The sequence below is a fragment of the uncultured Candidatus Kuenenia sp. genome, from assembly GCF_900696675.1.
Classification (GTDB): Bacteria; Planctomycetota; Brocadiia; order Brocadiales; family Brocadiaceae; genus Kuenenia; species Kuenenia stuttgartiensis_A.
Genome location: NZ_CAADGZ010000011.1, coordinates 1 through 51,894 on the forward strand (window position 1 = coordinate 1; position 51,894 = coordinate 51,894).

A 51,894-nucleotide genomic window follows, 5' to 3' on the forward strand; every position below is an offset into this window, starting at 1 on the left:
TAAAGTAGTACAATAGCGCTACCACAATTGCTAAAAAACGGATATCTGTTATCGCTTTTTGCCAATCTTGGTAGTGGAAAATACTGATTTTCGCATTGCGAAAATCGTTTGCAGGATTTAGGTAATAATAAAAAGTACAAAAATTTTTTCATCGTTACGCTGAAAGGCTTGCATTGTAAAAGCGAAACGGTCATTTCATTTGTGAAACTCATTTTTTTGAGTCGTGATAGACTACCCTTCCCCTTTCGAGAAACTAAGAAATTGAAGATTCATTAGTTACACAATTTATTTTATTTTTTTATATTTTTTTTTGAAAAAGGCACGCATATTGTACGTGTGTTTTGGCTATTGCTGAAATTTCACGTGTCGGAGAATTTTTACCGGTTTGTCTGTAAGTTTCTGGTTGACAATTTAATTTTGCAAAAGTATCATATCCGACCGTTTTGATATGATTCGTATTTTGTTGTGCATTTAACAGATGGTTTCTGTTGTTAATTTTGGATATTTGGAAGTATGGAGGGTGGAGTGATGAAAAGCTTAAACATTGTTATCTTGGTAAGTGGTATTGTGCTAAGTTTGGTGAGCGTTAATCAAACGGTAATGGCAAAGGGGAAAGCGCCTGTTTATAATGTGATTGAAGTGAAAAACGGCGGGACAATTGCAGGTACGGTAAAGCTTGAGGGTGGTGTGCCTGCCGCAAAGATGTTGAAGATTGATAAAGATGAGCAGACATGTGGTCATGGGTTGAAGGCGTCAGAAGATCTGGTGATTAATTCGGGCAATATGGGCATCAAGAATGCGGTTGTGTCTTTGGACAGTATTGAGGTTGGAAAGGCATTGGATACGACTCCTGTTTCCTTGGACCAGAAAGGCTGCGTATTTGAACCACACGTTGTTGCGGTGTGTGCGGGTACCGAAGTGAATTTGCTGAACAGTGACCCCATTATGCATAATCTGCACTCATGGTCGATTAGAAACCCTGCTTTTAATGAAGGTGTTTCCGGTAATGGCAAAATGGTAAAGAAGTTTGATGTTCCTGAAATAGTGAAAATAACGTGTGATGTTCATAAGTGGATGAGTTCGTACCTTTTGGTGAAGGGGAATCCTTACTTTGCGGTTACGGATGCTGATGGTAAATTCAGGATAGACAATGTTCCTGCCGGTACGTATGAGATATCAGTATGGCAAGAGAAGCTGGGTAAGAGAAAGAGTGAGGCTGTCGTAACGGCCGGTGGGGAAGTGGTCGTAGATTTTGTGTATCAGAAAAAATAAGTGTGATGATGGGTTTTTATGGTTTGTGTAACTTACTTGTGAAAAGGCGTACCATTAATGAATAATTATAAGTTATTGTCGATAAAGCAAAAAAGCATTTTTGTACTTTTGTTGGTTATTGCATTCGGTGCGGCTCTTTCTTTTTTCCGGCAGGATATCTCGCTGCTCTCTGTTGCGCATGCTGAAGACATCGGTGTTGAATTGCCTGCGTTTGAGGGCGAGACGGATTCCGGAGCGCCGCAATCTGCGGAGGGTACTGCTGAAGGTGTGGTAGAAGGCGCGGCGCCAGCCGAAGAAGAGGGTGAGTTGGAGCCGGTTCAATACCGGTCATTCTTTGGACTGGATTCGCGTGTGGTTGTATGGATCGTGTCTGAGCTGCATCTGATGTTCGCAGCATTTGTACTTGGTGTGCCAATATTTGCGGTTATTGTCGAGATCGTTGGATTTAAAAGCGGCGATATAAAATATGATAAGATGGCGAAGGAGTTTACCAAGTTGTTGTCTGCTGCATTTGCAACAACAGCCTCGCTAGGGGGGCTGCTGGCCTTTTGTTTGTTCGGTTTATACCCTGAATTTATGAGCCATTTGACCAGTGTGTTTGCTCCAACAATGTATGTCTATTCGCTAATGTTTTTTGGCGAGGCGTTCACATTGTATGGTTACTATTATTCGTGGGATGTCCTAAAAGGGACTTCGACGAAGAAGTGGTGCCACATTGCGCTTGGCATCATGCTTAATCTCTTTGGCACAGGGCTTATGTTTATAACTAATTCATGGGCGACATATATGATGAGTCCTTCAGGTGTTAGTATGAAAACTGGCAGGCTGCTGAGTTTGTACGAAGCATTTTATAATGAGCTGTGGATGCCCGTCAATCTTCATCGTTTGATTGCGAATGTATGTTTTGGCGGTTTTGTGGTCGGTGCTTATGCCGCGGTTAAATTCTTAAATTCGAAGACCAAAGAAGAAAGGGCGCATTATGACTGGATGGGCTATGTTGGGAATTTTATAGGTATTGGAGCATTAATTCCATTGCCTTTTGCGGGATATTGGCTGGGACGTGAGGTTTATAGTGCTAGTCCTGTGATGGGCAATATTATGATGGGTGGGGCTTTTTCATGGACATTTATTATCCAGGCGATACTTATCGGCATGTTGTTTATAGGCGCTAACTATTATTTATGGCTTGGGATGGGAAGGATAAAGGGGTCAGAGAGGTACACGGGGTATATTAAATACCTTAATGTTGTTATTTTTATGTGTTTTGCAGTATGGCTTACCCCCCATAATCTACCTCTCAGCGGAGAAGAAAGGGCGATGATTGGCGAGCAGTATCATCCTTTCTCAAAATATTTTGGGGTCATGGCTGCCAAGAATGCAGTGGTAAATCTTATTATTTTGTCGACATTTTTTTCTTTTCTCATATATCGCAGAAGTAATAAGGGCGAGACAGTACGCTTTTCTGAGCAAGGCAAGGTGGGCATGATAGGTATTTTCTCTGCGCTGGGCTTTTGTTTGCTGATGCTGCTTTCTTATGCGGTTTCGTTAAGTTTTGTCGATCTGGAAGCACAAACGAAGATTTATGTGAAACCATTGGTCACAGCACTTTATATACAGTCGTTTGCTGTTTGTCTTGCTGCCTTTTTAACATTCAGGAATAAAGGCAAGCTTGCGCAATCCATGTTGTTTCTGGTGACGGCAGGCATTGCCGTGCTCTATTTTTGGTATTATGGTTTTCAGGTTATGCAGAAGGCTAATATTGTGCTACGCTATTTATCTGTGACCCAGGTTTCGATTGTGATGAGCTGTTTGATTATGAATACGGTTATTGATATTTTGGTATTCCGTAAAGCAAAAGTCGTGGGTGACATAGTTTGGGGTAAAATGCCAGTAAGGTCTCAATATGCATTGCTAATGCTATGTATAGTAATTGTCATTTTGATGGGGCTTATGGGGTTTATTCGCTCTGGCTTGCGTATGGATTGGCATGTATACGGGCTTATGCAGGATACATCTCAAGGGGCGTATACTCCGACGCTTGCTTATATGGGAAGGATTGTTGGCTTGATTGTGGCGTTATTCCTTGGCTTGGTGGCATTTGTGTTTTGGCTGGCAAACCTGGGAGATAAAAAAGTGAAAACTGAGGCCGAAGTATAGTGTTGTATAGACTGTTTATTGATTTATCATTTGACAGCCTTAGTGATTGACTCATTATGATGAATAATGATTGTGTTGATAAATTTTTAAGATCATGGTGGTAAGAAGAAGGCAAAAGAAGGCTTATGAATAAGACGATGTTAAAAATTGTTGCATTTGGAGTTGCTGTCATAGGGTTTTACATGTATATCACCGTCTATGTTACTGGTTTGTCTGGTACGGGCGGGGGGGGGACAGCAACCGGTGTTTCTGCTGAAGCCGGAGAGCAAATTTTCTGGGGCGACGGGCAGTGTAGTACATGCCACAAAATAGGTTCCAGCGGCAGTGCTACAAGAGGGCCTGATCAGGAAGGATTGGCAGAGAGGGCGGAGGAAAGGGCGAAAGAGCTTGGTTTGTCCAGTGGTTTAGAGTATTTAGTAGAATCGATAATTGACCCGGAAAAATACGTGGTGGAGGGGTTCGATAAGATTATGCCGAGGGTGTATGATCCCCCGATCATGTTGTCGCGTGAGAAAATACTTGCTGTTCTGGCCTATTTGCAATCCCTGGGGGGGGAGCCGGATTTAGATGCCATTATGAAGTTTAAGGATAAAATACCGGAAGCTTCTAAGACAAAGGTGAAGCCTTGGGTTCCACCTTTGGCAGTTACCGCGGAAGAGGGGGAACAGGTATTTTTTGATGAATCGCTTGATGTTACTTGTGGCAAATGTCATATGGTAAACGGCAAGGGTCAAAAAGTAGGGCCAGAACTCACAGGCATTGGCGCAATTCAGACTCCACAGTATTTTGTTGAGTCTATCTTGGAGCCAAGCGCTGTTATCGTAAAGGGCTATGAGACGGTCTTTGTAATAACAGCAGATGGTATCCCTTACAACGGACTAATAAAAAGCGATACTGAAGAAGAACTTACGTTGATACTGGAAGAAAGCGGTTCTGTGGAAGAGGTGGTTATTCCGAAAGATGAGATTGAAGATATGAAGAAGCAGGAAGTCTCTATTATGCCTGGAAATATAGGTGAGTTGTTAAGTGTGCGCCAGTTTTATGCAGTAATCGAATATTTGAGAAGTTTAAAGTAGGTCTTGGTTGAGATGGTTAGGGCGATGGTTAACGTTAGGAGTGTTTATTAATGGGGAATAAGCGAAGTCCGTATTTAATGTTTTGGGTTGTTGCGGCAGTCGTATTTTTATTTTTATTCTTGAAATATGTATCTCCGTGGGTTTTTCAGGTATTAATGGATAAAGGGCATCCTATGCCGACTCCAAGTACGCTGATGACATGGTACTTGATTATGGGGATTTTGGCAGGTTTGGTTTACGCTACGACAAGTAATCAGAAATTTGCCGATTTTTTAGGGTTTTTATTGCCGGGTAAAGGGGCCTTCCTTAAGATGTTTTTGCAGAAAATATTTCTTATGGCCTTTCCGCTTGTTGTAGGTTGGTTTGTTTATTCTTATTCTCTGCCTGGAGCAGCTTCACCCGTTGAATTAAGAATTCAGCACCCTACCCTGCCGCAAAAATATGAGAAGCTTGAAAATCCATTTAGAGGAAAAGATGCGGATACTCAAAGGCGATGTGTTGAGGAAGGGAAGGTGCTTTTTCAGGCGTATTGCCGCCCATGCCATGGCTCAAAGGCCGACGGCAACGGGCCGTTTGCGAATTCTTTTCGCCTGAGGCCAATTAATTTCCAGGACCCTGGTACAATTGCAACGGTGGTTGACAACTATCTTTTCTGGAGAATTAAGGAGGGAGGTCCTGGTCTCCCCTCAGAATCCACACCGTGGGACTCTGCAATGCCTGCATGGGAAGGTGATTTGGAAGATGAGCAAATGTGGAAGATTATCATGGGAGAATACGATACGGCAGGTGTGATGCCGCGGCAAAGAGAAAAAGCAGAATAAGAGAACCTTGTCTGGCGGCGTCCAGCTTTGTCGGTATTTAAAAATTTGAAATTAATGTTAATTTTAATGAAGAGCTAATGACTACAATGATAAAACTGTTTAAAAGTAAAGTAATTAATTTTAGCTTGATTGCTTTTGGTATTGTGGCTTTTTGCAAAGCGGATATGGTTGAGGCGCAAGCCTCTCACTTTTTCAGAACGTACAAACGTGAGACGCCTCAAAAATTACCGGAAGACCAGAATGCGGTAGCAGAAGGAAAAAAGGTTTACGAAAAAAGATGCTGGTATTGTCACGGTATAACCGGTACCGGCGATGGACCATCTTCCAGAACTATGTTTCCCAGACCGCGGAACTTTACCCGTAATGAGTTTAAGGTAAGGTCCACGCCATTTGGTTCTGTGCCGACGGATGAAGATCTTTTTCGTATCATAACGAGCGGTATAGAGGGAACGGCGATGCCGTTCTGGAGTACTATCAGCGAAGCGGAAAGATGGCAGGTAATTTATTATATAAAGACGTTTAATGAACAATTTAAGAAAGAAACAGCTCCTGCAGTGTTGAGTGTCGAAAGCGCAGTTGCTACCCAGGAGAGTATTGATAAAGGCCGAGAACTATTTAAACAAGTGAAATGTTTTAATTGTCACGGGGAAGAAGGGCGGGGTAATGGGCCGCTCACGGTTGCTTTGCAAACGCAGTGGGGCATGCCTTATCGTGCGAGGGATTTGACGCAATCGTGGAACTATAAAGGGGGGAGCACGGCTGGTGATATTTATCGGACGATTTCTACCGGATTTAACGAGACTCCGATGGGTTCTTATAAAGAAACGCTTAGTGATGAGGAACGGTGGAGTTTGGCCCACTATGTGGAAAGTCTGTCAAAGAAAATGGCTTCTGATGTTGTTGTAAAGGTAAAGCTTTTGGAAGAAGGTGAATTGCCTGACCATCCTGCAGATGAAGTTTGGGGATTAGCAGCGCCTCTGGAGATTCCATTAGCAGGGCAGATCGTTGCACATCCACGGTTGTGGGAGCCTGCGATCGATTCTATGATGATTCGGGGGCTATACAATGATAGAGAGATTGCTTTTCTCGTAGAATGGGATGATCGTACAAACCTGCAGGAGGATATTTTCAGGGATGCCGTTTCGTTGCAATTTCCCGTAAAAATACCCGAATCGCTAAAAAAACCTTATTTTGGAATGGGTGATTCCGGCGGGGTGGTCAACCTGTGGCAATGGAAGGCCTGTTGGAAAGAAGGTTTTGGTTCAATAGCAGAAATGCCTGCAAATGAACCAGGCGAGATCGTAGAGCTAAATGCTAAGGGATTTAAGAAAATTTCTATACAGTCGCCGGAAAATCAGGATGTCATGGGGGAAGGATTGCATGATAATGGTCGGTGGAAGGTAGTATTTAAACGGCCTTTAAAGACAGAGGACGGGAAGAAGGATATACAATTTGAGATAGGTAAGCTGATACCAATTGCCTTTGCAGTGTGGGATGGTTCTAATGGTGATGCGGGCAGTCAAAAATCGGTATCATCATGGTATTATATCTTACTTGAAAAACCAATGCCTAAAACGGTATTTGTCTATGTATTAGTTGCTGTTGTTATGGGAGCGAGTGTAGAGCTTTGGTTCCTTGCTCGATTAAGAAGGTTTCCGCCTAAGTCAGAAGAAGAGGATCAATAATATCAAGGAGCTTTTATGCAGTTAAAATTAATATCAGGATTTTGTGACAGATTAATTGTGTCGGCGATACTGTTGTGCTTTGCATTGTTTGTTGGTATTGGTATAGCTTTGGCGCAAGAAAGAAGTATTGAACCAATGTTTTTGGAAATAGATAAAAAATACCAAATACCTGAAGGATGGTCTATTCTTCCGTTTGAACTTGAGGATCCATATAAAAGAGTAAAAAACGGGCCTATACTTGCTAATGTTACGCATAAGGCAAACATTGAATGGATATCCAGATGGATCGCCAACCCAAAGGAGGTCATATCAAATGCAAAGATGCCTGACCTGGGTCTTGAGTTTGACGAGATTAAAGCGGTGATTGTTTATTTGGGGAGCATTGCAGATGATGGGCTTTCAAAGGTTAAATGGGATGAATATTTGTTAAAACGCGAAGACGATATGACAGACGAAGAATATGATAAAATGGACCAAATATTTCAGATGGGAAAAGGGGTTTGGGGTCGTGCGCGTTGTACCATTTGTCATCCGGTTAAAGGTCTTGGTGGAAACGTTGGCGTCGGGCCTGATTTAGGAAGTATTGTTACAAAGGTTAACAGGGATTGGTTGTATGACTGGCTTGCAAATACAAAGATGCATTTTCCTGATACACTGATGGCGCAGTTCAGATTTTCAGATGAAGAAATACGAGGACTGGTTGAGTATGTTATGCGTGACACTCAGTTTATGCCTGAAGAGGAATACGAAGACGAAGGTGAAGACGGACAGGATGGTGGCACTCCGAAAACTATCGAAGAAACAAAGTTTTTGACTAATGCTGAATACAGTACAATTAAAGGTGACAGCGCCCTTATATCAAAAGGAAAAGAGGTTGTTGAAAGATCGCGTTGTTTCGTTTGTCACGATATAAAAGGCTTGAGTGAGTTAATGCCGGTTGTTGAGAGAAATAGGGAAAAACTTGAAGGATTTGAGAAGGTTTTGTATGAAATTAGATGTTTAACCTGCCACACCATTCAGAAAAAAGGGGGTACTTATGCTCCCAATCTTACAGAAGCTGGAACAAAGATGAAAATGGATTGGGAAAATGAATTTTTAAAGGCACCTGATATTATACGGCCTCTGAGCCAGCAGATGCCAAAATTTAACTTGACGGGAGAAGATGCCACTTTTGCTACTGAATTTATGGAAAAATATCTTACAAACAAGAAGCTTCCTTCGGGAATTTTTGACAATGAAAAGCCATCTCAGGAGGTAGTTGAGGCAGGGAAGAACTTGTTTTACGATAAAGGGTGCAATGCCTGTCACGCAGAAGGAACTAAGGGTGGCGGTGTTGTAGGGCCAAATCTGGGCACCGTTGGCGATCGGTTGCAGCCTGCATATATGTTTCATCACTTGAAAAATCCGATATTGGTGAATCCGAGGGCAATAGAACCTAATTATGGTTTATCTGATCAGGAAATCAAGTCGTTGGTTGGATTCTTGATTGATCACGTCAAGGGAAAAGAGGGAAATTAACAATGAATCGTTTTTTGTTTTTAAAAGGGAGAGTTTTTATCATTCCGGTGTTTGTTTTATTTTTGACGGGTGGTGCCTGTTTTGCGAAGGAATTGATAACCTCTGCAAGGGAAACAGAGTTTTTGATTTCGGCAAAAGCTTCATTTGAGTATTATTGTTCGCCGTGTCACGGAAAAAACGGCGATGGTCGGGGTACCTTTTATACGATAGACTTGAACCCTAAACCAAGAAATTTTACGGATGCAGCGTACATGGCGACGAGGCCGGAATCGGATTTAATCAAATCAATTACTAATGGAACGGTTTCCATTGGAAAATCCAATCTTTGTCCGCCGTGGGGAAATGTCTTTACCGAAAACAGAATTAAAGAACTGGCAGGTTTTATTAAGGGGCTTTCTGTTGAAAAAACAATAAAAATTGCTGCAGCCGAGAAAGAATCTGTTGTTGAGGGAGGAAAGACCGCTGATTTGAAAACTGCATTTCGATGGTTATTTATTGCGGTAATCACTGTGGCTTTGGCTGGTGGCGCAATCAGTGAGTGGAAGAAGTTGAAAAGCGAATCTGTTTAAATCGCAGAGAATTTTTTTTAATTTGTATTTAAAGAAATAGAGTTATGTATAAAAAGATATTAATACCGATAGATAATTCAATATACTCTGATTATTGTATCGATATAGGCATTGCGATCTCGTTAAAATACGGCTCACTTCTGGCAGGTTGCCATGTTTATGACGCGTCATTGCACCAGAGGCGCTTTCGTGACATGGAGGAAGGATTGCCGGAAAAGTACCAGGATGAAAAAGAGTTGCAAAGACAGCGCGAATTACATACGTCACTAATTAACCAGGGTTTGAAGATGATTTCAGAGTCGTACCTTGATGTCTTCAAGAAGAAATGCAGAAGCGCAAATGTTGAACATGAAGACATTTTGCTGGAAGGTAAAAATTATTGTGAAATAATCAAGGAAGCAAGACGTGGTGGTTATGATTTGGTAATCATAGGGGCACTAGGTCTTGCTTCTGTCAATGAAAATCTTATTGGAAGTGTTTGCGAACGTGTTGTAAGGCGCTTAAAAACAGATGTTCTAGTGGTAAAGAAAAGAGAGTTGGGGGAGCGTCTTGTTGTTGCGGTCGATGGTAGTATGCAATCGTTAGAAGGGATTAAGTCGGCAGTTTCTTTTTCAAGGTCATTTCATTTAAAGATCGATGCGATATCGATATACGATCCTCATTATCACCGTGTGGCATTTGAAAGTATAGCAAAAGTACTTTCTGAAGAAGCCGGAAAAATTTTCAGATTTAAGGAACAGGAAACTCTTCATGAGGAAATAATAGATAAAGGACTTGCTAAGATTTATCAAAGCCATCTTGATAACGCATGTTGTATCGCAAAAAAAGAGGGCGTAGCAATATCTTCCATCTTATTGGACGGAAAACCATTTGACCAGGTGTTGCGGTACTTGAAAAAAGGACAGCCTTCGCTGCTGGTTGTAGGAAAAACAGGGATTCATAATACAAATGGCTTAGACATCGGTAGTACAGCCGAAAACTTGCTAAGACTTGCACCGTGCAATATTATGTTAACCGGAGGCAACATAGCATCAGTTGCAGATCCCACAGTACGTTCTGTTGAGGTATCGGAAAAAACTGTTGGCGATGCAAAGGATCGTACACTGAAAACTGTTTTGGCCGGTTTGGGGGGGGATGAGGAAAAAGATTCTTCCACGGAATGCCTGCCTTTAATTTGGACGAATGTGGCGCGTGAACAAACCGAACGTATTCCTTCTTTTATCAGGGGCATAGTGAGGAAAAGAATAGAGAAATATGCCAATGAGAAAGGCTATAAGGAAATTACGGAAGAAATAGTGAATGAGGTAAAATCTCGATATATGGGAAAAGATTTATCCCATTCACACTAATTTTTCTGGTATAACCTCGTACAGCCGCAGTTGATTTCCCTCCATAACGATAGATAAACATTTCACATGTTGCTCCTTTAAGTTCTGCTCAGGCAATGCGTTACTAACGTTTTTTGATACAGATGCCGATAGGCTAAAATACGCCCTAATATTTAATTGTGAAATCTGAAATACAAAATACGAAATATGAAAGCGACATTCGTTTGCATTTTTGAATTATAGATTTCAAAATAGAAATACTATGATACGGTGTCCATTTATTGACAGTATAAAAAAGGGTAGTTTTGTAATGTTGTATAATAGCGTAATTAAATGAGTAACAATTTGTTTTTATTTGTTGTCAAGCGAACATCTTTTAAAGGGAATGAAGTTTGCGCAATTCTAGCTTTGGTTTAAGGAAAGGTTTTTTTGCGCAAAGTTCTCTGTTAGTGAAAATTACGAAGAAAGGTGTGGGATTTTATGGGTATGATAAAAATGAAATATGTTGTTTTTGGCATGTTAGCATTAATTATGTTAGGTATTGGGAATAGCATGTTTACTTACAAGGCTATGGGTTCAAGCGGAAAAGCGGCTGAACATGAAGGGGTTATTGAGCCAACGCAGGAGTTGATGAAGGATATTGAAAAACGTCTGACTAATATGTTATCGGGTATTCTGGAAAATAATTTGAAATATGTGGCAAATGAGGCTGGCGCTGTAGTAGATCAAAGTTACAAAATAAGTGAGTTCTTCTTTCCGTTTGATCCTAAAAAGAACGAATGGTTTGAACGCGCGGGTATTGACCCTAAAGACGCCGGAAAAATAACAAAACTTAGAGAGGAATTTGCTTTGTTCCAAAGTGGAATAGTCTATAAAGCATTGAATGTGAGAAAGATGGCAATGGAGGGGAGTCAGGAGGAAACGTTAAAGGCTTTTGCTGACCTTATAGAAAAAACATGTTTTGCTTGTCATAAAAAAAACAGGGATTGGCTATTTGATCAGCCAGGCAGCCATGGTCCTGGTAGGTAGTTGGGATGCGTCTGTAATAAAACATTTCCTTGATTTGAGTTGTAAGAATGTATTATGCTAACAAAAACAGGTATATACCACTTACACTAGCGCCCTCAAATTGGTTGCATTGTTGTTAAGTGTTGCATTAAATATTTCAGACAAGAAATGTCCTGGATAGTAAAAGGACTCTAATAGGAAAAACGGCGTGCACACTTTTGTCTTCTTGTGAGTAAAGAATTCGTCGATTTTTCTCTAAAAACCAAAAAATTAGAAATATAATGGAATAAAACTTACAAATTTTGCACTGTCTGAGTATTTTTTTGGGTAGTGTTTCGGGAAGGAGGTTGGTAAGAAGGAAAGTAAGTATTCATAATTTTAAGGGAGTCAATTTTAAATTATGGCATTCATTTTGTGGAAAATTCTAATTGTCTGTAAAAATTTAAGGGAGGAGAGGGATGAAAAAGTTTTATCGCTTATTGGGTAGTAGTATAGCCCTCCTGGGATGTTTGTTTTTGAGCGTTGCGCTATGTATCGCGGAGGAAGCGGAAGGGGTAAAAGGCGTGGCGGAAGAAGAGCTTGCGCCGGCAAAAGAAGTTTTGAAGGTGAAATATATGCAAATTGATGTCCCCGCGCATATCACCGTTGGTGCTTTGGAAGGTGCGTTTAAAAATGCCGAAGGGGTGCAGGTTAAATTACAAAAGCAAGATAAGGCGTTTCCCAACGGAGGGGGTTCGGTGAATTCTGCAGAGATAAAGGCTGTTCACGATGGAATTACGATTTATTTCCAGGTGATATGGGACGATGCCACCGATAATAAACAGGCTATCGCAACTCAAGAGTTTAGAGATGGGGCTGCACTAATGTTTCCCTTGGGGAAGGTAGCGATAAGTCCGGAAGAGCCATTCAGTCCTCGAATGGGCGATAGGCAAAAGCCTGTAAATTTGTGGCATTGGAAGGCTGACTGGGAAGCAGATTTGCTAGCTACTGGTGGCATAGAGGAATGTCCGGCGAGATATCCGAACATGCACGATGATTTCAGTACTAATCCGCACAGTGTGAATTATCATAAAGGAGTGATACAGAGTGCTGCTGAATTGGCAGGCGGGTATGCTGCTCATAATTTGCTTTCTTTGCCTCGGGGTAGAGCCGTTGAGGATTTAAATGCTGAAGGTTTTGGTACATTAACGTCACAGGATCATCAGGACGTAGATGGGTGCAGTGAATTTGAAAACAATAAATGGACTGTGGTGTTTTACCGTTCGTTAAATACGGGAGATCCTCTGGATGTTCAGTTTGTGCCAGGGGAAAGCACTTATTTCAATATGGCAGTATGGAATGGTGACAAAGAAGATAGAAACGGACAGAAGAATATTTCTATACAATGGCATCCGCTGGCGTTGGAAAGAATTGCATGGCAATAAATAAATTTTAAAAATGTTAGATTTGTGTTGTTGATCGAAAGGAGAGTTAGAAGATGACACTTGTACATAACTGGCATTTAGGGAGACGTATGGAGTATCCCTATTTTGAATCCAGGCCGAAACATCAATTTGCTGCCGTGTTTAATATTAACAGGTGTATTGCATGTCAAACATGCACCATGGCATGTAAAAGTACCTGGACTTTTAATAAAGGGCAGGAGTTCATGTGGTGGAATAACGTCGAGACAAAACCTTATGGTGGATTTCCGCAATCATGGGATGTTAAGACGCTCAAGTTGATTGATAGTCCTGATAACATTTGGTACACGGATGATAAAGACAAAGAGACCTCGCAATATGGTACAGGAGCGCCTTATGGCACCTATGAGGGGGATACCATTTTCGAGGTGGCAAAAAAGAAGAATATTAACCAGTGGGCAGTGGGGTATATTCCGGAAGACAAGGAGTGGCGGTCGCCGAATTTTGGAGAAGATACAGCGAAGAGCAGCAATCAGCCGGGAGAATATTCAACGTTGCCGGAGCATAGCCGCTGGTTTTTTTACCTTCAGAGGATATGTAATCATTGTACTTATCCCGGATGTTTGGCGGCCTGTCCCAGAAAGGCTATTTACAAAAGAAAAGAAGATGGGATTGTGCTGATAGACCAAAAACGGTGCCGTGGCTACAGGAAGTGTGTGGAGCAGTGTCCTTATAAGAAGCCGATGTATAGGGGTTTGACCAGGGTTAGTGAAAAGTGTATTGCCTGTTATCCGAGAATTGAGGGTCGTGATTCACTGACGGACGGACGTCCGATGGAAACGAGATGTATGTCTGCTTGTGTTGGGCAAATACGTTTACAGGGATTCCTTGACGACAACCCGAAAAATCCGATTACATGGTTAATAAGACATCAAAAGATAGCACTGCCACTGTATCCACAGTTTGGCACGGAACCTAACATTTATTATATTCCTCCAAGATGGGCTCCAAGGGCATATTTAAGACAGATGTTTGGGCCAGGTGTGGATGAGGCAATTGAAAAGTTTATGGTGCCTTCAAGGGAATTGCTAGCGGTAATGTCATTGTTCAGGATGACTCAGACAATTGTGTATGAATATAAGATCGAAGAAGGCCCGAAGGTGTTTGAGACGGAGATCCACGGTAAAAAATTTACGATGTATAATGACACGGTAATTGGATTTGGCGAAGATGGCAAGGAAGTGGTACGAACTACGGTGGAAGAACCGATACACATTAGACCCGATAAGCATTATAACTCGATTTAATTTTGAGGTATTTTATGGTTGTGAATAATAGTGATCTACAGGAAACTGACCAAGTTGCAGAAGTCGGGAATTTGCTGGCGAGAAGTGCTTTGTATCAGGTATTGTCAACATGCTATCTATTTCCTGAAGAAAAAAAACTTTCCGTTTTAGAGGGCGAGGATTTTAATGAACTTGTGGATAAGATCAAAGGATGTTACACGGAAGGTGATAGTTTGACGGCGATGTTGGAATCTTTAAAAAATGTACAGGAGTTCTATAGTACAGCGGACATAGAAAAATTACAACGGATATATAATCGCATAGTTGGGCATACCATATCGAAGGATTGTCCTCTGTATGAGGGTCAATATGGTGCTGCTCATGTGTTTCAGCAGGTGCAGGATTTAGCGGACATACAAGGGTTTTACCGTGCGTTTGGTCTGGATATTTCTGAAGAAGAAAAAGAACGCTGTGATCATATCAGCGTGGAATTAGAGTTTCTGCAATTTCTTCTTTATAAACAAGCGTATGCAATAGAAAATCATGGAAATGAAGAGGCTGAAATTTGCCTGGATGCTCAGAAAAAATTTTTAAAAGAACATGCAGGTAAATGGATACCTCTTTTTGCCCTTCTTTTCGGGAGAAAATCTATAGACGGTTTTTATTTTGCCATTTCTGAAGTAATGAAGGAGTTTATAAAGTTAGAAATGGACTTGTTGGGCGTTCAGACCGAAACATTCACAGAGTCAGATCTAAATCAGGATGTTGTTGCAGGGGCTCCTGATGAATGTTTATCGTGCGCTTCTTCTGTTGACGAAATGGGAGATAATTGATGATGAAGCTCGAGTTTGACCCAGGTTTGATTGAAGAGGTTGTATTCATGGCGATTAGGGAGAAAGAAGAACAAGGGGATACAAAGCTTTCAGAGGAATATCATCTTCGGGTTGATCCTATATACGAGGATTTTTCTCTTGAAGAACGACCAATACAGTTCAGAAAAGTGGAGTGGGATTTCTTTCACAAGCTAGGATTTGTTGCGCTGGTGGAAAAGGCGCTTGATGAATTTAAAGAGTTAGAGGACTTAATGGCTGGTGCAGTAATAGTGAAAGCAAAAAGCAAGCATGATGAAGGGTCTGACCTTGTAAGTGATTTGAATCGGAAAAATGCAAAAAAAAGGATGAAGGTAAAGCTTTTGGCGGAGCGTTTTCGAGATCACATTTTTCTGGAGAAATTTTTGCGGCACGAAATAATGCACATACTTGATATGTTAAGCGATGCGTTTGGTTATAGAAGTGAGTTTCTGGGGGGAAATCCTATGGAACAGTGCATTGTAACGGAGCGATACAGCACTTTTTGGGATATTTATGTAGATAGCCGCATATTGAAGGATGGCAAAGAGACTATTGGTAGTAGGGAAAGCAGATTTGAAGAATTTTCTGCCCTCTATATGGGGTTCTCTGAAGAGGAAAAAAAGGCGATTTTTGATGTACTCTGGAATGATGAAAACCTCACACACGGAAAGATATTGGAATTGGCAGATGATGTTAATAAAGTTCTGAGATTATCTGATGACAAAATTCCTGAAAATCTAAGACAGAAGAAAAAAATTCTTTTGCCAGGTGCTCTTTGCCCCTTGTGCCAGTTTAGGACATACAAATGGGTCGAAAATCTTGAAGAAGACATAGAAACGGTTCAAGATATAAGGCAGGACTTTTCCAACTGGTCAGCGGAAGATGGAGCTTGTGACCGATGTGTTGAAATGTATAAATCGAGAAAAGCGATTTCTCATCACATTATATAACTTTTGTATTACTATTAAATATTTTTTAGAAAGGAGTAGGAAATTATGAAGCTAACTAGGAGGACTTTCCTACAGGTAGCCGGTGCAACCGGAGCGACCCTTACGCTTGCTAAGAATGCAATGGCGTTCAGGTTGTTAAAGCCTGCAGTCGTGGTAGATAATCCTTTAGATACCTATCCCGACCGAAGATGGGAAAGTGTATACAGAGATCAGTATCAGTATGACCGTACATTTACTTATTGTTGTTCTCCGAATGACACACATGCATGCAGAATACGAGCATTTGTTAGAAACAATGTAATGATGAGGGTTGAACAAAACTATGACCACCAGAATTATAGCGATTTGTATGGAAACAAGGCGACAAGGAACTGGAATCCGAGGATGTGTTTAAAGGGGTACACGTTTCATAGGAGGGTTTACGGTCCATACAGGCTTAGATACCCTTTGATTCGAAAAGGGTGGAAGCGATGGGCGGATGACGGTTTTCCGGAACTGACGCCGGAGAACAAGACGAAGTATATGTTTGACAACAGGGGCAATGATGAATTATTAAGGGCATCTTGGGATGAAGCCTTTACCTATGCGTCAAAGGGCATAATCCATATTACGAAAAAATACAGCGGCCCGGAAGGCGCGCAAAAACTTATTGACCAGGGGTATCCAAAGGAGATGGTTGACAGGATGCAGGGCGCCGGCACACGTACATTCAAAGGACGTGGTGGCATGGGTCTCCTTGGGGTAATTGGAAAATATGGAATGTATCGGTTTAATAATTGCCTTGCCATTGTAGATGCACATAACCGGGGCGTTGGTACTGACCAGGCATTAGGCGGCAGAAACTGGTCGAACTATACATGGCATGGTGACCAGGCTCCAGGCCACCCTTTTTCTCATGGCCTGCAGACTTCGGATGTTGATATGAACGACGTCCGCTTTTCAAAGTTGTTGATCCAAACAGGAAAGAACTTAATAGAAAACAAGATGCCGGAAGCACATTGGGTCACAGAGGTAATGGAAAGGGGTGGAAAGATTGTTGTTATTACCCCTGAGTATAGTCCTTCAGCTCAAAAGGCGGATTACTGGATTCCTATCCGGAACAACACCGATACTGCGCTGTTCCTCGGTATTACAAAAATACTTATTGATAACAAATGGTATGATGCCGATTATGTAAAGAAGTTTACCGACTTCCCGTTGCTGATAAGGACTGATACTTTAAAGAGGGTTTCTCCAAAAGATATTATCCCGAATTACAAATTACAGGATATTTCCGATGGACCGAGTTATCATATTCAAGGTCTGAAGGATGAACAAAGGGAGATAATCGGAGATTTTGTTGTCTGGGATGCAAAATCAAAGGGTCCAAAAGCTATAACACGGGACGATGTTGGTGAGACGTTGGTTAAAAAAGGTATAGATCCTGTTTTGGAAGGTTCGTTTAAGTTGAAAACCATCGATGGAAAAGAAATCGAGGTAATGACGCTGCTCGAAATGTATAAGATACATCTTCGGGATTATGATATTGATTCTGTGGTTAGCATGACTAATTCTCCTAAAGATCTGATCGAAAGGCTGGCGAAAGACATTGCCACGATAAAACCTGTTGCAATCCATTACGGGGAAGGTGTAAATCACTATTTTCATGCAACGTTGATGAACAGGTCTTACTATTTACCGGTAATGTTAACGGGCAATGTTGGATACTTTGGGTCTGGTTCACATACGTGGGCAGGAAATTATAAAGCTGGCAACTTTCAGGCTTCTAAATGGAGTGGCCCAGGGTTTTATGGGTGGGTAGCGGAAGATGTGTTTAAACCAAATTTAGACCCATATGCATCTGCGAAAGATTTAAATATTAAAGGGCGTGCCCTGGATGAAGAAGTTGCCTATTGGAATCACAGTGAAAGGCCTTTGATTGTGAATACTCCAAAATATGGGCGTAAGGTGTTTACCGGAAAAACGCACATGCCTTCGCCAACTAAGGTTCTCTGGTTTACCAACGTAAATCTTATCAATAATGCGAAGCATGTCTATCAAATGTTGAAGAATGTTAATCCAAACATTGAACAGATTATGTCAACCGATATTGAGATAACAGGTTCGATAGAATACGCGGACTTTGCGTTTCCGGCAAATTCATGGGTTGAATTCCAGGAATTTGAAATCACCAATTCCTGTTCAAATCCTTTTATTCAAATATGGGGGAAAACGGGTATCACTCCTGTGTATGAATCAAAAGATGATGTGAAAATACTTGCGGGTATGGCGTCGAAATTGGGTGAATTGCTAAGAGATAAGAGATTTGAAGACAATTGGAAATTTGCCATTGAAGGAAGAGCGAGTGTGTATATCAACAGATTGCTCGATGGTAGCACGACCATGAAGGGATACACATGCGAGGATATATTGAACGGAAAGTATGGAGAACCGGGTGTGGCGATGCTGTTATTCCGGACATATCCGAGACATCCATTCTGGGAACAGGTACACGAGAGCTTGCCATTTTATACCCCAACTGGAAGGCTACAGGCTTATAATGATGAGCCTGAAATTATTGAATATGGAGAAAACTTTATTGTCCATCGCGAAGGACCTGAAGCTACGCCATATTTACCAAATGCGATTGTGAGTACTAATCCTTATATTCGGCCGGATGACTATGGCATCCCGGAAAATGCTGAATACTGGGAGGATAGGACTGTCAGGAATATCAAGAAATCATGGGAAGAGACAAAGAAGACTAAGAATTTCCTGTGGGAAAAAGGGTATCACTTCTACTGCGTGACTCCAAAATCAAGGCATACCGTGCATTCGCAGTGGGCAGTTACGGATTGGAACTTTATCTGGAACAATAACTTCGGAGATCCGTACAGGATGGATAAGAGAATGCCTGGTGTCGGTGAACATCAAATACATATTCATCCTCAGGCCGCAAGAGATTTAGGGATTGAGGACGGAGACTATGTTTATGTTGATGCAAACCCTGCCGACAGACCATATGAAGGATGGAAGCCAAACGATTCTTTTTATAAGGTATCTAGGCTTATGTTGAGGGCGAAGTACAACCCTGCATACCCGTATAATTGTACGATGATGAAACATTCTGCCTGGATTTCTTCCGACAAAACGGTACAAGCGCATGAGACAAGACCGGATGGTAGGGCGTTGTCTCCGAGCGGTTATCAGTCCAGCTTCCGCTACGGTTCACAGCAGAGTATTACAAGAGATTGGTCGATGCCAATGCACCAGTTGGATAGCCTTTTCCATAAGGCTAAAATCGGGATGAAGTTTATTTTTGGTTTCGAAGCGGATAATCATTGTATTAATACCGTGCCAAAGGAAACATTGGTAAAGATCACAAAGGCTGAGAATGGTGGCATGGGAGGAAAAGGTGTTTGGGATCCTGTTAAAACCGGATACACTGCCGGCAATGAGAATGATTTCATGAAGAAGTTTTTGAATGGTGAATTAATAAAGGTTGATGCATAATTTTTTAGATATAAAGCGATAGTGATAACGAGCTAACAAATGTTGACCTAAGTTGATGCATTTGTTAGCTCGTGTAATTTTATGTAAATTTTCAAATGGAGGAAGGCGAAGGCTTATGAAAAGAATTTTAATTTCTGGTATTCTTGCGATGATGTTTGCAGTATCAATGCCAAATGTATTGAAAACTCTCTATGCAGAAGAAAAAGCAGCTTTAAGTGCCGAGGAGGCAGCAGATGCCCTGAAGAAATTGGAAGAAGCGCAACAAAAATTGAAGAGGGTGGTTCAAAATATCCCAAAGATTGAGAACGGTGGTTCTATTACAGGGAAAGTAACATGTAAAAGGGAAAGGACAAATGAGAATGTCGTCGTTTTCCTTGAAAAAGTCGACAATAATGATTTCCCACCACCGACTGAACATGCGGTTGTTGATCAGCTTAACCTAACGTATGTGCCAAGGGTTGTGGCTTTGCAAAAGGGTACAGTAGTGGATTTCCCCAATAGTGATGCGGTTCGCCACAATGTCTTTTCTCCACCGACCGCGGCGTTACAGTTTAATCTGGGTACATACCCAACGGGCGTTATAAAAGAAGTGAAATTTGATGTTTTGGGAGAAACACCACTTCTTTGCAATGTGCACGCGGAAATGGCGGGTTATGTTCTTTCACTGGCAAATCCTTATTTCGCTATGACTGACAAGGAAGGGAATTATACCATCAATAATATTCCTCCCGGAAAATATACGGTGAAGACCTGGCATGAAAAACTCAAAGAATTATCACAAGAGGTCACGGTAGAGACAGGAAAAACTGCTACGATAGATTTCCAATTAGCCAGAAGAAGATAAGCAACTTTATACATCAAAAAAATCCTGGCGGACTGTGCGTATCGCCAGGATTTTTTTGTTAATGGAACGTCTTAAAAATGTTAGGGGGGTTTTTACAAATATTTTAATGCCTTATTTTAATAAATTTCTTCTATCTCTGATTTTGGGGTGCGCAGCATTAGGTTGTTGAGCGCCTCCAATGGTTTTTTCCCAGAGAACAACACGGAATAAATTTCATGGGTAATCGGCATTTCAATACGGTATTTCTTTGAAAGTTCGATAACCGATTTAGTTGTCCACACCCCTTCCGCAATTTGCTTCATATCACGTAATATTTCCTCCAACATCTTTCCTTTGCCGATTTGTTCTCCCACCCATCTGTTTCTTCCATAAGGGCTGATACAGGTAGTTATTAAATCGCCCAGTCCGGAAAGCCCTGAAAAGGTTATTTTTTTTGCACCCATAGCAGTGCCAAGACGGCTTATTTCCGCTAAACCGCGGGTGATTAGCGCCGCTTTTGTAGTGTCTCCCAGACTTAATCCGTCGCATATGCCGGCGGCAATTGCAATCACATTTTTCAGGGCAGCTCCTATTTCTACACCAATTATATCCGTATTCGTATAAACCCTAAACCGATCAGTTGTAAAAAGTTCCTGTACGGTTTGTGCTAAAGATAAATCATTTGAAGATGCAACAATAGTAGTTGGCAAGCCATGGGCAACCTCTTCTGCATGACTAGGTCCCAAAAGCAAAGATACCGGCGGGTCTCCTAGTACATCGCGGATAATTTCGCTTGGCCGCATGAGTGTTTCGTTTTCGATCCCTTTTGTGATACTAATGATGGGAGTTTTATTGACAAATACCTCCTTAAATTTAAGCAGCACTGAACGCAAATAAGGAGTGGGAGTCGCGGATAGAATAAATTGCGTATCCATTAATGTGGCGGTAATTTCAGAAGTAATAGCAATATCCGGTGGGATGATAATGCCTTTTAAATATTTTGTGTTTTCCCTTTTTTCGTTTAAATAATCAGTGTAAGACTTGTCATGTCCCCAAAGACCGATTTTATTGCCTTTATTGTATAATAAAATGGCGAGAGCAGTTCCCCAGCCACCATTTCCAATGACAGTAATATTTTTTGCACTAAAGTTTTGAGTCATTTTTATTTGCATATAAAAACAGGCTGGATTAAATCCAGCCTGTTGCATAAGATAGTTTGTAAATAAAAACTAATGTGTACATTAATCTTTATTTTGTAGACGGGCAAGCACCTGATTCGTGCAATGGATAAGCAGCGCATAAATCTTTTACTATGTTTTTAACATCCCTTTTTGCCTGGTCATTGTGTGGACGGGATAAAATTTTGTCAATGCATTCCGCAATCTTTACCGAATCCTTTTCATCCATTCCTCTGGAAGCAATTGTCGGCGTTCCGATACGAATACCGCTCGGTTCATTTGCGCCTCTTTCATCATAAGGAACAGTGTTTCTGTTCAGTACTATATTAACAGTTTCAAGCAGTATTTGCGCTTCTTTGCCGGTGATATTCTTGTTGCGTAAATCAACGAGAAATAAGTGATTATCCGTACCGCCGGAAACTATGTCGTATCCCTTTTTAACAAATTCATTGGCCATGGCTTGTGCATTTTTAACTGTTTGTTGCTGGCATTTTTTAAATTCTTCAGACATCGCTTCCTTAAAGGCTACTGCCTTTGCAGCGATACTATGCATAAAAGGGCCTCCCTGGATTCCGGGAAACACCATTGCGTCAATCTGTTTTGCATATTTGGATTTGCACAAAATAAGACCTCCTCTAGGCCCGCGTAATGTTTTGTGGGTTGTTGTGGTAACAAAATCGGCAAAAGGAACCGGAGAAGGATGAACGCCTGCCGCAATCAGGCCTGCGATATGCGCGATATCTGCCATAAAATAAGCGCCGACTTCATCTGCAACAGCCCTGAATTTTTTAAAGTCAATAATTCGCGGATAAGCGCTTGCCCCGGCAATAATGAGTTTTGGCTTAAATGCAAGAGCGATGTTGCGCAACTCATCATAATCTATGCAGCCGGTTTCTCTTTTTACACCATAGTGGGATATTTCGTACATCATCCCGGAAAAATTCTTTTTAAAGCCGTGAGTTAAGTGTCCGCCATGTGAGAGATCCATGCCCAGTACCCGGTCTCCCGGCTTTAGTACGGCAAAACATACCGCCATATTTGCCTGCGAACCTGCATTTGGCTGTACATTAGCATGTTCAGCGCCAAATATCTGCTTTGCCCTTTGCACGGCCAAATGCTCTACGGTATCTACATTCGCACATCCTGCATACCATCGTTTGTTAACATATCCCTCAGCATATTTGTTGGTCATGAGAGAGCCTTGTGCTTCTTGTACGGCAAGGCTGCATATATTTTCTGATGCGATTAAATCAATTGTTTCCTGTTGCCTTTTTGCTTCTTCCTGTATGGCATTCCAGACTTCCGGGTCGTCATGTTTTAACGTTGTCATAATTCCTCGTTTTTGTTAATAAATTTGATTTTGCCATTTTCCATTTTAAATAAGCTTCAATAAACCCCTCTATTTCACCATCTAACATTGCCTGTGTATTACCACTTTCCTTGCCAGTTCTTAAATCTTTAACGAGCGAGTACGGTTGTAATACATATGATCGTATCTGGTTTCCCCAGGCGATTTCACCTTTTTCGTCATAGGCTGCAGATAATTCCCTTTCCTTTTCTTTCTCCTTTATTTGATATATCTTTGCTTTTAACATGTTGATTGCTCGTCTTCGGTTTTGATGCTGTGAGCGTTCACTTTGGCATGCTATTACAATTCCGGTAGGCAAATGAGTAATACGAACCGCAGAAGATGTTTTATTTACATGCTGCCCACCCGCCCCTGATGAACGGTATGTATCTACCTGTAATTCATTGTCGTTTATTTCTATTTCCTCTTCCTCTTCTATTTCCGGCAGTACATCAACAGCAGCAAACGAAGTATGTCTTCTGGCATTGGAATCAAATGGAGAAATTCTTACTAAACGGTGTACACCAATTTCAGATTTTAAATGCCCATAAACATATTCGCCTTCGATGAGAACGGTAATTCTTTTTAATCCGGCTTCTTCCCCCGCGAGTGAATCAATGAGAGAGAGTGTGTGACCATTTTTTTCTGCCCAGCGTGAATACATACGAAAAAGCATTGAAACCCAATCACATGATTCTGTTCCTCCGGCCCCGGCGTAAATACTCAGGTAAGCATTGCAATGGTCATGGGCTTCGCCAAGCATTGTATGTAGCTCGAGTTTTTCAAGTTTTTGTGTAAATAATGCAATATCCCCAACTATCTCCGCTGTTGTTCTTTCATCGCTTTCTTCGTCCATAAGGTCAACCAGAAATTCTATCTCTTCGTAAGTTTTTTGTAATTCTTGCAGAGGCAAAACAATTCCTTTGAGAGTTTTTAATTTATTAATAATCTGCTGTGCCTTATCTTTGTTTTCCCAAAATCCCGGAAAAGATAGTTTGTTTTCAAGTTCGGTTAGCTCCTTTTCTTTGCTTACTACATCAAAGAGAGTCCTTTATGTTAATGAGACGTTCACGGAGGTTAGGGAGATCTTTTCTGATATTTTCGGTCATTTTTTTCCTGTTTCTTTGTTTAAAAAGTTATAAGATTCCAAAAAGGGCATTTTTGGTGTGAAATCAACAAAAGAGAGAATTAGTAATTTTAAGAGGTAATCTTGAATATAAAAATCATTATTTAAAAATTCCGGACGAAAATAGAATTTGTTTTATTTGTGAGTTTTATGAAGATATTTTTATCGTGAAATAGTATCGGTAATGTCTGATAAATATCCGATATATAAGCATGAATATTACAAAAAACTATTAAATGTGTCAATACGGAATTTGTATTTGACTTGGGACTAATATATACGTACCATTTGTGCGCTAGAGATTTTTATAAAACAACATGGGTTGCTTGTTCGTATTTGGAAGGAGATATAACAAAATAAATATTTTCCGGAAAGTATTTAAAGAATATTACAATTTTAAGCCATAGTTGAATGCTTAAATTTCTAAAATCAGTTTGTGATTATGGGGGTAAATTTATCAGGGGTTGTATGGTGTTAGCCCGGGGATGGCTGAGGTTTGAAAGCATTAGTTATTTCATATAAAGGTTTTCTAAAAGTGGGCAATGTTGTGAATAAACATAGGGTTTTTGTGCCGTCGTTTGTTTTTTATCAATGTATTAATAACAAGAGAGAGTCTGATACAAAATTGTGCGTGTAATTGCGGGAAGTGCAAAGGGTATTTTGCTTTGTTCTCCTAAGGGGAACAAAACAAGGCCAATACCGGATAATGTGAAAGAATCACTGTTTAACATATTGGCGGAGATCATCCCGGACAGTCGTGTGCTGGATTTATATGCCGGTACGGGGGCTGTTGGAATAGAGGCATTAAGCAGGGGTGCTAAATCATGTTTGTTTGTGGAGAATGGCACGTTTGCAATCCAGTCGATAAAAAAAAACATCAGCGCAACAAAACTGCTTAACAAGTCGGTAACCGTAAGATGTGATGTGCTTAAAACCATCCCCTTTCTGGAGCAGAATACCGACGGGATTGATATTGTTTTTGCCTGTCCGCCATACCCCCTCGCCGACAACAGTTCTTATAGAGAAAAATTGCTGATGCTCTTGTCAATATTATTCGAAAAAGACATTGTGTGTCCGGGAGGAATTGTTGTGTTTCAACATAGAAAGATAACGCTGGAGATACCTCCAGGTGCTTCGTTTTTAAAGTTGTACGATACTAGAAGTTATAGAGAAACACAAATATCTTTTTTCGAAAAAAAAATCACAGTGGGAAACATGTCATGAAGTTTTGGGAAGATCGGGGGAAATTAAAAATTGCAGCACCAGCAAAAATCAATTTGTTCCTTGAGATTTTAGGGAAACGTCCAGATGGATATCATGAAATCGAAACCGTTATGCAAAAGGTGTGTTTATACGATTACCTTTATTTGGAAGATAATGAAGGTTTGGAATTCAGTTGTTCAAATCCAGGACTTGAAACGGGTGAAAATAACCTGATTATTAAAGCGGTGCGATTGTTGCAAAAAGAATCGGGTATTTCCAGAGGGGTAAAGATATTTTTAGAAAAAAATATACCGGTGGGGGCAGGTCTTGGCGGCGGGAGTAGTGACGCTGCAGCCACTTTAATCGGCATAAATAAGATGTGGCGGCTTGGGTATGATAGTGAAAAATTAATGTTGTTTGCAAGCAGGCTTGGTTCCGATGTCCCTTTTTTTATAGGCGAGAATACTGCTGTTTGCAGAGGAAGGGGGGAAATTATTCAGCCATTCCCATCCCGTGTAATATATCATTATGTAATAGTGTATCCGGGCTTTGAGGTAAGTACTGCTACCATATATAAAAATTTCAAAATTGGCTTGACAAAAAATTTGAAAGATGTTAGTTTCACCTTGCGTTTCTTAGAGGCAGACGATGCTACTCTGCTGGGGAAGTATTTGCACAATCGATTAGAAGACGTCGTTTTTAAGCTCTATCCTCAACTTGAAGAAATTAGACAGAAATTTAGAAAATTTGATTTTTGTGGAGTGCTTTTATCTGGAAGTGGTTCTGCAGTATATGGATTATGCAGAAGTGGAAGTGATGCAAATAATATAGGACAAAAATTAAAAACGTTTGGTATTGGTGATGTTTTTGTGGTAGCCAGTGATTTCGAAGGCATAACTAAGTGAACAGGAAAGGGGATGGCCGTGAATATAACTGAAGTTAGGGTGAAGCTGACCGAAGCGAAAAAAAACAGATTACAAGCGTTTTGCAGCATTACGATTGATAACGATTTTGTTGTTAGAGATCTGAAGGTTATCGAGGGGCATAAAGGGGCTTTTGTGGCAATGCCAAGCAGAAAGCTTACAGACCGATGCCCGGGTTGTGGCGGGAAAAACCACCTTATGTCTCAATACTGTAACGATTGTGGTACAAGACTAGATGAAAAGCGGGCATCAAAGGGTGCGGGAAGGTTAAAATTACATGCAGATACCGCACATCCGATAAATTCAAAATGCAGAGAAGAAATACAGGAAAAAGTTCTTGCCGCCTATAAAGAAGAAGTGGAAAGGTCTAAACTGCCAGGTTACAAGCCTCCAAAATATGAAGATATGGATGATTTGGATTCCAGCGATTTTGATAGCGAAGATGTATGAGGTCTGCAAAGTAGTAAAACCTTACGGATAGAAATATAAGAGTTCACAACTCAATATTTTCACATCAATTGACTTCTTGCTGTTCAATTTAAACATACCTCTTTGAACATACCGTAAAGAAATAGAACGCGAAAGTGTGTTTTCTGAAGGTGTTCTTATGTTTGCTTTAAACTTTTGTGTTATCTTTTACAAAAACCAATGATTAAAACAGGTTCTCACATTCTAATAAATGCATTGATACGGGAAGGGGTAGAATACGTGTTTGGCATTCCAGGCGGCGCTGTTCTTCCTTTGTTTGACGCATTATATGAATCGCAGATTAAATTTATTTTAACGAGACATGAGCAGGGCGCAGGCCATGCGGCGGATGGATTTGCGAGGGCAACAGGCAAAGTAGGTGTATGTTTGGCGACCTCAGGCCCTGGCGCTACAAACTTAACAACTGCTATAGCAACGGCATACATGGATTCCGTTCCGATGGTTGCTTTGACGGGACAGGTAAAAACATTTCTTATCGGTAATGACGCCTTCCAGGAAGTTGATATTATTGGAATAACCCGCCCCATAACAAAACACAGCTATTTAGTTAAGGATGTTAAAGATTTAGCAAGAGTAGTAAAAGAAGCATTTTATTTGGCAAATTCCGGCAGACAAGGTCCCGTATTAATAGATTTGCCCGTTGATGTTACTATGGCTGAATGTGAAGAAATAATACCTCCGGAAATAGATTTGCCAGGATACAAACCCACGTATGAAGGTAATATTCGTCAGATAAAAATTGCCGCAGAGGTAATTAATAATGCAAGGCGCCCTGTATTGTATACAGGTGGCGGCATTATTGCTTCAGATAGCGCAAAGGAATTATTGGAACTTGCGGAAAAAGGGAATATCCCCGTCACCACAACCCTTATGGGTCTTGGGGGCTTTCCGGAAAATCATAATTTATCTTTGGGTATGCTGGGAATGCACGGGACTGCGTATGCGAATTTTGCAGTTACGGCATGTGATATATTGATTGCAATTGGTGCGCGGTTTGACGACCGTATCACAGGTAAAATTGATGAATTTGCACCAAACGCAAAAATTATCCACATTGACATAGACCCTTCTTCCATAAGTAAAAATATCAAGGTAGATATACCGGTTGTGGGGTACGCCCAAAATACCTTGAGAGAACTTAATAAACATATCAGTTTTGTCGAGAGAAGAGAATGGTTCGATAAAATCAAGCAATGGAAAGAACAAAATCCATTAACATATAATAATAGTGGAGATCTTATAAAGCCTCAGTATGTGATAGAACAAATATATGAAGCAACGAATGGTGAGGCAATTATAACCACGGAAGTTGGACAGAATCAGATGTGGGCGGCACAGTATTATACATATACTAAGCCGCGAACATTCCTTTCATCCGGGGGATTGGGTACAATGGGATACGGATTTCCTGCGGCAATTGGAGCGCAATTGGGATGCCCGGATAAAATTGTGGTGGATATTGCAGGGGATGGCAGTATCCAGATGAATATTCAGGAACTGAGCACCGTGGTTCGGTTGAATATTCCGGTAAAGATTGTTATCCTTAATAACGGGTACCTTGGTATGGTACGGCAATGGCAGGAGTTATTTTACGATAAACGTTACTCCTGTGTAAGTTTAAACGGGAATCCGGATTTCGTAAAGTTGGCGGAATCGTATGGAGCGAAAGGATTTTTGATAGAAAAGAAAGAGGATGTGCGTCCCACGTTGGAAAAAGCATTTTTCACAAAACAACCCGTAGTCATGGATTTCAGGGTCGACCCTAATGAAAATGTTTTTCCGATGGTCCCCTCAGGCAAACCAATCCATCAAATGATTGGAACAATGGCATAACAGTACATTGTTATAATTATAAGACATAACTTGTCTTTAGTCAGAAATATATTAAATACGAAGCACGTACAGGATACAAAAATGGAATTAATTTTAAGCGCAACAATTACACTCGGCATATTAGGAATGATCTTTGGCATAGGTTTGGCCATTGCCTCGGATACCTTTGCCGTGAAAGTGGATCCCCGTATCGAAAGAATTAACGAGGTGCTTCCCGGCGCAAATTGCGGGGCATGTGGTCAGCCCGGTTGTGGCGGCTTTGCCCAGGCGATAGTGGAAGGAAAATCGCCTGTTACAGGCTGTACTGTTGGACAATCTTATGTGGCGGAACGTGTTGCCAATATTATGGGGGTCGAATTTGAAAATAAGGAACGGGTTTTTTCCGTTGTAATGTGTCATGCAAAAGGTGTTACTAACAAATTTATCTATAATGGAGTAAAGGATTGCCGTGCGGCAAACATTATCAGCGGCGGTTTTTTTGGCTGTGATTATGGATGTTTGGGCTTAGGTACTTGTGTTGAAGCATGTAAATTTGAAGCCATGTACATGGGGAAGGACGGTTTGCCAAAAGTAATAAGGGAACGCTGCACAGGTTGTGGAAAATGTGCGGAAGTTTGCCCAAGGGAGATCATCAGTATATTGCCTGAATCAAAAATGGTGCATGTGAGATGTAAATCCTTAGATAAAGGCGCTGTTGCAAAGAAAATATGCCAGGATTCCTGCATTGCTTGTAAACGCTGCGAAAAGGAATGTCCATATGACGCAATTCATGTGCAAAACAATCTTGCAGTAATTGATTATCAAAAGTGTACATCATGCGGCAAATGTGTTGATGTCTGCCCCAACCATACGATAATAAATTATGCAAGAGCGTTAAGTTCCGCCTCAACGGTCTCATCTCAATAAATGCACCAGGATCGGTTTTTCATACCCAATGTTTCCATAGATTCAGAGATTTGGATTGAAGGAAAAGAAGCACACCACATCTTACACGTCAAAAGAGCAAAACAGGGAAACAAAATTACCCTTTTTGATGGAAAAGGCATTGAATACAAGGCGGTTGTTGTTGAAACGCAACGTGCCAGGTTAAAAGTATTTATTGAGAGTTCCCTGGTCGTTGACAGGGAGCCGAACGTCTCAATTACAATAGCCGTTTCTATTCCTAAAGGAAAATTTTCCGACATCTTAATCCAAAAATGTTCTGAATTGGGGATACACACTTTGACCCCGCTTCATTGTGAAAGGAGCGTTGTGGCGATAAAAGAAACGTCAGCGGAAAAACGGGAGAGATGGAATAAGATAGTCATTGAATCCTCCAAACAATGCAAACGGAATATTCTTACTGAAATTACGACTGGTGTGGCGATAGAAGATTTTTTGAAAACTTTATGCGATTACGACCTTTCACTCATTCCATGCTTAAGGCGTCATGCAATGTCCCTGAAAGCTGTATTACGCGAAAGGCCTTCTGCAAAAAAGATTGTTTGCCTTATAGGCCCTGAGGGTGGTTTTACTGATAATGAAATTGAACGTGCCGTTGAAAAAGGCTGCATTCCGGTAACTCTGGGAAGTTCGACTCTAAGAATTGAGACTGCCGCAATAGCCGTTTCCTCCATGCTGTTGTATGAATATTGTCTATGACTATGAATGCAAATCGATTTAATCAGAAGTCTGAGGACTGATCTCCGGATTCTGACTTCCGACGTCTGATTATGCGGCAGACAGGTTTCCTTAATACCGCTTGTAGTTGCGTTATAAATATACGGTTCTTGTGAAAGGATTTTTGTGTGAAGGCGGTAGTGAAAGCAAATCGTGCCAGTGGGCTGGAATTGGTAAAGATGCCGGAACCAAAGCTTGGCCCAAAAGATGTTTTAATTAAGGTTCAGGTTGCCTCTATATGCGGAACGGATGTTCATATAGATGACTGGACATATTGGGCGCAGCAGCGCTTTACGCCGCCCCGTATTATAGGCCATGAGTTTGCCGGTTATGTGCAGGAGGTTGGGAAGGAGGTTACGTTTGTTAAAGCTGGGGAGAGGGTTTCTGCGGAAACTCACATTTCATGCGGCTACTGCTACCAATGCAAGAATGGATACAGAGAAGTATGCAGAAAAAGTAAATTGTTAGGGATTGATTACGATGGAACGTTCGCCGAATACCTTAGCCTGCCTGAGCATGTATTGTGGAAAGATGATCCTCGTATTCCTGATGAATGGGCGACAATTCAGGAGCCGTTTGGAAATGCTGTTGACACGGTAATGTCTGAGGATATATCTTCAAAAACGGTGCTTATTTTGGGGGCAGGTCCAATTGGTCTCTTTGCCGTAGGTATAGCAAGGGCATGCGGGGCGTCTCTCATTATTGTTTCTGACCCAAATGATTATCGGCTGGATATCGGTAAAAAGATGGGTGCGGATATTGTGGCGAATCCGAAAAACACAGATATCCTGAATTGTGTGCTGGAAGCGACGGAGGGAAATGGCGTAGATGTGGTTCTGGAGTTTTCCGGCAATAAACTGGCGCTTGATCAGGGACTTAAGTCTCTTACTCCCGGTGGAAGAATATCGATTTTGGGGATATATGAAACCCCTGTTGATATTGATCTGAATAGAGAGGTTATTTTTAAAAAAATACGCATATATGGGATTACCGGCAGAAAGATATTTTCTACGTGGTATAAGACGTCCAGGTTTCTGTCTTCCGGGCTGGTGGATCCTGGACCGGTTATTACACACACGTTTTTACTGGAAGATTACGAAAAGGGCATGCAGCTAATGAGAGATGGCATGTGTGGAAAGGTTGTTTTGCAGGTCATGCCGTAATTTCATTCCGTTTGCATGGATTTGAAAGACCCCTGCAACTGTTAAAGAAAGGATTCTGGAGTAATGAGCCGCCTTAATTTTATTCATGACGAACTGGAAAAACTTGAAGAAGAGGGGCTTTTCGTCAACATAAGAACCATTGAAGGCCCTCAGGATGCATGGATCACCGCAGATGGAAAGAAGGTGTTAAATCTCTGCTCAAATAATTATCTCGGGTTTGCGAATAGCCCCCGGTTGAAATCTGCTGCGAAGGGGGCGATAGATGCATATGGCGTAGGGCCTTCTGCGGTAAGGACAATTTCAGGAACCACTGTGTTGCATTGTGAGCTGGAGAGGAAACTTGCTCTTTTTAAGGACGTGGAGAGCACCATTTCCTTTCAATCAGGATTTTGCGCAAACCTGGCAGTCATTCCCGCTATTGCTGGCAAAAATGACGTCATTTTTTCTGATGAACTGAATCATGCGAGCATTATTGATGGATGCCGCCTTTCCGGGGCAAAAATTATCAGGTATGGACATTGTAACCCTGATGATCTGAGAGGAAAAATTTCGCAGGAAAGTAATGCCGGAAAACGGTTGATAATCACGGACGGCGTGTTCAGCATGGAAGGAGATATCGCTCCCTTGCCGGAAATTGTTAACATTGCGGATGAATTCAATGCCATTACGATTGTTGATGATGCACATGGCGAGGGTGTTTTAGGGGAAGGCGGGAGAGGCATTGTTGATTATTTTAAACTGCAGGGGAAAGTAGATATCGAGGTTGGCACGCTGTCAAAGGCATTTGGAGTAGTAGGTGGTTATGTAGCGGGGAGTAAAAAATTGACGGACTATCTGTCCCAAAAAGGGCGCCCTTTTCTTTTTTCAAGCGCTGCAACCTCCCCTGATGTGGCGGCATGTATTGCAGCAGTGGATATCCTTATGGAATCAAAGGTTCGGGTTGAAAAACTATGGTCAAACACCGCATTGTTCCAGAAACAAATGGAAAATACAGGTTTTGACATAGGGAGAACGCAAACGCCAATAACTCCAATAATGGTTGGAGACGCCAAATTGGCAAAAGAGTTTAGCCGGAAATTGTATGAAGAGGGGATTTTTATACAAGCAATCGGGTATCCGACCGTTCCTGTTGGGAAGTCTCGTCTGCGTGCAATGCTTTCTGCTGTTCATAGCGAAAACGACCTTTTGTGGGCTGTAGGATGTTTTGAAAAAATAGGGAAAACATTGGGGATATTGAATTAAAAAACCTTTACACTATTAATGCGATTGAATTTTTAAAGTAAAAAATTTAATATATCCGTATTATGTTAACTTTTTTAAAAAGGTAAATTGGAGCCGAATATGAAAAAATATATTAGTTTTGCGATACTCATTTTATGTATTGCGGGTTGCGGAAAAAGTGAAAAGGAAAGGCATGAAGAAGAAATATCTGCAACCGCTATGAATCAATCAGAGGTTTCTTCCAAAAGGGAACATGATTTTATTAAAAATGAAAAAGGCTTTATCGTTCACATGAAAGACATTAAGGTGTTGTTGAAACATTTGCAGGCCTCTATTAACAAAGAAGACTGGAAAGCTATTCAACAAGATACAAAAAAATTGAAAAATTCAAGTCCTGTCGTATATACAGGGGCAAATAAGAATGATTTACCGACAGAATTTGTAAAGCTGGACGTCCAATTCCACTTAGATACGCTTGAATTGGTGAATGCATGTCAGGAAAAGAACAAGGATAAAGCAATGGCAGCATTTTTTAAAGTAGTGAATGGGTGTGACGAATGCCACGCCAAGTTCAATCCAAAAGAAACATCCACATCCTGGTTCCGATAAAGAGTCATTTTTACAATATCAGAAGAATGAATGGGTTTTTGTATCATTCAATAGCCCTGATATTAAATACCTCAGTAATGATATTTATTGAAAGGGTGAATTATGATAAAAAAAATTTTGATTGTAGATGATTCTGTTGTTGCCAGATTGGGGGTAAAAAATTGTATTTTAAAAGATGCCTCATATGAGATATATGAAGCGTCTGATGGTTTTATGGGTGTTGAAGAATTTAAAAGGGTTTCCCCTGATATAACTTTTCTGGATATGACAATGCCTGTAATGTCAGGCATTCAGGCGCTTGAAGAAATAAAAAAAATCGATGAAAACGCTATAGTCATTGTGATAACCGCGGATACTCAGCCAAAGACTATTGAAAAAGTGAAAGAATTGGGGGCATTAACATTGTTGAGAAAGCCGCCTAAAAAAGAAGATATAATTAATGCTATAGCTAAGGCAAAAGATATACAGGTAAGTAAAGAGAAAAAATGAAAGATACTTCAGGGAATTTTCTGAGCGAATTACAAATAGATGCGCTCAAAGAGATCGTTAATATTGCATTTGGAAATGCGGCGGCGTCACTTTCCGAGGTTATTGAATTGCATGCTACATTAAACGTGCCTGAGATAAAAATAGTGCATTCAAAAGAACTGCGGGACTTTATTGGCAGCACTTTTGATGGCGGCGAAGATTTGCATATCGTTGAACAACATTATACCTCTGGATTCAAAGGTATTGCGTATCTTGTCTTTTCCATGGATAGCGGTAAATCATTTATTTCATTGCTGGAAGAATATAATGAAATGCCTGCAAACATGTCCATTAATTTGCTGGAAAAGGAAACGTTAACGGAGGTGGGAAATATTATAATCGGTGCTTGTCTCAGCAAAATAGCGGAATTGTTGTCAGATGTCGTTTCTTATCTTCCGCCAAGATATATCGATGGAAAGTATTTTTATGAAGACATGCCGGGGAATTTCTTCGATGGAGAAGGATATGCGGTTATCCTTAAAACCATATTTCAATTTGAGAAAGCGGATGTTGATGGCTTTTTGTTTCTTCTTATTAATATGGATTCTATCGATAAGATAAGAGAAGCGGTTGATAAATTTATGAAGAACTATGAATAAAATTCCAGAGCAAATCTGCAATTCGATAAATTTATGACTGGTTATACTGGATGCTGAATTTAAAGTCCATTACTGGAACCAATGGATGGAGATGAATAGCGGAATACCTGCCGGGGATATTACCGGCTCGGTGCTGTTTGATTATTTTCCAAATTTAAACAACCGGAAATTTTTGCGAAATTGTAAATCGATATTCGCCTTCGGAAATTTCTGCTTTCTTTCACAAAAACTGCATCATTATATTTTCCCGTTCAGGCCTGTAAGCTCCTTTGGCTTACAGTTTGACTATATGCAGCAGAGCTGCTCAATATTTCCCATTCGCAACGGAAATGAAAAGATAGAATACATATGCATTACAGTGCGGGACGTCACTGAAATAGTTGCATACGAGCATAAACTGCTGGACGCCACAAGGAGGGACTATCTGACCGGGTCGTTTAACCGCAAATATTTAGAGGATAAACTGAGGGAGGAGTTTGAACGGCATAGGAGATACGGCGCACCTCTTTGCCTAATTATTTTTGATATCGATAATTTTAAGAATGTAAACGACTCCTGTGGTCATTTGTATGGTGATTTTGTCCTCCGCGAGGTGGTTGCGAGAGTTGCGTCCGGATTAAGAACTACCGATATCCTGGCACGCTATGGTGGGGAAGAATTTTGCGGCATTCTCCCGGAAACCAGTTTGAAGTCAGCCATTGAAGTGGCGGAACGATTCAGGGAAAGCATCGCCTCAGAAGAATACAGGTTCCATGGACATTCAAGAAAAATAACTATTAGTTTAGGAGTTGCTGCGTTGGACAAAAATATTACGAATACCGATATGTTCTTCAAAAAGGCGGATGACGCCCTTTACACGGCAAAAAGGGAAGGGAAAAATAAGGTGCGATCCGCTGACCATTAGAGAACCTTTTTAATGGACTTTTACCTAAGCTGGCATAGCCAGAACCGAACAAGCAAGCAAGAAATAAAAAATACGAAATTCGAAGTACGAAACAAATCCCAAAATACAAAATCCCAATGAAAAAAACCGGGTTTTGAACATTTGAAAATTTTACCCAGTTAGATAACATTCAATGGTACATCTATTATTGTTAGATAATTATGTATCAAACGGCGTGAATTTAGGATTTGTTTCGTATTTCGTAGTTAGGGTAAAAATAAATAGAAAGGAATACAATTATGTCAGTTAATAATGCATTAATCGCAAAAGCCTTAGAATTAAAACCGCAGGACAAAATTATATTAATTGAGGCTTTGATAACCAGCTTAGATAAACCAGATCCGGAGATATCAAAAAAATGGATACAGGAAGCTGAGGCCAGACTTAAGGCTTACAGAGCCGGCAAAACAAAAGGGATACCCGCAGAAGAGGTGTTTAGATAAGCTTTATGAGAGTAATATTCGACGACTTTGCCAAATTAGAATTGGATGATGGAAAAGAATATTATGAAATGGAAGTGATAGGTTTAGGGAAAAGATTTAAACAAGAAGTTAAAAGAGCTATTAATATAATCAAAAAAATGCCTGAAATTGGTTCTCAAGAAAGTGAAAACATTAGAAGGTATATTCTTCATAAGTTTCCTTACAAAGTATTATACTCCATTGAAAAAGACCATATTTATGTTATCGCTATTGCACACTTACACCGTGAACCAATATATTGGATTAATAGAATCAGAACCTAACAAGGCGCTGCACCTGACCGCTATTCCGCTCCGCTCCATAGCGGCAGATGATCTCAATCGTTAGTGGCAATAAATGAGACAGAGATGATATGACAAAGAAAGCAATTGTTGTTGGTGCGACATCAGGAATCGGGAGGGAATTAGCAAAGATTTTCTCTAAAAATGGCTATATAGTTGGACTTGCAGGCAGAAGGACTCACCTGCTTGATGATCTCAAGAACGAACTTCCCAATAATTCTTTCGCAAAACATATTGATGTTTCTCAAACAGATAAAGCAATAAACCAACTCAAAGAGCTAATTGCAGAAATGGAAGGGGTGGACATTATCATTATTAACGCTGGTGTAGGATTTATTAACAAGGATTTACAATGGTCCCCGGAAAAAGAAACCATTGATGTTAATGTCTCTGGTTTTGCTGCAATAGCAAATGTTGCTATACATCAATTTTTATCGAAGGGTTCCGGTCATCTGGTAGGCCTATCGTCTATAGCAGCACTTAGAGGGGACGGCGACGCTCCTGCATACAATGCATCAAAAGCCTTTGTTTCAAACTATATGGAAGGCTTACGGAAAAAGGTGGCAAAATCAGGGTCATCCATTACAGTTACAGATATTCAGCCAGGGTTTGTAGATACAGCAATGGCAAAAGGTGACGGACTTTTTTGGGTTGCATCTCCCCAAAAAGCAGCACAACAAATATATAACGCTATCAAAAGGAAGAAGAAACATGCTTATATAACTAAACGATGGAGGCTTATTGGATTGGTAATGAAAATCGTTCCGGAAACTATTTATAACAGGCTATAAAATTTATAAAAAATCTTCTAACAAATCAATGTACGCCGGAATTGAGGGGACACCGTACTAATGCTTAAAAGTATCGAAGTTAGGATACCTCAGTCAGCCGTTTCCCGATATAATATCCCCAGATAATTTAAAGGTGGTAGTAATGGAATTTGAATGTGACCCCGAAAAAACAAAGAAGAACCATAAAAAATATAGCGTCCATTTTGAAGAAGCATCAACCGTATTTTATGACCCTTTGTCAGCTACTTTTGATGACCCTGACCATTCAATTGGCGAACATAGACTAATCACGGTAGGTTTTTCGTCAAAGGAACGTTTGCTCGTGGTATCACATACCGGGAAACGTTAACATTTTACCATTAAATATTTTGCCAAAAAAGCAAAGAAATTATTGATAAGGTGCTCCATGTCTCATCCCAAACATATTTTCCCGCTTTATATAGTCGGGCAAATGCAATTCTGCAGACTGCCCATCCCTGTCGATTATGCAGGTGGATAAGAAGCCATGTGTAATTCGTAGAAATGTATTAAAGCGGAAACCTTAACCATAGTAAGGAGAAATTATATGGAAGAAAAGGGGAAAAAGATATTTTACGATGTCCATTGTCATGCGCTGAATTTGAGCCATGCAGGGCTTCTTGCCTTTTTGAATCGCTTTTTAAAAGACAGGGCGGTGTCCTTTTCCGATCTGTTGGGGAAAGGAAAATTTCTCCAGGTTATCTGCCGTTTATTGGGGATACATTTCAGTGTGAAACTACTGAAAACACTATTGATTGTCTTAAGTGGCGTTCTCTCCGGAATCGTATTACTTGCGATAAGCAAATATGAATATTTCCTTTCAGGTAAGGTAAGCGATATCGTTTTGGTTGGTGCATTTTCGGTCGTTTTAACTGCCCTGGTTTTTGCTCTGTGGGCTTTACGAAAGATAGCTTCAGGGGAAAGCGACCTCATAACAAACACGCTTAAAAAAAATGTCAATCTTCTTTCCATTATTGAGAATAATACGGGGAGTTTATTTTTTTCTATGGAGATGGATATCCTGTCTGCGGATGAAAGGTTCAGGGAATTAATAAATGAATATCGTACCTCATCAACGTACAAATATGCGTCATTTATAAAAAATATCGAAGAGAAATGGAAAGAAACCGGGAATGAAATACATATCAAAACAAAAGAGGGGAAAACACTAAAGTACAATAAAATGGTTATTACCCCTCTGGTAATAGATTTTGGTTACAAGTGTTTTGACATGCAAGGAATTTATTATAATAAACCGCCCAGGAAACCAGTTGTGGAGCAGGTTGTCGATGTTTTCAACGGGATAAGGGAGTATAGGGAAATGAGTCCTGTTAAATTACTCGATATTTATCCCTTTCTGGGAATTAATACGAGGAATTACGACCTGGGAATTGTGAAAGTGGTTCCAAAAGAGGAAAGAGACGCATTTTACCATTTTCTGAAGAGCAGAAAAATCCCTCAAGGGATAAAAGAGCATGTAAGAGATACTTTGGAAAATAACGTTACTTATATTGAAAAGACGGGCAAGCTGGTATTTTATAAAGAAATCGAAACCCTGGGAAATGATTTGCGCACAATCTCTTCCCATGTCCAAATTGATGAAGGTTTGATTGATAAAATAGATGGCATGTCAGAGGAATCGGTTCGTACCCGCTTAAACGAAAAAAATAATATTCCCAAAATGCTTGAAAAGTATTTTGGGGAATATACGAATACAAAATATGAAACCTTTGCTAAAAAAAACAGGGAGCAGTACTTTTTTGATGAGAAAGATACAAAAAAGAAAGAAAAGACGATTCCTGTGAAAGGGATTGACGACCTGCGCAGTTATTTCTTTGCGGGAGTTAAATTATATCCACCCCTGGGGTTTGATCCCTGGCCCTACCACGAGGATAAACCCATCGATACCGCCACGGAATTTGACAAGGTAAATTATCTCTATCAATTTTGCAGTGAAAGGGGCATTCCGATAACGGTACATTGTTCGCCCGGCGGTTTTAAAACTGCTCATCACGGCATGGAATATACCAATCCTGAAAAGTGGAAAAACGTACTTTCCGCATATGAGAATCTGAAAATCAATTTTGCTCATTGTGGGTTTGATAACAATAAACCCCATAAATCGTGGTTGAATACCATCATGGAGCTTATGGGCGGGTATAAAGGCGTCTATGCGGATTTTTCCTATATCGGGAATAGTAGAGATTCTTATACTTTTTTAAAGGAACGAATCGTTGATAAAGGGTTTGGGGATCGCATACTCTTTGGCAGTGATTTTCCGGTTAACCTGTTTGGTGTGGATTCGTATAAGGATTATGTAGAGAATTTCTTTCATCTCTCTCTGGATACGAATTTAAAACACAAATTCTGCTCTGCGAATCCTCATAAATTTCTATGGGCTTAGGGTAAAAATGGAACGGAAGTAGGACATCACGCCTCTGATTAAAATGAGCCTGAGCAATTTCACGGGCAAACCAGTTTATCCGTGCCACCCTTAGCGGAGTACATATTTTTTCAGATAATCTTCCAATGCTTCCTGCCATGGTCTCATTTTGTGTCCGGTTGCCTGTACAAACTTTGTACAATTCAATGAGGAGTTTTGAGGTACCGTGGCTGCGCGTTTAAAGTCTTCTGCCTTAATGGATTGGAGAGATACCTGTATATTTGACAATCTAAAGATTTCCCTTGCCCACTCATACCAAGAACAAATGCCATCATTCGCAATGTGATAAATGCCATGAAGATCAAGCGAAAGAACATACCAGAGAGCATGGACAAGATCTGCGGCATAGGTAGGGCTTCCAAATTGGTCTGTTACTACAGACACGACATGTTTTTCTAATCCGAGATGCAGTATTTTTGTTACAAAATTGCTTTTATGCTGTCCATAAAGCCGTGAAATTCGAATAATGGTATAGTTGCCGTTTATTTCCTGCACTGCCTCCTCTCCTGCACGTTTCGATCTGCCATACACCGAAAGTGGGCGAGGCAGGTCTGTTTCGTTATACGGTGTATTCTTAGCGCCATCGAAAACATAATCAGTGCTGATATGGATGACCCGGGCATGCAGATTTTTTCCCGCCAGTGCGACGTTTTTCGCTCCATCTGCATTCACGGCATATGCCTTGCCGATGTTTGTTTCGCAGGCATCAACATCGGTAAATGCGGCACAATTAATGATTACGTCTGGCATGGTTCTGGCAATCGCCTCAAAAGTATTTGAGGCATTGGTGATTTCTATTTGTGAATGACTGGCGCAAATGACGGAGAGGGGTTGTTTTTCTGTTTCAGAAAGATGCGGCAACCCATTCCTTAGTTCCCACCCCAGCGCACCATTCGAGCCGATAATGAGTATCTTCATGTATGGAGTGCATTTGAGTGTAACTGGTAAACACGCTTGTATTCCCCGTCATCATGTATGAGGGATGCGTGGCTGCCTGTTTCAACGATTTGGCCTTGTTTCATCACAATGATTCTGTCACAATGCTGGATAGTGGAAAGCCGGTGGGCGACAATGATGGTGGTTTTCCCGGCAATAAGATTATTCAATGCGTCTTGCACCAATTTTTCCGATTCGTAGTCGAGGGAGGATGTTGCTTCGTCCAGCAACAGGATGGAGGCATTTTTAAGAATAGCACGCGCAATGGCAATTCGCTGGCGCTGTCCTCCGGATAATTTCACTCCCATTTCTCCCACAATGGTGTCGTATGCTTCTGGGAGGGACATGATGAATTCATGAATATTGGCCGCTTTTGCCGCATGCTGGATTTCTTCCATTGTTGCATCCCGTCTACCATAAAGAATATTTTCATAAAGGCTCCGGTTAAATAAAAATGTCTGTTGCGTAACCAATGCCATATGCGAAAGAAGCGATTCCCGCTTTATCCGGCGGAGGTCTATACCGTCAATAGTAATATAACCCTCTGTCGGGTCGTAAAAACGGGAGATCAGATTTACGAGGGTGGATTTTCCTGCCCCGCTTTCTCCTACAATTGCGATTACCTCGCCCTTTTGTATATTCAGACATATATTTTCCAACACACGTTCTTTTTTCCCTTCATAGGAAAAACTCACATTATTGAAGAAAATGCCTTCATCCATTTTTTTCAGCGTCACGGCATCCGGCGAGTCCTTTATATTTGATTCTATGTTAAATAATTCAAACACCCTGTTCGCACCGGCGAGAGATTCCTGCAAACCCGTGTAGCTCTTTGCGATCTTCTTAACAGAGGGGATGACCATAAAGCCAATTGCGGTAATAAATCCGCCAAGTTCTCCTGGGGTAATTTGATGTGACATAACGACATAGCCACCCAATATAACCATTGCGGCAAGCCCTACCGCATAAATAAAATCATTGGTACTGCTGTTCAATGATTTTGCCTTCACCATTTTTAGCGTTCTGCTAAGGAAGCGTCCTCCGATAAAATGGATTTCGCGACGTTCTTCATCTTCCATCCTGAATGATTTTACAATCCGGATACCTGCAAAGATCTCGCGAAACGCATCTGTGAGTTCGGAGAGATGCCGTAAGCTTCCTTTTCCGTGCCTCTTTATCTTTTTTCCGATTAAAATAGCAGGGATGAAAACTACCGGAAAAATAATTAAAGAAAACAGAGATAATTTCCAACTGAAATAGAATGCAAGGACTAACCCGCAAGTCAATTGCATGGGCAGAAATAACACCTCATCAAAGAGCACCTTAAGACCTGCCTGTGTAACAGCGACGTCGTTTGTCAATCTCGAAAGAAGATCGCCGCTTTTTCTGTTCTCGAAAAAGCTTAACGGCTGAGGCAACAAGTGGTCACAGATCTTGTTCCGGATATCCACAACAACAGCCCATCTGACGAAATTCCTGTAATATTGCTGAAAATAACTGGTAAAAAAGATAACCGGAGCGAGAATGGCTATGACTATGCCAATACTGGTGAAGGAACGCGTCATTCGTTCCCGTAATTTTCCGATAAAAGAAAATTTGTTTAGGGTATTTTTTTTAAATTCTCCCAGCGGAGATCGTGTATTTTTTTTGATGTCGGTTTGGGAGTCTATATCAATGGTTGGCAGTTCTGTGGTTGTAGTTATTTCCCCCGATACCAGTTTGTCTATAACCGGCTTAATCAGCGAGATTTGAATACCATTTGCCGCGGTATAAAGCACCATGCAGCCAATGGCAATCGCCATTTGTTTCCAATAGGGTTTTGCAAAGGAAAGTAGTTTTCCGCACTCGGAAAGGAATGAAGTATTTTTCATTTTAAAACTTACGCGCTACGGGAAAAACGTTAATAAAAGAGTCTTATGGCGAGGTTGCGAATTACAATTTGTTATGTACTCATGTGATATGAAGAGCTCATAGATGAAAAATGTTATCACATCACAAGATGCTTTTCAATAAAAAGATTATACGCCGAAAAACAAAGAAGATAAATACCTGCTGGCGGAATAAAAGCAGCAAATAGATATTATTCAATTGCAGAATGCCCCCTGATCGTGTTATATTCTTGTAATTTTACAGAGATTTCAAAGACGGTTATCTGATTCTTTATGATGGTTTAACGCTGCTGGTACGACAGGATTATGAGTAAAAGGTGGTTCATTGCCCCGAATAATATCGAACTTCAAACGGAGATTGCAGGTAATCTTAGAATTTCAAACTTACTTGCACAGATACTCATTAACCGCGGCATTACAGATGTAGGCGCAGCGAAAAGCTTTCTTCAGCCTCAAATATCAACATTATCAGACCCTTCCAACCTTCCCGATATTGAAAAAGCCTCAATCAGAATTAATGAAGCCATACGCAACGGAGAGAAAATAGTCATCTATGGCGATTATGATGTTGACGGCTTAACCGCCACCGCCCTCATGTACCGTTGTTTGAAAATGTTTGATGCAAGGGTAAATTACTATATTCCTGAAAGGCTGGAAGAAGGGTATGGTTTAAATGCGGAGGCCATTACTAAGTTAAAAGCAGAGGGTACGGATCTTATTTTAACGGTTGATTGCGGCATTAGCGCATGCAGGGAGGCGGAGATTGCACGATCATATGGCATTGAACTTATTATTACCGACCATCATCAGCCTTCACAGGAAATCCCGGATGCATTTGCAATAATTAACCCAAAATTAAAGGCAACGGAAAAGACCTTCCGGGATTTTTCCGGGGTTGGCATTGCTTTCATGCTGGCATGGTCGATTGGCCAGCACTATTTTCCGCAAAAAAAGGTGTCGACAGAGTTTAAGGATTTTCTTATAAGCGCTATGGGTTTGGTTGCGCTGGGGACTATTGCCGACGTGGTTCCGCTTGTGGGCGAAAACCGTATCCTGACAAAATATGGGCTTGGGGCATTGCAGCAAACAAAAATACCCGGACTGCAGGCGCTACTGGATGTATCTTCACTCACCAATATCAACCTTGACACTTCCCATGTAGGATACCGCTTAGGTCCACGTATAAACGCACCCGGTCGTGTCAGCGATGCAGGAGTCGTTGTTGAGATGCTAACAACGGCCTGCAATGAAAAGGCAAAAGAAATTGCACTTTTTCTGGAAGAGGAAAATAACCGGAGAAGGGCGATGCAGCTTGACATACTCTCCGCTGCCAGGCAGAAAATCGTAGATGAAATAAACCTCGATGAAACGCTGGCGATTGTATTGGCAGACCAGGAATGGCACCCGGGAATAGTCGGAATTATCGCTTCAAAAATTGCAGAGGAGTTTAACCGTCCCGCGGTAATGATTGCCGTTGCCGATGAGATTGGGCATGGTTCTGCCCGTTCCATACCATCATTTCATATGCTGGATGCGTTAGAATGTTGCAAAAATATGTTAATTTCCGTAGGGGGGCATGCGCAGGCGGCGGGATTAAAGATTCATCCTGACAATATAGGAGATTTCCGCACATTGCTGAATCGGATGATGGCGCAAAAACTCCAGAAAGAAGACCTTGTTCCTTTTCTGAATATTGACGTAGCGGTTAATCTCTCCACGTTAAACAGGGGATTATTGATGGAATTGCAACTTTTGTCTCCCCATGGCGAAGGAAACCATATCCCCGTGTTTGCCATAAAAGACCTGCAGATTGCCGGTAAACCGCGCCGTATAGGATCGAATGGACAACACCTCAGCTTCTATGTAAAACAAGGCAATGTGTCTATGAAGGCTATCGGATTTGGCATGGGCGATGAAATTGACCGGCTGCTAAAGAATGGCAGCACATGTTCACTGGCGGTCGTTTTAAAGGAAAATAACTGGATGAATAACAGCAGTATAGAACTTGAAGTGAAAGATATCAAGTTCGATGGTGAATAATTGTAGTAAGAGTTTAGATTTTTGAAAAAGTATGTTCTTTACAAAAAACAAGTCAGTAATTTACGAGCATTTGTCTTGACTGAAATAAATAATTTTGCTATGAATTGCAAACGTATATCGTTTTAAAAATTTAGTACAAAAACAGATTGCCATACAACTTTGTAATCATTTTAGGTCAAAGGATTTTGGCGGAGAATGCCTCTTCCTTCTTTCTTGTGGTCTAAGGCCCGGATGTTTTATTTTCGGTAAGTGGTTTTAGTAGAGGAATGGGATCTGCCTTTTTTAAACAAAATGAACCAATTATTCTTTGCGGGAAATTATTTGATAGAAAATTTAAGAAGAGGGTAGAAATTAGTGACAGAGCTTATTAGCAGGCTTGAAATAAAAAAAGTTCATCAAATTATTCAAAGAGTTGATATCTTTTGTTCCGCGCTTTTGCTTCAGGCATGGAGACGCATTTATTATATATTCAATAAACAGGAAGTTCGTGTGTCAATTAAAGAGCGGGCAGGCAATTGCTTGCGGTGCGGTCGTTGCTGCCAGGCGTCGATCCGGTGCAAAAATCTATGCTACGATGAAAAAGGGCTTTCACTGTGTAAGGTATATGATCAAAGACCGCAGTTATGTTCCCTGTATCCGTACAATAAAAACGATTTCTTTTTCCACATCAGGGAAACGTGCGGTTACCATTACGATAACTGAAGTGTAAAAACTCTTCATCATAATTCCGTAAGATTTTTTCCTGTCTTACGATGGAATTAACGCACAGGTATTTGCCTGAATTGTGGCGATATTTGCGCACTTAAGGGGTATTTTGTGATGAAAAAAACGCCGCTGTATGAATCACACCTTGAATACCATGCAAAGATGGTATCTTTTCATAACTACCTGATGCCCATCCAATATGACAGCATCATCAATGAACACCTCCTTGTTCGAAAAAATGCCGGTATCTTCGATATATCCCATATGGGAAAATTTGAGATTTCCGGAGATGACGCCTTTTCCTTTGTGCAGCAGGTGATTACGAATGACGCAGCGCCATTGTCGGAAAAACAGGCTCTCTATTCACCTCTGTGCAATGAAAAAGGAGGCATTGTTGACGATATTATGGTTTATAAAATGAACCGAAATGAATTTCTCTTTATCGTAAACTGTGCAAATACTGAAAAGGACCTGGCATGGTTAACGGAACAGGCAAAACCCTACTGGTCTCTGAAATTAAAAAATGTCACTGATGAAATGTCAATTATCGCATTACAAGGTCCGTCTGCCCTGCAAATGCTCAAAAATACCCTGGAGACTGATTTTAAGTACCTCAAAAGGTTTTGTTTTGATGAATTTTTTCTGGATGATTTACCCATGATTATTTCAAGAACGGGATATACCGGTGAGGATGGTGTGGAAATATTGGTTGATGCAACTTACGCCCTCAGACTCTGGGATATTTTTTTGAAAAAAAACGAGGCGAAGGGACTGAGGCCTGTTGGGCTTGGAGCGAGGGATACGCTACGCCTTGAGGCATGTTTTATGCTTTACGGAAACGATATGGACGAAACGGTAACTCCCCTGGAGACCCTTATCGACTGGACGGTGAAGTTTGGCAAAGATTCTTTTATAGGAAAAGAGTCACTGCAGGAACAGAAGGCTGGGGGCGTCAAACATAAAATAATTGGATTCGAAATGTTGGATCAGGGTATTCCGCGTCACGATTATCCTGTTCTGAAAAAGGGAGAGAAGATAGGAAAAGTTACCAGCGGAACATTTAACCCAACGACGAAAAAGGGTATTGGCCTTGCCAGAATTACCATTCAGCATGCAATAGCCGGGGAAGAGATACAAATACAAATCCGGGATAATTATCACGAAGCACGAATTGTAAAAACCCCGTTTTATAAGAGGGAGTCAAAAAAATGAATATACCAGAAGAACTTCAGTATACAAAAACGCACGAATGGGTAAAAAAAATACACGGGAATGAAGTATCCATTGGCATTACTGACCATGCCCAGCATCAATTGCAGGACATAGTGTACGTCGAATTGCCGTTAATAGGAAGAGAACTGAAGATGGGCGCTCCCTGTGCAGTAGTTGAGTCAGTAAAAGCTGCATATGACATTTATGCACCCCTTTCCGGCAAGGTGACAAAAATTAATCAGGAACTCAGGGAAAGTCCACAATTAATAAATGAAGACCCTTACGGTAAGGGATGGTTTTTACATATTGAAATATCCAATCCGAACGAACTTGCAGATCTTTTAAGTCCGGTTCAATACCGGACTGCCAATGAATCCGAACAGTAAAATATCACCATAAACTCTTTCCCATAAGGAGAACCTGAGTGGTTGAAAATACCGCTCCTGCAAGACAAGAGTGCCTCCCCGCATTTTTTTCCGGTTCATTTTGAGTTGAGAGTAGCAAGCGGTACGTTATTGACAGGGAACTTCTCAATAAGTGGAGGTTTTTATAATAATTTCTACGTTCCACAGTCCACAATCTGCAATTTGCTGACTGTACCGTATTCCCCTTTATTAAGGGAGCAAGGGGGTTGTTTACCTCATATACAGGAAGTATCTTGAACGTTTTTACGATAGTGATATGCTTTTTATCCGTTAGAATGGCAAGGAATTTTTAGGGAGGGACGTCATGAATTTTTTACTTGAAATTGTTGCACGTGATTTTGACTTAACCGAAGCAAACAAGGCGGATATTCACAAGTATGCGGAAAAGTTAGATGCCGCTTATGACCGGATTATCCGCTGTCGGGTAGTGGTGGAAGCCCTTCGTCACCGTGAACACAAAGGGCTTTTTTATAATGTGAAGGTTGTTGTGACCATTCCCGGTACGGAACTTGTGATAAAACGCAAGCCAAACGAAGACTTTCACCTGGCGGTAAAAGATTCCTTTAACGCAATGCGCCGGAAGCTGGAAGATTTTGTTGTTCAGCGGAGTGGAAAGGTAAAACACCACGAAGAAATACCCATTGCCCATATCAGCAATTTATTCCCTGAAGAGGGATATGGTTTTATTACTTCTGCCGATGGGCGGGAGATTTATTTTCACAAAAATAGCGTCTTAAACCATGATTTTGCCCGTTTGGAAAAGGGAATGGAGGTACGATTTTCTGAAGAATTAGGCGAAAAAGGCCCGCAGGCGAGTTCTTTGACAGTAATGTAATGACCGATTATGTACATTGTATGTGGGAAATTCAATATTTTTAGTTAAGCAATGAACAAATCCATCTCTTTTGAACAGTACAACTTAGAAGAATTAAAGCCCTTTTGATTTTCCTTTGTATATCCTTGGCTTTTATGTTGCTCTGTGTTTTTCTCAACCGGCAGACCGAACTTTGCTCTAAAGTCAAGCTTGATGGGTTTGTTAAATGATACCAGTCTGTTGGCCATATCATCTATTTGTTGAAGAAGATGAGATTTTTCCAAATGGGAGTAAGATTGGATAAGGGGTTTATCTTATCGATGTCTTTATCTATCTTCGTTTTTAGGCCGTCAGCCTTGATAACCATGTAGGTATCTAGTTTTTTGAAGGTATACATCAGCCGCATTAATGTCAAAGCGCACTGGCGGGGATGGTGCGCATCGGAATCCCCGCCCAGTGCAGTGCCTTGTTGGCACTATAAGTGATAATCTCTGGCCGCTTCCGGCTGGTAAAGAACGTCATCGATGCGGATACGGCGCACCCCAGACGGGACAGACCATTCCACAACATCTCCTTTGGCGTATCCCAGGATCGCCGTGCCCACAGGGGCGAGAACCGAGATAGCCCCCGCAGCAATATTCGCATCTTTTGGAAAGACTAAAACATAGGTCATTTTTTCTGACGTACTCAGATCACGCAGGACAACCTTTGAGTTCATGGTCACCACATCTGCAGGCACGTCTTTGGACGACACGACTTCCGCCCTCTCCAATTCTTCTGCCAAAGACGCTAAATCCTTTCTGTCTTGACCACCGAATTCCTCGGCCACAGCGATGAGTTCTTCGAGTCGCGATTTGTCAAACTCGGTAATGTGCAGCTTTCGTGTTGTTGTCATGATCTCCTCCGTTATGAATACCAACCATTGATTGTCAAAATAAATTATCCTGATAATTCGTGGAAAACACTATTATCAGGGAAAATAAATAATAGTACGGTACATATAAAAATGTTGCTGTATAATTTTGCAACAGTACTATACCCACAAGAAAAAATATATCAATCGGAAAAGGGGAAAAGTTGCCAGATGAAGATGAAGCAAACTTTTTATGCAAAGGGAAGGGGTCAGGTGAAATGTTATGCTGTCTCTGATGCTAATTTTTCTTTTATGATATGGGGGCAATCGTACAGGTGCAAAAAACTTTTCAGGATATAAATAATCTTCGCCCAATTCATCAACAACTCTTATATGGCAATGTGTTTCAGCTATCCTGTCAGTCAGCACTTCGTATAGTTTTCTTTTTTCCAATGATGATTCATCGCCGCGATTATCTACGCATATCATAAAATGTTTTTAAATCGCCTTTTCTTCATAAATATTTTTTGATTTTAAGTTCTTTTTTCCCGATGCCATGCTCTTCTCGTACCAGCGTACTTCGACGTCTAAAATTGTACCATCTTCCAGTTCCACCTGGCAAATACCTTTCAACTTTCGCCAGTATTTTTTTCCATATACCTTATTTAATCTGTTTAAATTTTCAATTCCACGTCCAGTAGCAATTGCTTCCGCTCCTCCGTCGTTCCCGCTATTGGGCGTCGGCTCCAGTGCGATGTTAGACGGCCCACGTCTAGCCACTGGCCTCCGGTGTTACGGGGCTCAAACGCTCGGTGAGCACTTCCAACTCACGGTACAAGGGCATCGTTCATCCCAATAGTCAAGAATCGAGTGCCAAGAGATCTTTTGAGAAATCGGCAAAGCTCTGCCAGCCTAAGATGGAGATGATCTCGTATGCAAGGCTGCGTGAAGCGTACTGGTCGTATGGGGATCTGAAATCTTTGGCGAGCTGCTTGAGGGCAGCCTCGGTTGCAGAGTGAAATTGACCCTCCTCCCAGTGAATAGCTTGATTGCGGCCTTGCCAGATTACATCGGTAATCGATTGGGATCCGATAAGTCGTCCTTTAGGGCAAGCTGATAAGCTCTTGCCATATCTAATTGACAATCCTTGCTTGGCGAACTGCAGAAGAGCTCCAGACATCGCATGCCTGGCAAACTCGTGAGCAGCAAGTCGAAGCATAGCTTCACGGAGGTTCTTGTCTGTCAGGTGGCGTTCTTTATCCATGCCAAAGTAAGTATCCCAGTAAATCGCAGTGCTCAGTAGTGGATCGTCGTCCTGGTACCCAGGAATACTGGAGAGGTACTCATCCATCTTATTGATTTGTTCTACCTTTGTGTAACCTTCCTCCGTAGCTTTCGTGATTTGAGCTAAGGTGCGGGAAAGGTCCTCAACGTGTCGTTCTTCTCGGTGGATCTCCGCAATTACTGCGGTGGCGGCGGGCTCTATTTCGGAGAGGTAGTCTTGTATTTTCAGGAAGCCTCCTTGATGCCGGCAGATGGGGAGCTTAGCCGTCTAACCAGTAATTGATAAGTTTATAGATAACAATGTATACATTTACTTATTGCATTTTTACTAGTGATTTTTCTTCGAAAAACAGATAATTTTTTATAGATAATGCATTATTTTTGTGTATTATCTGTAACAAGTTGAAAAAATAACATTTTTGTCGATATTACGCAAGAGGATTCTAATGCATATTCCACAAAACATTACGATTAAGTTTGATCCTATTCTCATTCATAAGCGAATTCCAAGGAGTGAACAGCATAACTTTAGAGAAAGGCTTCGTTATTACATTGACTTCTGTAAAAAATATGATTTTTTCGAATCGAAAAAGGAGAGTCTTTCGCAGTTTATAAAAAAATTACAAGAAAAACATCAGTCTTCTCAACAACTGAAACAGGCAGCCCTTGCCATATCTCTTTACTACTCCATAGTCCGGTCTTATCCTGAAGACAATCTTTTAGAAAGTGAAAATGCGCAGGAAAAGTCGCAGCCTTCGTATCGGCAAAAACAAACCTCCCCAAACTTTTTCTCGCCACGATTCCATAAGGCAGCCCGAAACTCATGATTCCATTAATGATGGTAAGAAAAGCTATCCAGATTTTCATAAAGAATTGCAGGGAGGAAGACCAACCGGTAAGCCTGCAAAAACAAAGCACTCAATCCGTCCCCAACAATCATTTTATTGTGCCGCCTGTTTCTGTTGATTCAAAAAAGGCGATTGTTTTTGAAAATACCAAAGGATGTATGGATGCAATACATGGGTTAAGTGCCTTAATAAAGATTAAACATTATTCTCCGAAAACCTTATGGGCTTATACACATTGGACTAAGAAATTTCAGGGATTTGCCCATAATAAGGATATTCAGTCCCTGTCGTCTGTGGAGGTGAAGGATTTATGTAATATTTAGCGGTCAAACGTAAGGTGGCGGTATCAACACAAAATCAGGCATTTAACGCGCAGTTGTTTTTTTATAAGCATATTATCAAGAAGGATTTCGGAGATAACAGTAATACTCTCAGGGCCAAAAGTAGGCCTTATATACCCGTTGTTTTATCGCGGGAAGAGGTTCACTCGATTCTTGAGCGTCTTACCTATCCTAACAACCTGATTGTTAAGCTTCTGTATGGATGCGGGCTTCGGATGTTCGAATGCTTAAACTTAAGAGTTAATAATTTTAATTTTGACGCAGGTATTTTAACAATCCACGATGGTTGATTATGGTAGAGTAAAATTGTACCAGATGGCAAGGTAAAATAGTACCACTCGTAGAGAAAAGCTATCTTATAAGGAATTGAGTAAGAATAATTCCTTATAAGTAGTAAAAGGATGGTACATATGCAAGCAGTGCAAATTATGAAGAGGCTAAAAGAGCAGGGTAAGAGTGAAAGAAGTATAAGTCGTGAAACAGGTCATCACCGTAGTACCGTAAATAATTAAAGGCTCTTCAGTCAAGTGTGTGGGTAAAAATGAGCCATGAATTGTCCCTGAATTCTTTTGAAGAAGACTGATAGATACGCCTTTTCCAATTCATCCCAAATTAACAGTAATTCCGGCTGGATTTTCAGGGCAATTGTTTAATTCTTTTATTCCATCATCGAAATTGTTTCTTGCAAAGTTTATTTTTGATCGTGAAATGTGCAGCGATGTTTCATAATGAGGTAATAGGGTATTTGCCGTATGCGCAGGTGTCTTTCGTTTAGAATCTTCCTCTCGTTTGATAAATTCTTCCGCCTTATCAAGTTGATTTTCTTCTATATAAAGTGCCGTCAGCGCAATGATAGTGATGCCTATGTGAACCTGGTCGGGAGGGTAACAATAATGGGTCAGTAAATTATACTTTTATTAAATTCAATATAGTGAGATAGTAGCCTTTTCATTTTATTTGACGAAACCTTTTTTATATCTTCTTTCACAACTTTATTATTTGATATTAGGTTTATAAATGTATTTTTTTCACTTCTCGTTAATTTTTTATAAGTATTTTTCCAATCAAGTGCCCCATTCAATTCATGCCTTCTTCTATTAATAATATAATCCTCGGGCATTAGCAATATTTGAAGGAATTCTTCGAATGTAGAACCAAATGCCGCTTCAAAAAATTCCTTACGAGGACTTATGAGTCCTCTGGTTACTAAAAGTACACATTGTAAACCACGTAAGATCTTCTTATTCCAATTTTTACCAATGAAAGACGTATCCTTTGCTGTTAAAGCGGATGTTCACCCCAAGTCAAAAAACAAAAGTGCCGTAAAAGCCTTATATTTATTGACTTTTACGCCGAACAGCAAGCTTTTTTCTAGTGACTACCCGTATGTTCCGGCTTGGCAATACTTCTGGCAACTTTATCTGTAATGCCTCTAATAATTCATGTGATTGTTGCCGCGGACGCGGGATCT

At 40.8% G+C, this 51,894-nt stretch carries 48 protein-coding genes; 39 read left to right on the top strand and 9 right to left on the bottom strand.

Going from position 1 to position 51,894, the window contains the following annotated elements:
* Positions 1 to 528: 528 nt before the first annotated feature.
* The 15 genes from QZT26_RS03300 to QZT26_RS03370 all read left to right on the top strand — a co-directional run bounded on the left by QZT26_RS03300 (position 529) and on the right by QZT26_RS03370 (position 20,260).
* Complete coding sequence (locus tag QZT26_RS03300) at positions 529 to 1,272, top strand: carboxypeptidase regulatory-like domain-containing protein (protein WP_164994500.1); 744 nt, start codon at positions 529 to 531, stop codon at positions 1,270 to 1,272.
* 57 nt (positions 1,273 to 1,329) lie between these two features.
* The gene (locus QZT26_RS03305; RefSeq protein WP_099324719.1) at positions 1,330 to 3,429 is read left to right on the top strand and encodes a cytochrome ubiquinol oxidase subunit I; all 2,100 of its coding nucleotides are present in this window, start codon (positions 1,330 to 1,332) and stop codon (positions 3,427 to 3,429) included.
* 125 nt (positions 3,430 to 3,554) lie between these two features.
* Entirely contained in the window at positions 3,555 to 4,505 is a 951-nt protein-coding gene (locus QZT26_RS03310; protein WP_099324718.1) for a c-type cytochrome, read from the top strand.
* A 50-nt stretch (positions 4,506 to 4,555) separates the two neighbouring features.
* Positions 4,556 to 5,326, top strand: coding sequence for a cytochrome c (locus QZT26_RS03315; RefSeq protein ID WP_099324717.1), 771 nt, complete (start codon positions 4,556 to 4,558; stop codon positions 5,324 to 5,326).
* Between the two features lie 77 nt (positions 5,327 to 5,403).
* A complete protein-coding gene (locus tag QZT26_RS03320) occupies positions 5,404 to 7,011 on the top strand; it encodes an ethylbenzene dehydrogenase-related protein (RefSeq protein WP_099324716.1) in 1,608 nt (535 codons plus the stop codon).
* Between the two features lie 15 nt (positions 7,012 to 7,026).
* On the top strand, positions 7,027 to 8,529 hold the full coding sequence (locus tag QZT26_RS03325; protein ID WP_295100624.1) for a c-type cytochrome: 1,503 nt from the start codon (positions 7,027 to 7,029) through the stop codon (positions 8,527 to 8,529).
* A gap of 2 nt (positions 8,530 to 8,531) precedes the next feature.
* Positions 8,532 to 9,098 carry a c-type cytochrome gene (locus QZT26_RS03330; protein ID WP_164994503.1) on the top strand — a complete coding sequence of 189 codons (567 nt, stop codon included), beginning with the start codon at positions 8,532 to 8,534 and terminating at the stop codon, positions 9,096 to 9,098.
* 44 nt (positions 9,099 to 9,142) lie between these two features.
* Positions 9,143 to 10,447 carry a universal stress protein gene (locus QZT26_RS03335; protein WP_164994504.1) on the top strand — a complete coding sequence of 435 codons (1,305 nt, stop codon included), beginning with the start codon at positions 9,143 to 9,145 and terminating at the stop codon, positions 10,445 to 10,447.
* A 459-nt stretch (positions 10,448 to 10,906) separates the two neighbouring features.
* Entirely contained in the window at positions 10,907 to 11,455 is a 549-nt protein-coding gene (locus QZT26_RS03340) for a hypothetical protein (protein WP_295100627.1), read from the top strand.
* A 437-nt stretch (positions 11,456 to 11,892) separates the two neighbouring features.
* Positions 11,893 to 12,858, top strand: a complete 966-nt coding sequence (locus tag QZT26_RS03345) for an ethylbenzene dehydrogenase-related protein (RefSeq protein WP_164994506.1) — start codon at positions 11,893 to 11,895, stop codon at positions 12,856 to 12,858.
* A gap of 53 nt (positions 12,859 to 12,911) precedes the next feature.
* Positions 12,912 to 14,144, top strand: a complete 1,233-nt coding sequence (locus tag QZT26_RS03350) for a 4Fe-4S dicluster domain-containing protein (protein ID WP_099324710.1) — start codon at positions 12,912 to 12,914, stop codon at positions 14,142 to 14,144.
* A 20-nt stretch (positions 14,145 to 14,164) separates the two neighbouring features.
* Entirely contained in the window at positions 14,165 to 14,956 is a 792-nt protein-coding gene (locus QZT26_RS03355) for a molecular chaperone TorD family protein (RefSeq protein ID WP_157820438.1), read from the top strand.
* Complete coding sequence (locus tag QZT26_RS03360; RefSeq protein WP_295100631.1) at positions 14,956 to 15,924, top strand: hypothetical protein; 969 nt, start codon at positions 14,956 to 14,958, stop codon at positions 15,922 to 15,924. The genes QZT26_RS03355 and QZT26_RS03360 overlap by 1 nt, the downstream gene beginning before the upstream one ends.
* A 45-nt stretch (positions 15,925 to 15,969) precedes the next feature.
* Positions 15,970 to 19,416: a molybdopterin-dependent oxidoreductase gene (locus QZT26_RS03365; protein WP_295100634.1), complete on the top strand. Its 3,447-nt coding sequence runs from the start codon at positions 15,970 to 15,972 to the stop codon at positions 19,414 to 19,416.
* Positions 19,417 to 19,531: 115 nt separating this feature from the next.
* Entirely contained in the window at positions 19,532 to 20,260 is a 729-nt protein-coding gene (locus QZT26_RS03370; protein ID WP_099324706.1) for a carboxypeptidase regulatory-like domain-containing protein, read from the top strand.
* A gap of 116 nt (positions 20,261 to 20,376) precedes the next feature.
* On the opposite strand, the gene QZT26_RS03375 is transcribed toward QZT26_RS03370, so the two are convergent.
* The 3 genes from QZT26_RS03375 to prfB all read right to left on the bottom strand — a co-directional run bounded on the left by QZT26_RS03375 (position 20,377) and on the right by prfB (position 23,874).
* Positions 20,377 to 21,399: an NAD(P)H-dependent glycerol-3-phosphate dehydrogenase gene (locus tag QZT26_RS03375; RefSeq protein WP_099327002.1), complete on the bottom strand. Its 1,023-nt coding sequence runs from the start codon at positions 21,397 to 21,399 to the stop codon at positions 20,377 to 20,379.
* A gap of 88 nt (positions 21,400 to 21,487) precedes the next feature.
* Positions 21,488 to 22,747 carry a serine hydroxymethyltransferase gene (gene glyA, locus QZT26_RS03380; protein ID WP_099324705.1) on the bottom strand — a complete coding sequence of 420 codons (1,260 nt, stop codon included), beginning with the start codon at positions 22,745 to 22,747 and terminating at the stop codon, positions 21,488 to 21,490.
* Positions 22,728 to 23,874 (bottom strand): peptide chain release factor 2 gene (gene prfB / locus QZT26_RS03385; protein ID WP_295100639.1). Its coding sequence is split into 2 segments (ribosomal slippage): positions 22,728 to 23,804 and positions 23,806 to 23,874, totalling 1,146 coding nucleotides; the frame shifts between segments, so codons are not numbered across the junction. Before prfB ends, glyA begins: the two co-directional genes overlap by 20 nt.
* A 644-nt stretch (positions 23,875 to 24,518) precedes the next feature.
* Here prfB and rsmD point away from each other — a divergent pair.
* The 17 genes from rsmD to QZT26_RS03470 all read left to right on the top strand — a co-directional run bounded on the left by rsmD (position 24,519) and on the right by QZT26_RS03470 (position 39,037).
* On the top strand, positions 24,519 to 25,115 hold the full coding sequence (gene rsmD / locus QZT26_RS03390; protein WP_157820437.1) for a 16S rRNA (guanine(966)-N(2))-methyltransferase RsmD: 597 nt from the start codon (positions 24,519 to 24,521) through the stop codon (positions 25,113 to 25,115).
* Entirely contained in the window at positions 25,112 to 25,999 is an 888-nt protein-coding gene (gene ispE, locus QZT26_RS03395; RefSeq protein WP_099324702.1) for a 4-(cytidine 5'-diphospho)-2-C-methyl-D-erythritol kinase, read from the top strand. Before rsmD ends, ispE begins: the two co-directional genes overlap by 4 nt.
* Before the next feature lie 18 nt (positions 26,000 to 26,017).
* Positions 26,018 to 26,467, top strand: coding sequence for a SpoVG family protein (locus QZT26_RS03400; RefSeq protein ID WP_099327001.1), 450 nt, complete (start codon positions 26,018 to 26,020; stop codon positions 26,465 to 26,467).
* Positions 26,468 to 26,665: 198 nt separating this feature from the next.
* The gene (gene ilvB / locus QZT26_RS03405) at positions 26,666 to 28,339 is read left to right on the top strand and encodes a biosynthetic-type acetolactate synthase large subunit (RefSeq protein WP_295100645.1); all 1,674 of its coding nucleotides are present in this window, start codon (positions 26,666 to 26,668) and stop codon (positions 28,337 to 28,339) included.
* Positions 28,340 to 28,420: 81 nt separating this feature from the next.
* Positions 28,421 to 29,245, top strand: a complete 825-nt coding sequence (locus QZT26_RS03410) for an RnfABCDGE type electron transport complex subunit B (RefSeq protein ID WP_295100648.1) — start codon at positions 28,421 to 28,423, stop codon at positions 29,243 to 29,245.
* Positions 29,246 to 29,980 carry an RsmE family RNA methyltransferase gene (locus QZT26_RS03415; protein WP_295100651.1) on the top strand — a complete coding sequence of 245 codons (735 nt, stop codon included), beginning with the start codon at positions 29,246 to 29,248 and terminating at the stop codon, positions 29,978 to 29,980. It abuts the gene before it with no gap.
* 158 nt (positions 29,981 to 30,138) lie between these two features.
* The gene (gene tdh / locus QZT26_RS03420) at positions 30,139 to 31,161 is read left to right on the top strand and encodes an L-threonine 3-dehydrogenase (protein WP_230408052.1); all 1,023 of its coding nucleotides are present in this window, start codon (positions 30,139 to 30,141) and stop codon (positions 31,159 to 31,161) included.
* A 63-nt stretch (positions 31,162 to 31,224) separates the two neighbouring features.
* A complete protein-coding gene (locus QZT26_RS03425) occupies positions 31,225 to 32,403 on the top strand; it encodes a glycine C-acetyltransferase (protein WP_099324697.1) in 1,179 nt (392 codons plus the stop codon).
* Positions 32,404 to 32,502: 99 nt separating this feature from the next.
* On the top strand, positions 32,503 to 32,991 hold the full coding sequence (locus QZT26_RS03430) for a hypothetical protein (protein ID WP_099324696.1): 489 nt from the start codon (positions 32,503 to 32,505) through the stop codon (positions 32,989 to 32,991).
* A gap of 102 nt (positions 32,992 to 33,093) precedes the next feature.
* Positions 33,094 to 33,480 (top strand): response regulator, encoded by a 387-nt coding sequence (locus QZT26_RS03435; protein ID WP_099324695.1) that lies wholly within the window; start codon positions 33,094 to 33,096, stop codon positions 33,478 to 33,480.
* Positions 33,477 to 34,118: a chemotaxis protein CheC gene (locus tag QZT26_RS03440; RefSeq protein ID WP_295100657.1), complete on the top strand. Its 642-nt coding sequence runs from the start codon at positions 33,477 to 33,479 to the stop codon at positions 34,116 to 34,118. Before QZT26_RS03435 ends, QZT26_RS03440 begins: the two co-directional genes overlap by 4 nt.
* Positions 34,119 to 34,209: 91 nt before the next feature.
* Positions 34,210 to 35,022, top strand: a complete 813-nt coding sequence (locus tag QZT26_RS03445; protein ID WP_295100659.1) for a GGDEF domain-containing protein — start codon at positions 34,210 to 34,212, stop codon at positions 35,020 to 35,022.
* A gap of 278 nt (positions 35,023 to 35,300) precedes the next feature.
* Entirely contained in the window at positions 35,301 to 35,504 is a 204-nt protein-coding gene (locus QZT26_RS03450; RefSeq protein WP_099324691.1) for an addiction module protein, read from the top strand.
* Between the two features lie 5 nt (positions 35,505 to 35,509).
* Positions 35,510 to 35,806 carry a type II toxin-antitoxin system RelE/ParE family toxin gene (locus tag QZT26_RS03455; RefSeq protein ID WP_099324690.1) on the top strand — a complete coding sequence of 99 codons (297 nt, stop codon included), beginning with the start codon at positions 35,510 to 35,512 and terminating at the stop codon, positions 35,804 to 35,806.
* An 89-nt stretch (positions 35,807 to 35,895) separates the two neighbouring features.
* The gene (locus tag QZT26_RS03460; protein ID WP_099324689.1) at positions 35,896 to 36,615 is read left to right on the top strand and encodes an SDR family NAD(P)-dependent oxidoreductase; all 720 of its coding nucleotides are present in this window, start codon (positions 35,896 to 35,898) and stop codon (positions 36,613 to 36,615) included.
* Positions 36,616 to 36,757: 142 nt separating this feature from the next.
* A complete protein-coding gene (locus tag QZT26_RS03465) occupies positions 36,758 to 36,964 on the top strand; it encodes a BrnT family toxin (RefSeq protein WP_099324688.1) in 207 nt (68 codons plus the stop codon).
* Between the two features lie 216 nt (positions 36,965 to 37,180).
* On the top strand, positions 37,181 to 39,037 hold the full coding sequence (locus tag QZT26_RS03470) for an amidohydrolase family protein (RefSeq protein ID WP_099324687.1): 1,857 nt from the start codon (positions 37,181 to 37,183) through the stop codon (positions 39,035 to 39,037).
* Positions 39,038 to 39,127: 90 nt separating this feature from the next.
* On the opposite strand, the gene rfbD is transcribed toward QZT26_RS03470, so the two are convergent.
* The gene (rfbD, locus tag QZT26_RS03475; RefSeq protein ID WP_099324686.1) at positions 39,128 to 39,994 is read right to left on the bottom strand and encodes a dTDP-4-dehydrorhamnose reductase; all 867 of its coding nucleotides are present in this window, start codon (positions 39,992 to 39,994) and stop codon (positions 39,128 to 39,130) included.
* Positions 39,991 to 41,883, bottom strand: coding sequence for an ABC transporter ATP-binding protein (locus QZT26_RS03480; RefSeq protein ID WP_295100667.1), 1,893 nt, complete (start codon positions 41,881 to 41,883; stop codon positions 39,991 to 39,993). Before QZT26_RS03480 ends, rfbD begins: the two co-directional genes overlap by 4 nt.
* 324 nt (positions 41,884 to 42,207) lie before the next feature.
* Between QZT26_RS03480 and recJ the strand changes: the two genes are divergently transcribed.
* The 5 genes from recJ (at position 42,208) to QZT26_RS03505 (ending at position 47,118) form a co-directional block, all read left to right on the top strand.
* Positions 42,208 to 43,941: a single-stranded-DNA-specific exonuclease RecJ gene (recJ, locus tag QZT26_RS03485; protein ID WP_295100669.1), complete on the top strand. Its 1,734-nt coding sequence runs from the start codon at positions 42,208 to 42,210 to the stop codon at positions 43,939 to 43,941.
* A gap of 487 nt (positions 43,942 to 44,428) precedes the next feature.
* Positions 44,429 to 44,650 (top strand): hypothetical protein, encoded by a 222-nt coding sequence (locus tag QZT26_RS03490; protein WP_099324683.1) that lies wholly within the window; start codon positions 44,429 to 44,431, stop codon positions 44,648 to 44,650.
* A 110-nt stretch (positions 44,651 to 44,760) separates the two neighbouring features.
* Positions 44,761 to 45,858: a glycine cleavage system aminomethyltransferase GcvT gene (gene gcvT, locus QZT26_RS03495; protein ID WP_295100672.1), complete on the top strand. Its 1,098-nt coding sequence runs from the start codon at positions 44,761 to 44,763 to the stop codon at positions 45,856 to 45,858.
* A complete protein-coding gene (gene gcvH, locus QZT26_RS03500; protein WP_099324681.1) occupies positions 45,855 to 46,244 on the top strand; it encodes a glycine cleavage system protein GcvH in 390 nt (129 codons plus the stop codon). Before gcvT ends, gcvH begins: the two co-directional genes overlap by 4 nt.
* 343 nt (positions 46,245 to 46,587) lie before the next feature.
* On the top strand, positions 46,588 to 47,118 hold the full coding sequence (locus tag QZT26_RS03505) for an HPF/RaiA family ribosome-associated protein (RefSeq protein ID WP_099324680.1): 531 nt from the start codon (positions 46,588 to 46,590) through the stop codon (positions 47,116 to 47,118).
* Between the two features lie 454 nt (positions 47,119 to 47,572).
* Here the strand turns inward: QZT26_RS03505 and rnk are convergent, their stop codons facing one another.
* From rnk to QZT26_RS03525, 4 genes are all read right to left on the bottom strand, one after another.
* Positions 47,573 to 47,992: a nucleoside diphosphate kinase regulator gene (rnk, locus tag QZT26_RS03510; RefSeq protein ID WP_099324678.1), complete on the bottom strand. Its 420-nt coding sequence runs from the start codon at positions 47,990 to 47,992 to the stop codon at positions 47,573 to 47,575.
* 138 nt (positions 47,993 to 48,130) lie between these two features.
* Positions 48,131 to 48,439: a hypothetical protein gene (locus QZT26_RS03515; protein ID WP_164994256.1), complete on the bottom strand. Its 309-nt coding sequence runs from the start codon at positions 48,437 to 48,439 to the stop codon at positions 48,131 to 48,133.
* Between the two features lie 9 nt (positions 48,440 to 48,448).
* Positions 48,449 to 48,730, bottom strand: a complete 282-nt coding sequence (locus tag QZT26_RS03520) for a hypothetical protein (protein ID WP_197705373.1) — start codon at positions 48,728 to 48,730, stop codon at positions 48,449 to 48,451.
* 79 nt (positions 48,731 to 48,809) lie between these two features.
* On the bottom strand, positions 48,810 to 49,214 hold the full coding sequence (locus QZT26_RS03525; RefSeq protein WP_164994511.1) for a hypothetical protein: 405 nt from the start codon (positions 49,212 to 49,214) through the stop codon (positions 48,810 to 48,812).
* 466 nt (positions 49,215 to 49,680) lie between these two features.
* On the opposite strand from QZT26_RS03525, the gene QZT26_RS03530 reads away from it, so the two are divergent.
* A complete protein-coding gene (locus tag QZT26_RS03530; protein WP_099324676.1) occupies positions 49,681 to 50,061 on the top strand; it encodes a hypothetical protein in 381 nt (126 codons plus the stop codon).
* Positions 50,058 to 50,405, top strand: a complete 348-nt coding sequence (locus tag QZT26_RS03535; protein WP_099324675.1) for a hypothetical protein — start codon at positions 50,058 to 50,060, stop codon at positions 50,403 to 50,405. The genes QZT26_RS03530 and QZT26_RS03535 overlap by 4 nt, the downstream gene beginning before the upstream one ends.
* The last annotated feature ends 1,489 nt before the right edge of the window (positions 50,406 to 51,894 follow it).

Bases quoted from the DNA above. Each gene is read 5' to 3' on its own strand.
- QZT26_RS03300 (WP_164994500.1), top strand. From the start codon at position 529: ATGAAAAGCTTAAACATTGTTATCTTGGTAAGTGGTATTGTGCTAAGT.
- QZT26_RS03305 (WP_099324719.1), top strand. From the start codon at position 1,330: ATGAATAATTATAAGTTATTGTCGATAAAGCAAAAAAGCATTTTTGTA.
- QZT26_RS03310 (WP_099324718.1), top strand. From the start codon at position 3,555: ATGAATAAGACGATGTTAAAAATTGTTGCATTTGGAGTTGCTGTCATA.
- QZT26_RS03315 (WP_099324717.1), top strand. From the start codon at position 4,556: ATGGGGAATAAGCGAAGTCCGTATTTAATGTTTTGGGTTGTTGCGGCA.
- QZT26_RS03320 (WP_099324716.1), top strand. From the start codon at position 5,404: ATGACTACAATGATAAAACTGTTTAAAAGTAAAGTAATTAATTTTAGC.
- QZT26_RS03325 (WP_295100624.1), top strand. From the start codon at position 7,027: ATGCAGTTAAAATTAATATCAGGATTTTGTGACAGATTAATTGTGTCG.
- QZT26_RS03330 (WP_164994503.1), top strand. From the start codon at position 8,532: ATGAATCGTTTTTTGTTTTTAAAAGGGAGAGTTTTTATCATTCCGGTG.
- QZT26_RS03335 (WP_164994504.1), top strand. From the start codon at position 9,143: ATGTATAAAAAGATATTAATACCGATAGATAATTCAATATACTCTGAT.
- QZT26_RS03340 (WP_295100627.1), top strand. From the start codon at position 10,907: ATGGGTATGATAAAAATGAAATATGTTGTTTTTGGCATGTTAGCATTA.
- QZT26_RS03345 (WP_164994506.1), top strand. From the start codon at position 11,893: ATGAAAAAGTTTTATCGCTTATTGGGTAGTAGTATAGCCCTCCTGGGA.
- QZT26_RS03350 (WP_099324710.1), top strand. From the start codon at position 12,912: ATGACACTTGTACATAACTGGCATTTAGGGAGACGTATGGAGTATCCC.
- QZT26_RS03360 (WP_295100631.1), top strand. From the start codon at position 14,956: ATGATGAAGCTCGAGTTTGACCCAGGTTTGATTGAAGAGGTTGTATTC.
- QZT26_RS03365 (WP_295100634.1), top strand. From the start codon at position 15,970: ATGAAGCTAACTAGGAGGACTTTCCTACAGGTAGCCGGTGCAACCGGA.
- QZT26_RS03370 (WP_099324706.1), top strand. From the start codon at position 19,532: ATGAAAAGAATTTTAATTTCTGGTATTCTTGCGATGATGTTTGCAGTA.
- QZT26_RS03375 (WP_099327002.1), bottom strand. From the start codon at position 21,399: ATGACTCAAAACTTTAGTGCAAAAAATATTACTGTCATTGGAAATGGT.
- glyA (WP_099324705.1), bottom strand. From the start codon at position 22,747: ATGACAACGTTAAAACATGACGACCCGGAAGTCTGGAATGCCATACAG.
- ispE (WP_099324702.1), top strand. From the start codon at position 25,112: ATGAAGTTTTGGGAAGATCGGGGGAAATTAAAAATTGCAGCACCAGCA.
- ilvB (WP_295100645.1), top strand. From the start codon at position 26,666: ATGATTAAAACAGGTTCTCACATTCTAATAAATGCATTGATACGGGAA.
- QZT26_RS03410 (WP_295100648.1), top strand. From the start codon at position 28,421: ATGGAATTAATTTTAAGCGCAACAATTACACTCGGCATATTAGGAATG.
- QZT26_RS03415 (WP_295100651.1), top strand. From the start codon at position 29,246: ATGCACCAGGATCGGTTTTTCATACCCAATGTTTCCATAGATTCAGAG.
- QZT26_RS03425 (WP_099324697.1), top strand. From the start codon at position 31,225: ATGAGCCGCCTTAATTTTATTCATGACGAACTGGAAAAACTTGAAGAA.
- QZT26_RS03430 (WP_099324696.1), top strand. From the start codon at position 32,503: ATGAAAAAATATATTAGTTTTGCGATACTCATTTTATGTATTGCGGGT.
- QZT26_RS03435 (WP_099324695.1), top strand. From the start codon at position 33,094: ATGATAAAAAAAATTTTGATTGTAGATGATTCTGTTGTTGCCAGATTG.
- QZT26_RS03440 (WP_295100657.1), top strand. From the start codon at position 33,477: ATGAAAGATACTTCAGGGAATTTTCTGAGCGAATTACAAATAGATGCG.
- QZT26_RS03445 (WP_295100659.1), top strand. From the start codon at position 34,210: ATGAATAGCGGAATACCTGCCGGGGATATTACCGGCTCGGTGCTGTTT.
- QZT26_RS03450 (WP_099324691.1), top strand. From the start codon at position 35,301: ATGTCAGTTAATAATGCATTAATCGCAAAAGCCTTAGAATTAAAACCG.
- QZT26_RS03455 (WP_099324690.1), top strand. From the start codon at position 35,510: ATGAGAGTAATATTCGACGACTTTGCCAAATTAGAATTGGATGATGGA.
- QZT26_RS03460 (WP_099324689.1), top strand. From the start codon at position 35,896: ATGACAAAGAAAGCAATTGTTGTTGGTGCGACATCAGGAATCGGGAGG.
- QZT26_RS03465 (WP_099324688.1), top strand. From the start codon at position 36,758: ATGGAATTTGAATGTGACCCCGAAAAAACAAAGAAGAACCATAAAAAA.
- QZT26_RS03470 (WP_099324687.1), top strand. From the start codon at position 37,181: ATGGAAGAAAAGGGGAAAAAGATATTTTACGATGTCCATTGTCATGCG.
- rfbD (WP_099324686.1), bottom strand. From the start codon at position 39,994: ATGAAGATACTCATTATCGGCTCGAATGGTGCGCTGGGGTGGGAACTA.
- QZT26_RS03480 (WP_295100667.1), bottom strand. From the start codon at position 41,883: ATGAAAAATACTTCATTCCTTTCCGAGTGCGGAAAACTACTTTCCTTT.
- recJ (WP_295100669.1), top strand. From the start codon at position 42,208: ATGAGTAAAAGGTGGTTCATTGCCCCGAATAATATCGAACTTCAAACG.
- gcvT (WP_295100672.1), top strand. From the start codon at position 44,761: ATGAAAAAAACGCCGCTGTATGAATCACACCTTGAATACCATGCAAAG.
- gcvH (WP_099324681.1), top strand. From the start codon at position 45,855: ATGAATATACCAGAAGAACTTCAGTATACAAAAACGCACGAATGGGTA.
- QZT26_RS03505 (WP_099324680.1), top strand. From the start codon at position 46,588: ATGAATTTTTTACTTGAAATTGTTGCACGTGATTTTGACTTAACCGAA.
- rnk (WP_099324678.1), bottom strand. From the start codon at position 47,992: ATGACAACAACACGAAAGCTGCACATTACCGAGTTTGACAAATCGCGA.
- QZT26_RS03515 (WP_164994256.1), bottom strand. From the start codon at position 48,439: ATGATATGCGTAGATAATCGCGGCGATGAATCATCATTGGAAAAAAGA.
- QZT26_RS03525 (WP_164994511.1), bottom strand. From the start codon at position 49,214: ATGGATAAAGAACGCCACCTGACAGACAAGAACCTCCGTGAAGCTATG.
- QZT26_RS03530 (WP_099324676.1), top strand. From the start codon at position 49,681: ATGCATATTCCACAAAACATTACGATTAAGTTTGATCCTATTCTCATT.
- QZT26_RS03535 (WP_099324675.1), top strand. From the start codon at position 50,058: ATGATTCCATTAATGATGGTAAGAAAAGCTATCCAGATTTTCATAAAG.